Consider the following 57,671-nt stretch of genomic DNA (forward strand, 5'->3'; position numbering starts at 1 on the left):
TGGCTCAGCGTCTGCTGCAGGCTGGTCGACACGTTGTCGATGTCGTTGGTGACCCGGCTGAGCAGCTCACCGCGCGGCGCGCCGTCGAAGTAGCTGAGCGGCAGCCGGTTGAGCTTGTCCTCGACCTCGGAGCGCAGCTCGAAGACGGTCCGCTGAACCACGCCGTTCAGGATGTAGCCCTGCATCCAGGACAGCAGGAACGCGCCGACGTACAGGCCGAGCACGACCAGCAGCACGGTGCGCAGGGCATCGAAGTCGATGCCGACGCCCGGGACCAGGTCGATCCCGCCGAGCAGGTCGGCCATCCGGTTGTCGCCCTTGGCCCGCAGCCCCTCGATCACCTGTTCCTTCGTCAGGTCCTTGGGCAGCGGCTTGCCGATCGCGCCGGCGAAGATGATGTCGGTGGCCCGGCCGAGCATCTTCGGCCCGAGCACGGACAGCCCGACACTGGCGATCGCCAGCAGGATCACGCCGAACACGTGGACCCGGTGCGGCCGCAGGCGGCGCAGCAGGCGCTTGGCCGACGGTCCGAAGTTCATCGACTTGTCCCCCGGGATGCCTCCCGGAGGCCCGAACCCACGCCCGGTCGTCGGCCGCTCGGTCGCCTTCACCGTCACGGGCGCGCCCTCGGTGGTCTCGTCAGAAGCAGTCGAAGTCTGCTCGCTCATGCCTCCACCTCGCTTGCGCTCGGTTCCGGCATGAGCGAGAGGTCGGCTGTGTTTTCTGTTCGCTCGCTTCGCTCACTCATGCTGCCTCCTCCGCCGACCGCTGGGACTCGACGATCTCGACGTACGTCGGACAGGTGTCGAGCAGTTCCTCGTGCCGGCCCTTGCCGACGATCGCGCCGTCCTCGAGCACGATGATCTGGTCGGCGCCGATGATCGTGGACACCCGCTGGGCGACGATCACCACGCACGCGTCGGCGGTGACCGGCGCCAGCGCCGCCCGCAATCGGGCGTCGGTGGCCAGGTCGAGCGCCGAGAACGAGTCGTCGAACAGGTAGATCTCCGGTTTGCGCACCAAGGCCCTGGCGATCGCCAGGCGTTGCCGCTGACCGCCGGAGACGTTGGTGCCGCCCTGGGCGATCGGCGCGTTCAGCTGCTCCGGCATCGCCTCGACGAAGTCCTTGCCCTGGGCAATCTCCAGCGCGTGCCAGAGCTCCTCGTCGGTCGCCTCGGGATTGCCGTACCGCAGGTTGCTCGCGACCGTGCCGGAGAACAGGTACGGCCGCTGCGGGACGAGCCCGATCCGTCTCCACAGCTGCTCCGGGTCGATCTCCCGGACGTCGACGCCGTCGACCAGCACCCGGCCGTCGGTGGCGTCGAACAGCCGCGGCACCAGCGACAGCAGCGTCGTCTTGCCGGCGCCGGTACTGCCGATGATCGCCGTCGTCTGCCCGGGGGCCGCCGAGAAGCTCACGTCCCGCAGGACCGGCTCCGCCGCGCCCGGGTACTGGAACCCGGCGTTCTCGAAGACCAGCTCGCCCTGTCCGGTGAACGCGCCGATCGGGGTGACCGGAGGAACGACCGAGGAGTCGGTGTTCAGCACCTCGGTGATCCGGTCGGCGCAGACCGAGGCCCGCGGCACCATGATCATCACGAAGGTCGCCATCATCACCGAGAACAGGATCTGGATCAGGTAGCTGATGAAGGCGGTCAGCTGACCGACCTGCATCGCGCCGCTCTCCACCCGGGAGGCGCCGAACCACAGCACCGCCACGGTGGACGCGTTCAGGATCAGCATCACGACCGGGAAGACCAGCGCCATCAGCCGGCCGGCCCGGATCGCGGTGTCGGTCACGTTGGCGTTGGCCTCGCCGAACCGCGCGGTCTCGTGCGGCTCGCGGACGAAGGCCCGGACCACGCGGATGCCGGTGATCTGCTCGCGCAGGACCCGGTTCACGCCGTCGATGTTGACCTGCATCTTGCGGAACTGCGGCACCATCCGGCTGGCGATCAGGCCGATCGAGGCGGCCAGCAGCGGTACGGCGACCGCGACCAGCCAGGACAGCCCGACGTCCTCGCGGACCGCGGCAACGATTCCACCGACCATGGTGATCGGCGCGGCGACCAGCATCGTGGTCGACATCACCACGAGCATCTGGACCTGGGTGACGTCGTTGGTGCTGCGCGAGATCAGCGTCGGCGCGCCGAACTGGTTCACCTCGCGCGCGGAGAAGCTGCCGACCTGGTGGAACACCGCGGCCCGGACGTCGCGTCCGAACAGCGCCGCGGTCTTGGCCCCGAAGTACACGGCGAAGATCGTGCAGACGATCTGCACCAGGCTGACCCCGAGCATCCAGCCACCGGTCCGCACGATGTAGCCGGTGTCTCCGGTGGCCACGCCGTTGTCGATGATGTCGGCGTTCAGGCTGGGCAGGTAGAGGGAGGCGATCGTCCCGACGAACTGCAGGACGACCACCAGGGACAGGTTGCCGGCGTACGGACGCAGGTGCGTGCGCAACAGGCGAAGTAGCATCAGACATCCCCAAGGTGGTGAAGGCGGACACCGTCGAGCGCGAAGTCGACGATCTCCTCGGCGGTCATCGGCCGACCGTCCGAAATCATTGGGTGGGTGGCGGAGAAGGTGACCATCCGGATCCGGTGCGCCACGTCCTCGGGTGAGAACCGCAGCGCCTCGGCGTCGGGCCTGATCAGGTCGACGAAGACGGCACTGGCCGCCTCCGCCTCCGCCTTGCGGCGCTTCTCTTCGGCGGGGTCGCTCTTCCAGTCCGGCGGCCGGTGCATCCGCATCGTCAGCAGCAGCCGGAACACGCTGCGCAGCCGCGACTGACTCACTTCGACCGCGGCGATCAGCCGCTCCCGCAACGGCAGCGCCGGGTCGATCTGGTGGAGCGCCTCGATCAGCGGCCCGGACTCGAAGGCCGACCCGATCGCGGCGTCGATCAACGCGTCCTTGCTCCCGAAGGCGCGGAAGATGGTGCCTTCGGCCACGCCGGCCGCCTCGGCGATCTGCCGGGTGCTGACGTCGGTGCCGTACTCCTCCAGCAGGGGCAGCACGGCGGCGACGATCGCGGCACGGCGCTCGTCGGGCGGCATCGGGGTCGCTCGTGGACTCACCCGGCCGAGACTAACTGAGTGAGTACTCACTCACAACTGTTTTGCCGACAGCAGAGCGGCGATGCCGTCCAGCACCCGGTCCAGCCCGAACGAGAACAGGAAATCGGAGTCGTACGGCGCGTCGAACTCCTCGCCGACCGTCGTACCGACCCGGCTGGCCAGCGGGAACTTCTGCGCGTCGCCGATCTTCTCCAGCAGCGGCGCGTGCGCCAGCCACCACTCCTTGTCGGTGATGCCGGACGACTGGATCACCTGCTTGGCGTCGACCGCACTACGTACGGCGCCGTGCACGTACCCGTTCACCAGCGCGATCGCGGCGTCCATCTCGACGTCGGTCAGTCCGATCCCCTCGACCGCTTCCAGCTCGTACTCGTACTTCGCCATCAGACCGGGGCCCAACGGCGGCCGGCTGCTCGCGACGTACAGGAGCCACGGGTGCCGCAGGTAGAGCTCGCGGTTCTCCAGCGCGACCTCCTGGAGCTTGGCCCGCCAGTCGCCGTCGACCGGCCGGCGTGGGAACTCGCCGTACACGCTGTCCAGCATCACGTCGAGCAGCTCGGCCTTGCCGGGGACGTACCGGTACAGCGTCATGGCGCCGACGCCGAGCTCGTCGGCGACCCGGCGCATCGACAGCGCGCTCAGGTTTTCGGAGTCCGCGATCCGTACGGCGGCCGCGCACACCTGGTCGACAGTGAGCGCCGGCTTCGGCCCGCGGGTGGGCTTGGACTGCAGCCCCCACAGCAGCTCGAGGCTCTTCGCGGGATCGCCGGCACCGCTGTACTCGGAATTCATGTGCGCGATTCTCTCCGACTGGCTAGACTCCAGCGACTACCCCGTACAGCGTACCCAGTAAGCCGGCTCTTGACCTCTAGTTAAGTCGAGGTCTTAGCGTCGTCGGAAAGTGTCGGTGGCCTGCGGGACCATCGGCACACCCTGGCCAACCGAGCGACTCCGGAGCACCGCCGTGAGCATGGAAATGACCGCGTGGAACTCGCTGTACCACGCGATGAACGCGCAGGAAGAGAAACGTCCCTTCTCCAAGGCGACGCTGAAGCGGATCCTCGCCTTCGCGCGTCCGCACCGCCGGCTGCTGATCGCGTTCCTCGTGCTCAGTACGGCGGCCGCCGTACTGGCCGTCGCGACACCGGTTCTGGCCGGCCGGGTCGTCGACGCGATCGTCAACGGCAAGGCCGTTGGCACGGTCGTGTGGCTGGCCGTGCTGATCGCGGTGATCGCAATCGCCGAGGCCGGCATCAGCCTGTTCACCCGCTGGCTGTCGGCGCGGATCGGTGAAGGACTGATCCTCGACCTGCGGACCGCGGTCTTCGACCACATCCAGAAGATGCCGATCGCGTTCTTCACGCGGACCCGGACCGGCGCGCTGGTCTCCCGGCTGAACAACGACGTGATCGGCGCCCAGCGGGCCTTCAGCGACACCCTGTCCGGCGTCGTGAGCAACCTGGTGATGCTGGTCCTCACCCTCGTGGTGATGCTCAACGTGTCGTGGCAGATCACGCTGCTGGCGCTGATCCTGCTGCCGGTCTTCGTGGTCCCGGCCCGGCGGATGGGCGCCAAGCTGGCCTCGCTGGAGCGGGAAGCGGCCAACTACAACGCGACCATGAGCACCCAGATGACCGAGCGGTTCTCGGCGCCGGGCGCGACCCTGGTGAAGCTGTTCGGCCGGCCGGTGCGCGAGTCGAAGGAGTTCGCCGACCGGGCCCGTCAGGTCCGCGACATCGGTGTCCGGACCGCGATGGTGCAGTGGGTCTTCGTCACCGCGCTGACCCTGGTCTCCGCGCTCGCGCTGGCCGTCGTCTACGGGCTCGGCGGGTTCTACGCGCTGCGCGACCAGCTCGACGCGGGTGCCGTGGTCTCGATGGCCCTGCTGCTGACCCGGCTGTACGCACCGCTGACCGCGCTCGCGAGCGCGCGGCTCGAGGTGATGACGGCGCTGGTCAGCTTCGAGCGGGTCTTCGAGGTGCTCGACCTGAAGCCGCTGATCCAGGACAAGCCCGACGCCGGGCGGGTGCCCGAGGGTCCGGTCGCGGTCGAGTTCGACGACGTACGGTTCGCCTACCCGTCGGCCGACAGGGTGTCGCTGGCCTCGCTCGAAGAGGTCGCCAAGCTGGACACCCGCGGCGGTGAGGAGGTGCTGCACGGCATCACCTTCCGGGCCGAGCCCGGCCAGATGGTTGCCCTGGTCGGTACGTCGGGAGCCGGCAAGTCGACGATCGCGCAACTGATCCCCCGGCTGTACGACGTGGACTCCGGCGCGGTCCGGCTCGCGGGCGCCGACGTACGGGACGTGACGGCGGAGTCGTTACGGGAGACGCTCGGGATGGTGACCCAGGACGGGCACCTGTTCCACGACTCGATCCGGGAGAACCTGCTGCTCGCGCGGCCCGAGGCCTCCGAGGAGGATCTGTGGGACGCGTTGACGAGGGCCCGGCTCAAGGACCTGATCCAGTCGATGCCGGACCAGCTGGACACCGTGGTCGGCGAGCGCGGATACCGGCTGTCGGGCGGTGAGCGGCAGCGGTTGACGATCGCTCGCCTGCTGCTCGCGCAGCCGCGGGTCGTGATCCTCGACGAGGCGACGGCCGCGCTGGACTCGACGTCGGAGGCCGCCGTTCAGGCGGCGCTGGCCGAGGCACTGGCCGGGCGGACCGCAGTGGTGATCGCGCACCGGTTGTCGACGATCCGCGCGGCCGACCTGATCCTCGTGATCGAGGCCGGGGTCGTGGTCGAGCGCGGGACGCACACGGAACTCCTGGCCCAGGGTGGGCGCTACGAGGAGCTGTACCGGACGCAATTCGACCAGCCGCCGGCCGAGGACGAGGTGGTGGTGGTCGGGGCGTCGTAGGGCAGGTGGGGATCGGCCGGGGTGTAGCTCGAGGAAGGTACGGGGTTGGTAGCAGCGGTTGGCGTTTCGGCGGAGATTGCTCGTCTGGTGGCGGTGTTCCGGCCGGCCGATCCACCACGTCTGGGGACCGTCGCGTTCTGGTCCCCGGACGCGGACCCGTTGCCGCTCGGCATCGGCGAGCACGTCGACCTGCAGGTCGTCACACCGCTCGAGGGCGAGCTGCACCAGGAGGGACGCCGCGCGGTCGAGGCGCGGACGGTTCGCGCGGTCGAGCTGCCGGTGAGCGAGGCCGTCGCCGTGCTCGGGCGCGGGCGGAAGACCGCGGGCGCGCACCCGTCGGTGAGCTTCTGGGGTGCGGTCTCGCTCGTGGCGCTGCAGCTGGTCGCGCGGGGACGTCTGCTCCCCGGGGTCTCCCCTGCGGGGCACGACGCTTGGCGTGTCGGTCCGTACGACCAGCCGGATGTCGAGCGAGTGCTGCAGCTCGCCGAGGCGATGCCGCCGGAAGCCAGGTCTGTCCCGCTCACCCGAGATCGCCCCGGTTCGGATGGCACCGCCGAGGTGGCTGGGCGGGACGGCGACTTGCGCTTGCCGGTCGCCGAGGATCTCGTGCGGGCCTTTCTCGATGCCGTGGCCGATGGGATGCCTCGGTCGGCTGCGGCGGCGAAGGCGCACGGGACCGACCTGTTCACGGCGAAGGCGCCGCAGCGGGCGGAGCGGTTGCGGTCGTGGGCGGACGAGGTGTCCGCGGGGCTCGACACCGGCGTCCGGATCTCGTTGCGGATCGACCTGGTCGAGGGCGACCAGCTGGGCGGCGGCCGTGCGAGTGAAAGCGACCAGCTCGGGTTTCGCGCCAACGTGCAGCTGCACAGCCTGCAGGACCCGACGCTGGTCCGGGATGCCGCCGACGTGTGGGCGGGCGACGTACCGGGGTTCGGCCCGCGGGCCCGGATCGACGCGACGCTGGCGATCCGGCGTGCCGCCCGGGTCTGGAATCCCCTGCAGCAGTTGCTCGACGCCGCCGTACCGGACCAGATGGAGCTGTCCGACGAGGAGATCGCCGGCCTGCTGGCGACCGGCGCTCAGCGACTCGCGGCAGCCGGGATCGATCTGCACTGGCCGCGCAGCCTCGGCCGCGCGCTCACCGCCCGCGCCGCGATCACGACCACCCCGGACACTCCCCCGTCCGACCTCCCGAGCTTCTTCGGCGGGGACAGCACGCTCGACTTCAGCTGGCAGGTTGCTCTCGGCAATGACCCGCTGAGTACTGAGGAGATGGACCGGCTGGCCGAGGCGACCCGCCCGGTGGTCCGGTTGCGCGACCAGTGGATGCTGGTCGACCCCGAGGTGGCCCGGAAGGCGCGCGAGCGGATCCTCAAGCCGGTCACGCCGATCGACGCGCTCAGCGCCGCGCTCACCGGCACCGCCGAGATCGACGGCAAGCACGTCCCCGTCACGCCGACCAAATGGCTCGACGACCTGCGCGCCCGGATCGCCGACCCCGACCGTTCCGACGAACCACTCGAAGCCCCCGCCGCACTCCAGGCGACCCTGCGCGACTACCAGCTGCGCGGCCTGCAATGGCTGGCCCGGATGACCTCGCTCGGCCTTGGCGGCTGCCTCGCCGACGACATGGGTCTGGGCAAGACGATCACGCTCATCTCCCTGCACCTGCACCGCCAGACCTCCGACGAGACCGCCGGTCCGACGCTGGTCGTCTGCCCGGCGTCCCTGCTCGGGAACTGGGAGCGCGAGGTCAACAAGTTCGCCCCCGGTACGCCGGTCCGCCGCTTCCACGGGACCAGCCGGTCGCTCGACGAGGCCGACACCGGGTTCGTGCTCACGACGTACGGGACGCTGCGGCGCGACGCGAAGAAGCTCGCCGGGCATCGCTGGGGACTGCTGGTCGCGGACGAAGCGCAGCACGTGAAGAACCCCTCGTCCGGTACGGCGAAGGCGCTGCGCACGGTCCCGGCGATGGCGCGCGTCGCCCTCACCGGCACGCCGGTCGAGAACAACCTGTCCGAGCTCTGGGCGATCCTCGACTGGACGACGCCGGGCCTGCTCGGGCGGCTGGCGACGTTCCGCAGCCGCTGGGCGACGCCGATCGAGGCCGACAAGGACCAGGAGATCGCGGACCGGCTGGCGACGCTGGTCCGGCCGTTCCTGCTCCGGCGCAAGAAGTCCGACCCGGGAATCGCGCCCGAGCTGCCGCCGAAGACCGAGACCGACCAGACCGTCTCGCTGACCCGCGAGCAGGCGGTGTTGTACGAGGCAACGGTTCGCGAGCTGATGGAGGAGGTCCGCTCCAGCAGTGCAATGGTCCGGCGCGGCCTGATCGTGAAGCTGCTGACCGGGTTGAAGCAGATCTGCAACCACCCGGTGCAGTACCTGAAGGAACCCGCCGGCGCGAAGCTCGCCGGGCGATCGGGCAAGCTCGAACTGCTCGATGAACTGCTCGGCACGATCCTCGCCGAGGACGGCGCGGTGCTGATCTTCACCCAGTACGTCGCGATGGCGCGCCTGCTGGAGCAGCACCTCGCGGATCGCGGCGTCGGGACCCAGCTGCTGCACGGCGGTACGCCGGTGCGGAAGCGCGAGGAGATGGTCGAGCGGTTCCAGGCGGGTGAGGTGCCGGTGTTCCTGCTGTCGCTGAAGGCCGCGGGGACCGGGCTCAACCTGACGCGCGCGGATCATGTCGTGCACTTCGACCGGTGGTGGAACCCGGCGGTCGAGGACCAGGCCACCGACCGGGCGTACCGGATCGGTCAGACGAGGCCGGTGCAGGTGCACCGATTGATTGCCGAAGGCACCATCGAGGACCGGATCGCGGCGATGCTGTCAAGCAAGCGGGCACTGGCGGACGCCGTACTGACCGCGGGCGAGGCGGCGTTGACCGAACTGTCCGACGCCGAACTGGCCGACCTGGTCGAGCTGCGAGGTGGGGCCCGATGAGCGCCGAACTGGTGGTCAGCCTTGTGAGCGCGGCTGACGACGCTGGGGTGCAAGTACTGCCGGCGGTCGGCGTCGAGCGCGTGCGGGGTGGGGTGCGATGAGCGCGGCGAAGGGGTTTGCACCGTTCCCGGCGCAGCGCGGGCGGAGTACGCGCGGGCGCTCGTGGTGGGCGCGGGCGTGGGTGCAGGCGATGGAGGACACGTCGCTGGACAACGGCCAACTGAAGAAGGGCCGTCGCTTCGCGAACTCGGGGCAGGTGGGGACGATCACCGTCAGCCCAGGGAGGATCGCGGCCGTCGTCGAGGCGCCCGAGGACCGGTACGAATCGGTGGTTCTGGTCGAGCAGCTGTCCGAGGACGACTGGAGCCGGTTCTTGGACGAGGTCGGTTCACGGGCCGGTCACATCGCGGCGTTGCTTGACGGTGAGATGCCGCACGACCTGGTGAGCGCGGCGGAGGACGCCGGAGTCCAACTGCTGCCGGGCATCGGGGATCTCGACCCATCTTGCACCTGCGACGCCTGGGAACTGCCCTGCCAGCACGCTGCCGGGCTGTCCTATCAGGTGGCCTGGCTGCTGGACGACGATCCCTTCGTCCTGCTGCTCCTGCGCGGGAGATCGCGTGAGGACCTGCTCGACGAACTGCAACGACGAGCAACCACCGGAGGCCGCGACGCCGAAGGCGAGCCTGCGGCCGCCGCTCCCGCCCTGAACCTCGGCGTCGAGGCGGCCGCTGCGTTCGCGGCGCATGTCGGCGCACTGCCGACGGACCCGGCATTGCCCGGCAAGGTGGCGATCGAGGACTTGCCGATCACCGGCACCTCCCCGCTGCCCGAGACGGCTGCGCCGTCTCGGGCAGCGGAAGTGGGGGGTAGGGCGGAGCGCTCCGGCGCAGCCGCGACAGCGGGCCGGGGTGGGCGTGCGGACTCTGCTCCCGTTCTCCTGCCCTTGCTCGTGCTGGATGCGGCTCGGCGGGCTCGGGGGCTTCTGAACGCCTTGCTGGCTGGGGCTTCCGAGCCCTGGGTCCTGGACGAGTGGCAGGACTCGGTGCGGCTGGCAGCCGAGTACCCGGAGCTGCGCGAGCGGCTCGGCGGGACCGAGCGGCTCGCGGTCGGCGTCCGGGCTTGGGAGTACGGCGGCGCGCCGGGCCTCGATGTGCTCACCAACGTCTGGGCTCCGGAGGGCGGTGAGCTTGTGCGGGCGCGGACCGAGGTGCAGGCGGCGGCGGACGAGCCGGTTGAGCTGGAGATCTCCGGCAACTGGCTGACGGCTTCGGCCGTGCAACTGCGCCTCGACCGCGTCGGGCGCTGGCATCCGTACCAACTGATCGGCGACGACTGGCTGCCGGCCGGACCGGCCGACCGGGACCCGGCGGCGGCGTACGCGGTAAATCAGACGACGGAAGGGGCGCACCAGCAGTAGCGTGACGAGCCACGACCACGGAGAGAGGAGTTGATGGTGATGACCGCGCCGCGCTTGTCCCTGTCCAACTCCTTCTGGTCGAAAGGCTTCTCCGTTGTCCATCACCTGGACCACCCGCGCCGAAACCGGCGCTGACCCCGCGGCGATCGACGCCGTCAACTTCCACGCGTTCGGCCGTCGCTACGAGCCCGACCTCGTCATCCGCCTCCGGGCCGACGCGACCGCCTGGCTACCGGCACTCTCGTACGTCGCGACGCAGGACACGCCCGGGGCCTTCTCCGGCGTCGGGCTCGCGGCCGGCGGGCCGGACGACGAGGTCGTCGCCCACGCGCTGCTGAGTCGTTGCCACATCGACGACACCCCGGCGCTCGTGCTCGGACCGGTCGCCGTGCTGCCGGCGTACCAGCGGGCCGGCGCGGGCAGCGCGACGATCCGCGCCGCCCTGGGCGCTGCCCGGAGCGCCGGTGAGCACGCGGTCGTCCTCCTGGGACATCCCGAGTACTACCCGCGGTTCGGCTTCCGCGAGTCGACCGCGTTCGGCATCCACGGCGAGCACGACGGCCCAGCTCAGATGGCCCTCGCGCTGAACCCCGACCGCCCGCTCCCCCGCGGAACGATCCACTACCCGTCTGCCTGGGACGCCTGAGCGGTCGTCGCGCCTGTTCCCCTCCGGGAGCAGGCGCGACGGCGCGGGTAATCCTTCACTCCGCACCGGCGCCGTTCGGAAAAAGGTGGCAGCAAACTCGCCAAACCCCTTGCGCGCCTGCCTTGTATACATGAAACAGTCGAGGGAGCCCCTGACCCCCTGGAGGACGAAATGTTCCGTCGATCTCCGTCACCACTGAACCGCTCCAGCTGGCGGAGAGCCGCTCCCCCGGCCGCCCTGCTCGCGCTGGTCCTGGCGGCCACCGCCTGCTCACCGGTCCAGTCCAACGACGAGCCGGGCGGCGGTGACCAGACCAGCTCGAGCCAGGACGTCTTCGGCGACGCCGCGGACGCCGCCCAGGTCAAGGCCGGCGGAACGCTCACGGTCGCGCTGTCCGCCGACCCCGACAAGCTCGACCCGACGCTGTCGCGCAGCCTGTACTCGCGCTACGTCTTCCACACCATGTGCGAGAAGCTGTACGACCTCGGCCCGGACGCCAAGATCGTGCCGCAGCTGGCCACCGCGCTGCCGACCGTCGCGGCCGACGGGCTGAGCCTGACCATCCCGCTGCGCGAAGGCGTGAAGTTCGCCGACGGCGGGACGCTGGACTCGGCGGCCGTGAAGGGCTCGATCGAGCGCGGCCTGACGCTGGCCGGGTCCGGCCGCAAGAGCGAGCTCGGCCCGATCAGCGGCATCGAGACGCCGGACCCGAAGACCGTCGTGATCAAGCTGTCGAAACCGTTCGCGCCGCTGACCGCCGCCCTGGCCGACCGCGCCGGGATGGTGCTGAGCCCGGCCGCGGTCTCCAAGCTGGGCGCGAACTTCTCCACCGCGCCGGTCTGCGTCGGCCCGTTCAAGTTCGCCAGCCGGGTCGCGCAGAACTCGATCAAGGTGGTCAAGGACCCGCTGTACTACGACGCCGCCAAGGTGCACCTGGACGCGATCGAGTACCGGATCATCACCGACTCCAGCATCCGCTCGGCCAACCTGCGCTCGGGTGACGCGCAGATCGCCGACTCGCTGTCGACCCAGGACGCGCCCGAGCTGCAGAAGGACAGCAGCGTGACGGTCCTGCAGTCGCAGTCGCTGGGTTACCAGGGCCTGACCGTCAACATCGGCAACGCCGAGGGCATCGGCAAGCCGGTCAAGCAGCTGGACACGCCGATCGCCAAGGACCCGCGGGTCCGGCAGGCGCTGGAGGCCTCGATCGACCGCGAGGCGCTGGTGAAGACGATCTTCAACGGGCTGAACACCGTCGCCTGCTCGCCGATCTCGCCGAAGAGCGAGTTCTCCAGCGAAGCGGCCCAGACCTGCCCGGCGCACGAGCCGGCCAAGGCCAAGGAACTGCTCAGCCAGGCCGGCGTCACCACGCCGTACAAGGTCGAGATGATCACGTCGAACAACCCGGACTCGCTGCGCCTGGCGCAGGCCCTGCAGGCGATGGTCAAGGACGGTGGGTTCGACCTGGTGATCAAGCCGGTCGAGTACGCGTCGCTGCTGGACCAGCAGGACCGCGGTGACTTCGAGCTGCTGCAGCTCGGCTGGTCGGGCCGCGTCGACCCGGACGCGAACATCTTCAACTTCGTCGGCACCGGCGGCAGCCAGAACGTTGCCGGCTACAACAACCCGGAGGTGGACAAGCTGCTCACCGACGCCCGGCAGGCCAAGGACCAGGCCACCCGGATCAAGCTGTACGGCGACGTGGTGGCCAAGCTGCAGCAGGACGACCCGCTGATCTACCTGTACCGCCAGCGCAACCTGACCGGCGTCAGCAAGAAGGTGCTCGGCGTCCAGACCTACCCGGACGGGGTGATCCGGACCGCCTTCGCCGGCTTCGCGAAGTAGGCGGCGACGATGCGTCGCTACCTGCTCGGCCGGCTCTGGCAGTCGGCGGTGACCTTGCTCCTGGCAACGATCGTGGTCTTCCTCGGGGTCCGGGCGCTGCCCGGCGACCCGGCGCTGGCGCTGGCCGGGGAGGACCGCGACCCGGAGTCCCTGCGGGCGATCCGCGAGCAGTACGGCCTGGACGACTCGCTGCTGGTGCAGTTCTGGCAGTTCGTCAGCCACGCCGCGCGCGGTGATCTCGGGACGTCGATCAGGACCGGGGAGAGCGTGACCGGCATGCTCCGCAGCGCTCTCCCGGTCACCCTCGAGCTGTCGTTCCTGGCGATCGTGATCGCCGGCGTGATCGGCATCGGCGCCGGCGTGGTCGCTGCCGTCCAGCGCGGCCGCCCGGCCGAGTGGGCCGCGAACGCGCTCGCGCTGCTCGGCCTGTCGGTACCGAACTTCTGGCTCGGCCTGATGGCGATCCTCTACCTGTCGGTGGCGATGGGGCTGTTCCCGGCGTCGGGCTTCGTGCCCTTCTTCAGCAACCCGGTTGCCAACCTCCACCACCTGGTGCTGCCGGCGTTCATCCTCGGGACCGGCCTGGCGGCGGTGATCATGCGCCAGACCCGGTCGTCGATGCTGGACGCGCTCTCCGCGGACTACATCCGGACCGCGGAGGCCAAGGGGCTGCGGCCCAGCGCGGTGATCGGCCGGCACGCGCTGCGCAACAGCCTGATCGTCGTCGTGACGATCGTCGGGCTGCAGCTCGGCGCGCTGATCTCCGGCGCGGTCGTGACCGAGCGGATCTTCGCGCTGCCCGGTTTCGGCAAGCTGACCGTCGACTCGGTCTTCCAGCGCGACTACCCGGTGATCCAGGCCGTCGTGCTGGTCACCGCCACGGCGTACATCGTGATCAACCTGCTGGTCGACCTGCTCTACTCGGTGATCGATCCGCGGATCCGTGTGAGGGGTGAAGCCTGATGGCCGTTGCCGATGTCACCGTCACCGCCGGTCCGCCGCTGTCGTCGCGCCGCCGCAAGGTGGTCAAGCGGATCCTGCGCAACCCGCTCGCGATCGCCGGCCTGGTCGTGCTGCTGATCGCGGTCGTGGTCGCGGTGTTCGCGCCGTGGCTCGCGCCGCACGACCCGACCGACACCAACCTGAGCGACGCCTTCGGCCCACCCGGTACGCCGGGCTACCTGCTCGGCACCGACGACCTGGGCCGGGACGTGCTGGCCCGCATCATGTTCGGGCTGCGCGCGTCGCTGCACGTCGGGCTGCTCGCGGTCGCGACGTCGCTGGTGATCGGCGTACCGCTCGGGTTGATGGCCGGGTACTTCCGGGCCGTCGACGCCCTGATCTCGCGGTTCACCGATCTGGTGCTGGCGTTCCCGTTCCTGATCCTCGCGGTGGGCCTGGCCGCGATCCGCGGGGCGAGCCTGGGCAATGCGGCGATCGCGATCGGGATCGCGCAGATTCCGGGCGTGATCCGGATCGTCCGGTCGGAGACGTTGCGGCTGAAGTCGCTCGACTTCGTCGCGGCCGCGATCGTCGAAGGCGCCGGTGATCTGTGGGTGCTCGGCCGGCACATCCTGCCGAACGCCGCGTCGGTCGTGATCGTGCAGGCCACGGTCGCGATCCCCGCCGCGATCCTCGGCGAAGCGGTGCTGTCGTTCCTCGGGCTCGGCATCCAGCCGCCCGCGCCGAGCCTCGGCACGATGCTGTCCGACGCGCAGCAGTTCGCGACCCGGGCGCCGTGGGCCGCGGTGATGCCGGGGCTGGCGATCATGCTGCTGGTGCTCGCGTTCAACATCGTCGGCGACAGCCTGCGCGACGCCCTCGACCCGAAAGCGAGCCGCCGATGAGCACGCCGATGCCTGAGGCAACGACCCGGACGACCGGCGCCGGTCCGGTACTGCGGGTGCGGGACCTCTCGGTCAGCTTCCGCACCGAGGACGGGCGCATCTCCGCCGTCGACAAGGTGGACTTCGAGGTCGCCGACGGCGAGGTGCTGGCCGTCGTCGGCGAGTCCGGGTGCGGCAAGAGCGTGACCGCGATGAGCCTGGCCGGTCTGCTTCCGCGCTCGGCGTCCGTCGACGGCTCGGTCCAGCTCGACGGCGTCGAGCTGATCGGCGCCGACCAGCGGACCCTCCGCTCGATCCGCGGCCGCGAGATCGCGTACATCTTCCAGGAACCGATGACCTCGCTGAACCCGGTCTTCACCGTCGGCCGGCAGATCGGCGAGGTCCTCGGCGTCCACAACGGGCTGTCCCGCTCGGCCGCCCGCAAACGCGCCGTCGAGCTGCTCAAGCTGGTCGGCATCCCGTCGGCCGACCGTCGCGTCGACGACTACCCGCACCAACTGTCCGGCGGGATGCGGCAACGCGTGATGATCGCGATGGCCGTCGCGTGCGACCCGAAGGTGCTGATCGCCGACGAGCCGACCACCGCGCTCGACGTCACGATCCAGGCCGGAATCCTCGACGTACTGCGTGGTCTGCGGGAGCGCCTCGGCACGAGCATCGTCCTGATCACGCACGACCTCGGCGTAGTCGCCGACCTCGCCGACCGCGTCGCTGTCATGTACGCCGGTCGCGTGGTCGAGACCGCCGAGGTGCACGACCTGTTCGCCCACCCCACTCACCCCTACACCGCCGGGCTGCTCGGAGCATCGCCGTCGGCCGGACGTCACGCGGGCAGCGACCGCCTCAACGAGATCCCCGGCCTGGTGCCGGTCCTCGCGGAGCAGCCCGACGCCTGCACGTTCGCCGACCGCTGCCCCCGCGCACTGGACACCTGTACGACGGAGCAGCCGCTCCTGACCGCGGGTGCTCACCAGGTGGCGTGCTGGAACCCGGTCCGTGAGCCGGTGGAGGCCCGATGAACGCCTTGGAGATCGAAGACCTGGTCATGCACTTCGGCCCGGTCAGAGCCGTCGACGGGGTCTCACTGCAGATCCGCAAGGGCACGGTCGTCGCCCTGGTCGGCGAGAGTGGCTCCGGCAAGTCCACCGTCGGCCGCTGCATCGTCCGGCTGCTCGAACCGACCGGCGGCACGGTCCGCCTGGCCGATGCCGACATCACTCACCTCAACCGCCGCCAGCTGCGCAAGCACCGCCGCGACGTGTCCATCGTGTTCCAGGACCCCGCCGGCTCGCTGGACCCGCGGTTGTCGGTCGGCGACATCGTCAGCGAACCACTCCGGCTCATGCGACAGCGTGACACCGCCGGACAGGTCGCTGACTCGCTGCGCCGGGTCGGGCTGCGGCCGGAGGTCGCACACCGCTCACCGCACGAACTGTCCGGCGGTCAGCGGCAGCGGGTCAGCATCGCCCGCGCACTCATCTCCAAGCCGAGTCTGCTGGTCGCCGACGAGCCCACCAGCGCCCTGGACGTCTCCGTCCAGGCGTCGGTGCTCAACCTGCTGGCGGACCTGCAGCGGGACCTCGGGTTCGCCTGCCTGTTCATCACCCACGACCTGTCCGCCGTCGAGTACCTGGCTGACGAGGTTGCGGTGATGTACCTGGGTCAGCTGGTCGAGCAGGGCCCGCGGGAGCGCATCTTCGGCGTACCGGCTCATCCGTACACGCAGGCGCTGCTGTCTGCTGCACCGGTGCCCGACCCGACGACCCAGCGGGCCCGGGTGCCGGTGCTGCTCGGCGACGACCTGCCCTCACCGATCGACCCACCGGACGGTTGCCGGTTCCACACCCGCTGCCCGGTGGCGGTGGACAAATGCCGGACAGTCGTCCCGGAGTCCCGGGTGATCGGCGAGGGTGGACACCGGGTCGCGTGCCACCTGGTCAACGACGACGGCACCGGCCCGGACGTACGGCGTACGCAAGACACCACTGACACAGGAGCTGCCCGATGACCTTCACCACCCGGCCCACGTTGCGCGGCACGTTCGGGATGGTCTCGTCCACGCACTGGCTGGCGTCGCAGTCGGCGATGCGGATGCTGGAGCTCGGCGGGAACGCGTTCGACGCGGCCGCGTGCGCCGGGTTCGTGCTGCACGTGGTCGAGCCGCACCTCAACGGCCCGGGTGGTGAGGTCCCGGCGATCGTTGCGACCGCTCAGGACCCGACGCCCAGGGTGCTCGCCGGTCAGGGCGTTGCGCCGGCCGGCGCGACCATCGAGCACTACCGCTCGCTCGGGCTCGACCTGGTCCCCGGGTCGGGTCCGCTGGCGGCGACAGTCCCGGGTGCGGCCGACGCGTGGCTGCTGCTGCTGAGGGACCACGGCACGCTGCCGCTGCGGACTGTGCTCGAGCCGGCGATCGACTACGCCCGCAACGGGCACCCGGTCGTCGCACGAGTCGGTGACACGGTCGAGACCGTGCGGCAGCTGTTCACCGAGCACTGGCCCACCTCGGCCGCGGTCTGGCTGCAGAACGGCCGTCCGCCGGCGCCGAACGAGCTGATCAAGAACCCGGCGTACGCCAACACGCTGGAGCGACTGGTCGTTGCGGGCGAGCAGGCCGGGTCCGACCTGGCCGCGCAGATCGAGGGCGCTCGGCTGGCCTGGCGTGAGGGCTTCGTCGCCGAGGCCGTCGACGCGTTCTCGAAGCTGCCGCACCGCGACTCCAGCGGCGAGGACCACGCAGGCCTGATCACCGGCGCGGACATGGCGGCCTTCACCGCGACCTGGGAGGACGCGGCGACGCTGGACTGGCACGGGCACACCGTCGCCAAGACGGGCCCATGGGGCCAGGGGCCTGCGCTGCTGCAGTCGCTCGCCGTACTGGCTGAGCTCGGTGACCCCAGCGACCTCGACCTGACCAGCGCGGAGGCCGTCCACACGACGGTCGAGGTGATGAAGCTGGCGTACGCCGACCGCGAGGCCTGGTACGGCGACGGCGCCGACGTACCGCTGAAGACGATGCTCTCCCCCGCGTACGCCGCAGCACGGGCGGCGCTGGTCGGCCCGGAGGCCTCGCTGGAGCTGCGGCCCGGTCAGCCCGACGGACGGAAGCCGCGGCTGCCTTCGGTGACGACGACCGGCGCTGCTGTCGACGCCACGGTCGGCGAGCCGACCGTGGCCCGCGACGGCGTGACGCGGGGCGACACCTGCCACGTCGACGTCACCGACCGGTGGGGCAACGTCATCTCCGCCACGCCCAGTGGTGGCTGGCTGCAGTCGTCGCCGGTGATCCCGTCGCTCGGTTTCCCGCTGGGGAGCCGCGCGCAGATGTTCTGGCTGGAGGAAGGGCTGCCGTCGTCGCTGGCCCCCGGCAAGCGGCCGCGCACGACGCTGACGCCGACGCTTGTACTGCGGGACGGCGTACCGGTGATGGCTTGTGGGTCGCCCGGTGGAGACCAGCAGGACCAGTGGCAGCTGCTGTTCCTGCTGCGGACCCTGGCTGGTGGCCAGGACCTGCAGGAGGCGATTGACGCACCGGCGTGGCACACGACCGGCTTCCCGTCGTCGTTCTACCCGCGGGCGACCGAGCCGGGTGGTTTGGTGCTGGAGACTCGCTTGGGCACGGCGGTCCGCGACGAGCTGGTACGCCGGGGCCATGTCGTCACGGAGTCGGACGCTTGGAGCCTTGGCCGGCTGTGTGCGGTCGGGCGTGAGCCCGGTGGCGTCCTGTCGGCCGCCGCGAACCCCCGCGGGATGCAGGGGTACGCAGTCGGTCGTTAGCTCAGAGCTGCGGCGGCTGCTGCGTCGATGTGCGCACTGGCAGCGGCCACCGCGGCTTCGGCGTCGCCTGCCGCGATGGCATCGACCAGGCGGATGTGTTCCTCCCACGAGTGCGGTGCGCGCTGTGCCGCGCCGACCCGGAACACCCAGTGCACGTGGTGGTACATGGCCGACGACAGCGACGCCAGCCAGCGGTTGCCGCTGATGTCGATCACCGCGACGTGCAGCGCGCTGTTCAGCTCGGCGACCCGGGCGAAGTCCTCCGCATCGGTCGCCGCATTGGCCTCGGCCAGCAGCGCCCGCAGCCTGGCGACGTCGTCCTCGGTGGCCCGCTCGGCAGCGAGCCCGGCGGCCAGCGTCTCCAGCTGCTTCCGTACGGCGAACAGATCGCGGATCGCCGTGTCGTCCAGCGTCGCGACGACCGCACCGCGGCGCGGGAGGATCTCCACGAACCCCTCGCTCTCCACCACCCGCAGCGCCTCGCGGACCGGGTTGCGCGAGACCCCGAAGTCGTCGGCCAGGCGGTTCTCGGTCAGCCGCTCGCCCTGGGCGTAGTCGCCGTCGACGATCCGGCGCCGCAGCTCGCTCAGCACCTGCTCCCTGAGCGCGATGTGGTCCGCACCGATCGTGCGCACCGGCCCGCCCCCGTACTGCTGGTCCACCCCGGACTCCCCTCTCGGTAGGCCGCGCCGACACGTGGCACGATCCGCCAGCACCGTACCGGACCGCGGGGCACAGAACCTGGTTGCCGCCTGGTGGTGCGGCTGGATACGTTGACGGCTTGTCCATCACGATCACGCCGTTGACCGACCCCGACTACCGGCCGTTCAGCCGCCGGCTGGCGTGGCTGGCGTCCGGCGACCACCCTGTCGGTTCGGCGTACCTGCGGCTGCACAGCAAGCCGAGCCAGGAGCACTTGGCCGAGCTGGAGCTCAGCGTGCACCCGGCTGACCGCCGTCAGGGCATCGGCTCGCTCCTGCTCGACGCGGCGCTGGAGGCCGCTGCCGAGAACGGTGCGACCACAGTCCTGGCCGATGCGACCGTCGGCTCGGCCGGCGACGCGTTCCTCGCCGCCCGGGACTTCACCGTCGGCATGCGACTCGTCTACACGCGCCTGGCACTCGCAGACGCCAAGCCGACGGCCGAGCCGGTCGCCGGCTACCGGCTGACCTCCTGGGTCGGCGTACCGCCCGACGAGCTGATCGAGTCGTTCACTGTCGCGCGCGCCGCGATGAGCGACGCCCCGCTCGGCGACATCGCGTACGGCGAGGAGGTGTGGGACGTGGCCCGCAGCCGCCAGGTCGCCGAGGTCGTCGCCCAGCGCGGCGACCTCCTGGAGACGGTGGCCGCCCTGGAGGAGTCAACCGGCGAGGTCGTCGCCTACACCGAGCTCGTCGTCCCAGGCAACGGCCAGGGCGACGCCCAGCACTACGGCACCGTCGTAGTCCCCACTCATCGCGGCCGTGGCCTCTCCCGCTGGCTCAAAACCGAGCAGATCCGTCGAACCACCCAACGCCACCCTGACCTGGCGGGCCTCCTCACCGACACCGCCGCCACCAACCAGCCCATGCGCCGCACCAACCAGTCCCTCGGCTACCAGGAAACCCACCAGGTCCACCGCTACCACCTGCTGCTCAACTAGCTCACTAGAGCTAGGCCAGATCGGCGTCGTGGGCCAGGAGGGCTATCTGGACCCGGTTGTTGAGGTCGAGTTTGGTGAGGATGCGGGTGAGGTGGGTCTTGACCGTGGCGATGCCGAGGTCGAGGGCGGTGGCGATCTCGGCGTTGCTCTTGCCTTCGGCAACTGCCGCGGCGACGTCGCGCTCGCGGTCGGTGAGCTTGGCCAGGGCGGCGACGGCCTGTTCGCGGCGGGGGCCGCCGTCGTCGCCGGCGACGTAGTTCATCAGGTGCCGGGTGACGCCGCCGGACAGGATCGGATCGCCCTCGGCGACCCGGACGACCGCGTCGACGATCTCGCGGGGCGCCGAGTCCTTCAGCAGGAAACCGGCCGCGCCGGCGCGCAGCGCCTGCAGCAGGTGCTGCTCGGAACCGAACGTCGTCAGGATCACCACCTCGGGTGCCTCCGGCAACCGTCGTACGGCCTCGGTCGCGGTCAGGCCGTCCATCACCGGCATCGTGATGTCCATCAGTACGACGTCCGGCCGCAGCTCGTCGACCGCGGCGATCGCCGCCCGCCCGTCGGCCGCGTCGCCGATGATCTCCAGCTCGGCCGCACCGCCGAGCATGCTCTTCAGCCCGGCCCGCACCAACGGATCGTCGTCGACCAGCACCACCCGAACAGCCATGCCGCACAGCCTAGGCGGTCGGCCAGGGCAGCCAGGCAGTCAGCTGGAACTCACCAGCCCGTACGCCGTACTCCAACCGCCCGCCGGCCAGCGTGGCCCGCTCAGCCAACCCCACCAGGCCGACCTGCGACCCCGGCGCCGACACCCCAGGCGCCAGCCGGTTCCGGACCTCGATCGTCAGCCCCTCCCCCGGCCCACCGCTCAGCTCCACGTGCACCAACGACCCCGGCGCATGCTTGCGCGCGTTGGTCAGCCCCTCCTGCACGATCCGGTACCCGTGCCGCCCAGTAGACGCCGGCAGCCCGACTACCTCGCCGGCAAGCGGCTCGAACCTCACCTGCATCCCCGCGGCCACCGACTCCTCCACCAGCTCGGCGATCTCCCCGATCCCCGGCTGCGGCCGCTGCCCGCCCGGATCGCTCAGGCCGGGCCCACGCAGTACGCCGACGATCTCCCGCAGGTCGTCCATGGACTCCCGCGCCGTCGCCCGGATCACGCCGGCCGTCACCGCCAGCTCGTCAGCCGGCATGTCCGGCCTGAACTCCAGCGCCCCGGCGTGCACGCTCAGCAGCGACAACCGGTGCCCGAGCGCGTCGTGCATCTCCCGGGCGATCCGCTCCCGCTCGCGCTGCCGCCCCTGCTCGACCCGCATCTCCTGCTCCGACTCGGCCCGCCGTGCCCGTTCCTCCAACGACAGCATCAGCTGTCGCCTGGTCCGGACGACGATGCCCCAGGCGACCGTCGCCAGGCAGGTCAGCGCGACGAACCCCACGGTGAACTGGTAGCCGTACGGAATGTCGATCTTGATCGGGTACAGCCAGAACTGCAGCGCAGCCGACAGGATGGCCAGGACCAGCACCGACAGGCTCACCGCCGGCCGCCGGTGCACGGCGACGCTGAAGAGCGCCAGCGCACTCGACGTGCCGACCGCCGGAAAGAACACCGACAGCAGCGTCAGCACGACCACCAGCTCGACCGGCCACCGGCGTCGCAGCAGCAGCGTGGCGGCGGCCACCAGCCCGAGTGCGAAATCCACCCCGTCCGGAGGCAGCGGCAGCTTCGGGCCGGGACCCGGCGCGGTCGGCAGCAGACTCCCACCGGCGGCCAGCAGCACGAACAGCGTGTCGACCACCCAGTCCCGCGGCGTCCGGCGGCCTTGCCCCGGCGCGGCGCGCGAACCAGGCCTGATCAGCGCCGCCACGACTCCTGGGCGATCGAGCTCCGTCGACATACCCCCAGACGTTAGCTGGCCGCGCCCAGGATCTTCTGGACCGCGGCGGTGGTGATCGGGTGGTAGCCGGGCTGAGCGGTGGCGAACACCCGTGCCGCGAACTCCCGGCCGGCCTCCGACCCGCTCAGCGCCCGGTAGACCGGCAGCACCAGCTTCATCCGGCCCACCCGGGTCAGGAACGTCGCCAGCTCGTCGTACGCCGGGGTGTAGGCGCTGGCGGCAACGATCGAGTACCAGCGGCGGGCGATCTCGCCGTTCGCCGTACCGGTCAGGCCGAACTCGCGGTCGAGCTCCTGCAGCTTCTCGGCGCTCACCACGTCCGGCGCGGCGTCCAGGAAGCGCAGCCACTCCTGCGTCGTCCAGGTCTTGCCACCGGTCGGCAGCTCACCGGTGCTCAACCAGTTGTCCCGCAGCCGGTCCACGACCTCGAACCGGTCCGACCGCGCCCGTGCGGCGAACTGCGGGATGCCCGGCTCGTCCAGCCACGCCGCCACCTCGTCCGCCGTCACCACACCGGGCCGCGGCGTCAACAGGTGCTCCTGCAGGTGCGCCACGAAGTCCTGGGAGTTGATGCTGCGGAAGGCGAACCGGTCGAAGTAGCCGCGCAGGAACGGGTCGAACACCTCGCGCCCGAACCGCTCCTCCAGCCAGGACAGGAACCAGCAGCCCTTCAGCGGGCCGAGCGACGTCGTGCCGTGGTACTCCGTGCCGTGGTTCAGCCCCGGCAGCTCCACCGCCAGCTCGGCCGGGCTCAGCGGATCCAGCTTCAGCACCGTCGAGTGCTGCTTGATCGCGGTCTCCATGACCGCCAGCTCCGTGCCGTAGACCGCCTCGACGATCCGGTTCTCGACGTACGACGTGAAGCCCTCGTTGAGCCAGATGTCGTCCCAGCTGTCCTGGGTGACCAGGTTGCCCGACCAGCTGTGCGCCAGCTCGTGGGCGATCACGCTGACCAGGGACTTGTCGCCGATCACCACGGTCGGCGTCGCGAACGTCATCCGCGGGTTCTCCATCCCGCCGTACGGGAACGACGGCGGGAGCACCAGGACATCGTACCGGCCCCAGCGGTACGGGCCGAACAGCGCCTCGGTGACCCGCATCATCTCCTCGGTGTCGCCGAACTCGGTGGCGGCCCGCTTGGCCATCTCCGGCTCCGCCCAGACACCGGACCGCTCGCCGATCGGTTCGAACACCAGGTCACCGGCCGCGATCGCCAGCAGGTACGACGGAATCGGCTCCGGCATCACCACGTCGTACGAGCCGGTACGGCGGGACCTGGTGCCGTTGTCGGCACTCATCAGCACCATCAGCTCGGGCGGGGCCGTCACGTGCGCGGCGTAGCTGAAGCGGACGCCCGGGGTGTCCTGCACCGGGACCCAGCTGCGCGCGTGGATCGCCTGCGACTGGCTGAACATGAACGGCAGTACGCCGCCCGCGGTCATCTCCGGCTCCAGCCACTGGAGGCCGGTCGCCGTCGGCGCGGTCCGGTAGCTCACGCGCACCTGCGCGTGCCCGGCGGTGCGGATGGTGAGTGCGGAACCCAGCTCGTCGTCCGGGAAGGCCAGGTTGTGCTCCAGCGGCTCCCAGCCGTCACCGGTCGAGCCCTCGACCTCCAGGACGGTCAGGTCGCGGGTGTCCAGGATCAGCCGGTCGCCGGGCCCACTCCAGGCCAGCGTGTGCGTAGCGGTCCCGACCAGCACCTTGTGGGTGAAGTCGAGGTCCAGCTCCAGGTCCAGGTGGGTGGTACGCACCAGAGCCGGCTCGGCGTAGGAGTGGCGGTCGTGGGTCACAGGGGGCTCCCGGGCATTCAGGGGGTCATGCGCCGCGGTCGTTCGCAGGCGTCGTTCGCAGGACACTACCCAGCCGACACGCCGATGACGCGGCCGATTAGAGCCAGGGGCAGCACCGTGCCAAGTTGCCCAACTCCCGGGGTGGTGTGCCTGTACGGCACCGAGAGCTTGCAGACTGTAGGCATGATGGCGGAGAGCAGCAGCCCGGAAGTGGTGCTGCAGCGCAGGCCGTTCGGCTCGTGGCTGCTGGGGCCGGTCGACCAGAGCCCCCGGGTTCTGCGGCTCCGCGTGCAGGTGCTGCTGACCTTCTTCTCCATCGGCACCAACGTGATCGGCGCCCTGGTCGTCTTCACGCTCGCCGTCTGGGTCCTGCCCGGCCCGCCGGTCGGCGACCAGCTGAGCCTGGTCCGGTGGATCGCGTTCCCGGCGTACTTCGTGATGGCGCTGCTGGTCGGCGCGGTCTGGAGCACCCGGTTCGCGCTGCGCGTCACGAACTGGGTCCTGGAGGACCGTCCGGCGACCCGCAAGGAGCAGATCGCGACGCTGCAGCTTCCGTTGCGGCTGACCATGATCGAGGTCTTCCTCTGGCTGCTCGCGACCGTGTTCTTCACGCTGCTGACGCTCGCGCTCGAGCCGGAGAGCATGCTTCGCGTGCTGGTGACGACGTTCGACGGCGGGATCGTCACCTGCGCGGCGTCGTACCTGCTGACCGAGTTCGCCCTGCGTCCGATCGCCGCCCGCGCGCTGGCCGACGGCGCGCCGCCGCGGCGCCTGCTGGCGGCGGGGCTCAAGGCGCGCACGGTGTTCTTCTGGGCGGCCGGCTCCGCCGTACCGGTGCTCGGGCTGATGCTCACCGCCGTGATCGCGCTGATCGAGAAGGACGTGTCGGCGACGCGGTTGTCGGTGATCATCCTGGTGCTCGGCTCGATCGTCCTGGTCTGCGGCTGGTTGCTGACGTTGCTCTCGGCAAGGTCCGTGGTCGCCCCGGTGCGATCGGTGCGGAACGCGCTCTCGGTGATCGGCGACGGCGAGCTGAACGTCCGGATCCCGGTCTTCGACGGCACCGAGCTCGGCTCGCTGCAGTCCGGCTTCAACCAGATGGCCGCGGGGCTGCGGGAGCGTGAGCGGATCCGCGACCTGTTCGGCCGGTACGTCGGGCCGGACGTCGTCCGGGAGGCCCTGACGAGTGACTCGCTCGGCGGCGAGGAACGGTTCGCCGCCGTCCTGTTCGTGGATCTGGTCGGCTCGACCGAGCTCGCCGCGGGACGTCCGCCGGCCGAGGTGGTGCAGCTGCTCAACCGGTTCTTCGCGATCGTCGTCGACGAGGTGGATCGTCACGACGGGTTCGTGAACAAGTTCGCGGGCGATGCGGTGCTGGCGGTGTTCGGTGCGCCGACGGAGCTGCCGGACGCGGCAGGGAGCGCTCTCCAGGCCGGTCGGGCGCTGGCCCGCCGGCTCGGCGAAGAGTTGCCTGAGGCAACGGCTGGGATCGGGATCACGGCCGGGACCGTGGTCGCCGGGACGGTTGGTGACGTACGGCGGTACGAGTACACGGTGATCGGCGATCCGGTGAACGAGGCAGCGCGACTGAGCGATCTGGCCAAGCAGACCGACCACCACGTGCTGGCGTCGATGGCCGCGGTCGAGGAAGCGGCGCCTTCCGAGTCCGCTGTGTGGCATCCCGGCGATGAGGTCACCGTCCGGGGGCGGCCGACCTCGACGCGTTTGGCGCACCCCGAGCGGTTGGACTAACGCCCGCCGGCCACGTCGACCATCGAGCCGGTCATGTACGACGCACGGTCGGAGGCGAGGAACACGATCAGCTCCGCGACCTCCTCGGCCGTGCCCGGCCGCCCGAGCGGCGGCGTCGACCCGATCCGCTCCAGCCGCCCCTCGGCGTGGATCTCGGTCTCGATCAGCCCGGGGCGGATCCCGAGCACCCGGATGCCTTCCTTGGCGACCTCGTTCGCGAGCCCGATCGTCATCGCGTCCACGGCGGCCTTGCTGGCCGCGTAGTCGACGTACTCGCCGGCCGACCCCAGTACGGCGCCGCGCGACGACACGTTGACGATCACCCCGCCGGCACCACCCCGCGCGGTCGACATCCGCCGTACGGCGGCGCCGGCGACCAGGAACGCCCCGATCGCGTTGATCCGGAACACCTGCTCCAGCCGCTGCACGTCGTACTCGTCGACCCGCCCGGCGGGCGACACGATCCCCGCGTTGTTGACCACGGCCCCGATCGCCCCGAGCTCGCGCGTCACCTCGTCGAAGAGTCGCTCGATCTCCGCGGACTCGGCCACATCGGCCTGCACCGCGACGGCCCGCCGACCGAGCGCCTCGCACGCGGCGACCACGCGCGCCGCCTCGTCCGCGCGCGTCCGGTAGCTGATCCCGACGTCCCAGCCGTCGCCCGCGAGCGCGATCGCCGCCGCCGCACCGATCCCGCGACTCCCACCTGTCACCAGCGCGACCCCGCGCAGACTCGTCATGCGGCCCAGCTTTTCACGCCGTACTCACTCGGCGGCCTTCGGTGGCTTGGTGAGCTGCACCTGCGTCTCGGTCCCGTCGAACCCGAGCGCCCGGTAGATGCGGATCGCCAGGTACTCCGGGTCGGCGACCATCACCAGCGTCTCCGCCTTCAGCTCGTCGAACCCGTACGTCGAGGCCGTGTGCACCAGCGTCGACGCGATCCCCTGCCCGCGATCGTCCGGATGCGTCTGCACGTCCTGGAACCGAGCGACTCCCGACCCGTCCGTCAGCAATCCCAGCGAAGCCTGCAAGCGGTCCCCGTCGAACGCCCCGAACCACTGCCCGTGCCCTGCCTCGACCACCGCCCGGTGCGCGGCCTCGCGCCGCCGTACGAAGTCCTCGTAGCCCTCCATGTCCATCGGGTTGGAGGCCAAGGTGAGCCCGACCAACTGTTCCCAGTCGTCGTCGCTGCTCAGGAACCGGTACGCCGACGTCGTGTTCGGCCGCGCCGGCGGCACCACGCTCCGCGCCGACATCACCGTGCTCCGCTCGACCTCGAGCCCCGCCGCCGCCAACTCGCCCGCGTCGCCCGCTGCCCCGTCCACCGAATCGATGCCGAAGGCAACGTGCTTGGCGTCCGGGAAGGTCTGCCGGAAGATCTCCAGCCACCCGTCGACCTCGCCCGCGCCGACGGCCGACGGCAGCAGCAGGAAGTTCCCCCACCAGAACGTCGGGTTCGCCGGCGTCCGCACCACCACGTGCGATCCGGCGTCGCTCACCTCACTTCCCCCGAGAGCGAGCAGCAACAGATCGGTCCGGTAGCCGAGGCTCGTGATCTCCACGCCTCTATCGTCGTGCGGCCGTCAAGGCCTTTGTTGTTCGGCGGCGTGGGCGATGTTGCGTTGCATGCCGCCGAAGACGATGCCGTGGAAGGGTTTGATCGCCCACCAGTAGAGCTGGCCCGGCAGGCCGCGAGGATGGAAGAGCGCCCGCTGGCGGAAGACGGTTCGGCCCTCGGCGTCCTCGTCGACGATCAGCTCGAGCCAGGCCAGGCCGGGCAGACGCATCTCGGCGCGCAGGCGGAGCAGCTTCGGTTCGTCGAGGTCCTCGACGCGCCACCAGTCGAGCGGGTCGCCGACAGTCAGGTCCTTCGGGTTGCGGCGACCGCGGCGCAGGCCCGGACCGCCGAAGACACGGTCGAGCAGGCCGCGGGCCCACCAGCCGAGGCGCCAGGAGTACCAGCCGTTGCCGCCGCCGATGCCTTCGATCACCGCCCAGAGCTGCTCAGGCGACGCGGAGATCACGCTCTCCCGCTCGTCGACGTACAGCGAACCGCCGGCCCAGTCCGGATCGCTCGGCAGCGGATCGCTCGGCACCCCGGGCGTCGCCGCCGAGGCCCAGCTCGTCGTGACGTCGAGATCCTGGATCCGCTGCAGCGCAAGCTCGACAGCGCGGTCGAACCCGACCAACCCCGGCGCCGGATCCGGCACGTACTGCGCGATGTCGTGCTCCTTGCGGACCACCTCGTGGATCAAGCTGTCGACCAACGGCCGCGCGATGCTGTTCGGTACGGGCGTCACGAGCCCGACCCAATGGCTCGAGAGCGACGGGGTGAGCAGCGGCAGCGTGACGATCCGGCGGCGCTTGAGGTGCGCGACGTCGGCGTACCGCTGCATCATGTCGCGGTACGTCAGCACGTCCGGTCCACCGATGTCGAACCCGCGGTTCACCTCAGCGGGCATCGACGCGCTGCCGACCAGGTAGTGCAGCACGTCCCGTACGGCGATCGGCTGGATCCGCGTCCCGAGCCAGCGCGGCGTCACCATTACCGGCAGCCGGTCGGTCAGGTACCTCAGCATCTCGAACGACGCCGACCCCGACCCGAGAATCACCGCCGCGCGCAGCACCGTCGTCGGTACGCCGGACGCCAGCAGGATCTCGCCGACCTCGCGACGCGACCCGAGGTGCGGCGAAAGCTCCTCCCCCTCCGGGTAGAGCCCGCCGAGGTACACGATCCGGCCGACGCCGGCCTTCCGAGCCGCCGCCCCGAAGGTCCGCGCCGAGTGCCGGTCCCGCGCCTCGAACTTCTTCCCGGTCCCGAGCGCGTGGATCAGGTAGTACGCGACGTCGACGCCCTCGAGCGCCGCCTCGACCTCGTGCTGCTCGCCCGCATCGGCCTCGACGACCTCGACGTCGTCGTACCAGTCCCGTCCCTCCAGCCGCCGCGGATTCCGGGCCATCGCGCGGACGCGGTGGCCGGCCTTGAGCAGCTCGGGGACCAGCCGCCCACCGATGTAGCCGGTCACGCCGGTGACGAGGACGAGCTTCTGACCGTCGGGCTTCGCTGTGCTCACATCCTGTCGAGTGCCCTGTTCGCGAAGAGGTTATGCCGAAGTTGTGCGCCATTGACAGGCAGTCGTGCGGCTGCCTATTGTCGAAAGGCAGCCACGCGGCTGCATGTTAGGAGTGAACAGCGTGATGGACGACGTGTTCCGTGCCCTCGCGGACCCGAGCCGGCGGCGTCTGCTCGACGAGCTGAACACGCGCAACGGCCAGACCCTGCGCGAGCTCTGCACCGTCCTGGACATGGCGCGGCAGTCGGTCAGCAAGCACCTCGCCGTACTGGAGGCCGCCAACCTCGTCACCACCGTGCGGCGCGGGCGGGAGAAGTTGCACTACCTGAACGCCGAACCGATCAACGCGATCGCGGACCGCTGGATCACCCGGTACGACCGCCGGCGGGTGCACCTGTTCGCCGACCTCAAGACCGCATTGGAGCAGCAGACCATGAGCGACAACGACTTCGTCTACACCACCTACATCCGGACCACGCCCGAGCGGCTGTGGCGCGCGCTGACCGAGCCGGAGTTCACCCGCGAGTACTGGGGCCTGCACCACGAGACCGACTGGCGGCCCGGCTCGCCGATGGAGTGGAAGATGGGCGACGTGACGATGGCCGGCGCCGGCCAGAAGGTCGTCGAGCACGAGCCGTACCGGCGACTGGCCTACACCTGGCACGTCATCACCCCGGAATTCGCCGCGGCCGCCGGGCTGTCCGCCGACGACGAGGCCGCGATCAAGGACGAGCCGCTGTCCACCGTCACCTTCACCCTCGAGCCCGAGGACGACCAGGTGAAGCTCACCGTCGTCCACACCGGCTTCGAGCCCGGCAGCCGGATCCGCGAACTGGTCGGCGAAGGCTGGATCCGAGTGATCGCCGACCTCAAGTCCGTCACCGAATCCAGCAAGGCACTCCAGGGCTGACGGCGTTCAGCAGCCGGAGGCTGGGGGGCGTGCTCGCCTCAGCCGCCGGCTTTGCGCTGCTTGGTGATCGACTGCTGGTAGGCGTCGGCGTACGTCGGGGAGTCCTTGATCAGGCCGTCGCAGAACGCCGCGACGTCGGGGCCGATGAGTTCGAGCACTCCCTTGCCGGAGGCAACACCTTCCTCGAAGAAGTCGACGATCCCGGACAGCAGGTCGCCGTCGGTCAGGCCGACCGGACCGACCTTGAAGAAGTACTTCTGCATCTCCCGGTAGACGATCTGGTAGTCCGGCGGGAGCCCCTTCACCCGCGCGACGTGCGCGCGCCACTGCTTCTTGCCCTCGATGATGTCGTGGATGCCCATGTCAGCCTCCCAGCCGTTCCAGCTTCTTCGCGACGTTCCGGTTCAACTGCTCGCGCCAGCGGTCCCGGTAGGTACGGCGCCCCTCTCCCCCGGCCAGCGCCGAGCAGAATCCCGCGAGGTCGTCCCCCAGCACTTCGTCGACGCTCTGCCCCTGCGCCGCGGTCTCCTCGAGCAGCCCGAGGGCACCGTCGAGGATCGGCAGCAGGTTGCGCCCGGTGAAGTCGCCGTACGGCGCCAGGTGCGCCTTGATCTGCTCCCATGCCGCCCGATGGTCGGCCGGCAACGCCTGCGCCCGGACCTCGAACGCCTTGTACTCCGTGGTGAGATCGCTGCCGGTGATGGTCTCCCAGATGTTCATCGCCCGCCCTCCTTGAGCTTCTCGATCCGCTCGGTCACGTACTCCCATTTCGCCCAGAACCGCGCCAACTCCTGCCGCCCCGCAGCGTTCAGCGCGTAGAACTTCCGCGGCGGCCCTTGCTCCGACGGCCGCTTCGTCACCCGCACCAGCTTGTTCCGCTCCAGCCGCAGCAGGATCGTGTAGACAGTCCCTTCGACGACGTCCGCGAACCCGAGCTCGTTCAACCGCCGCGTGATGGCGTACCCGTAGGTCTCGTCGGTGTTGACGATCTCGAGCACGCACCCCTCGAGCGTCCCCTTCAACATCTCCGTCAGATCGTCCATGCTGCGCCCTTCCAGTACTCAGTCACACCAAGTACCAGCTATACAGTAGCACTGAGTACCGGAGCCGGGTACAGGCGAGTTGGCGGCCTGACGTTGGTCGGAGTTGGGGGCTCGACCGGGGGTGAGGGGTTGGGCCGGAGACGCAGCGTGGTGGGTCAGGGGCGGCGGTGGATCAGGAGAGGGAGCACCGCGGCGGCACCGGATTCTCGGAGTTTGGCGGTGGCTACGGTGATGGGCCACTGGGACGACGAGGCGTCGACGACCAGCAGGACCGAGCGGGCGGTGATGGCTTGGGCGGTGGTGCTGTCGACCTCGATGGCGTCTCGCCAGACTCGGGCTTCCTCGGCTGACGAGAGGCCATCGTCCAGGGCGTACGGGTTGAGGGTGAGCTCGGCGCGGTCCAGGCGGCCGATTTCGGCGAGATGGTCGGCTACTGCGGTGGTCAGGCCTCGGTAGCCCGCGGCCGGCAGGGGGATGACAACCTCGGGGCGGCGGGACCACGCGTCGCGCCAGCGGGACAGGGCGGCGACGCAGCCGGCCTTCAGGGCTTCCACGTGCGCAGGGTCGGGGGTGTCGCTGAAGACCGATCGCAGGACCTCGCGCCACTCGGGCGCGTCGGCGTACACGATCGTCCGCCCGGGGTCCGCGAGCAGCGCCGGCGGAATCTTGCCCTTGGCACCGAACGCTCCCCCGGGCCACATCTTGCGCGGCTCGAGGACGTGGGTCTCGCCGCGGAGCTGGCGCGTGATCGCCTCGACGGTCTCCGGGTGAGGTGCCGCGGTCAGCGGGTCCGGGAGCAGGCCGAGACAGACCGAGCACCGGCCGCACGGTTCGGCCGTCGGGTCGTCGAGCGACTCCTGAAGCAGTTGCATCAGGCAACGTTCTCCCCGGGTGTACGCACGCATGATGTCGGCCTCGCGCCGTCGTACGGCGACGATGCCGTCGTAGTGCGCGGCGTCGAACGTCCACTCGGCGTCCGTCCGCAGCCAGCCCTTCTCGACCCGCTCGACCGCGCCGTCGACGGCCAGCTGCTTCAGCATCAGCTCGACGCGGCCACGGCGGAGCCCGGTCTCGGCCTCCAACGACGGGACGGTCGCCGGCTGATCAGGCCCGTACGCCGAAAGGCCCGCCAGCAGGCGGTTCACGTTCTCGGGCACGGGGATGGTCGCGGTCGCGAAGTAGTCCCACACGCCCGCGTCGGCATCCGACGGCAGGAGCGCGACGACGGCGTGGTCGATGCCGCGCCCAGCACGACCGACCTGCTGGTAGTACGACACCGGCGACGGCGGGGACCCGACGTGCACGACGAACCCGAGGTCGGGCTTGTCGTACCCCATCCCGAGCGCGGACGTCGCGACGAGCGCCTTGAGCCGGTTCTCGCGGAGCGCGTCCTCGAGGTACTCCCGCTCCCCCGCTTCCAGCCCGCCGGTGTACGCCGCGACCGGCACGGCCGCGCCGTGGACCTCCTGGATCGCGGACGCCAGGCGCTGCGCGTCGGCGACGGTCAGCGTGTAGACGATGCCGGAGCCGGGGAGCTTCGGCAGATGGTCGACCACCCACGCGAACCGGTCGAGCGGTGAGAGCGCGTTGACCACGGCCAGCTGCAGGCTCGACCGCGCCAACGGGCCCCGCAGTACGAGCGTCGAGGCGCCGAGCTGGTGCGCGACGTCCTCGGTGACACGCGTGTTGGCGGTCGCCGTCGTCGCGAGCACGGGGGTCTGCGGGTTGAGCTTCTGCAGTACGTCGGACACGCGGCGGTAGTCGGGCCGGAAGTCGTGTCCCCAGTCGGACACGGCGTGCGCCTCGTCGATCACCAGCAGCCCGATCTGCCCGGCGAGCCCGTCGAGCACGCGTCGGCCGAAGCCCGGGTTGGCCAGCCGCTCGGGCGAGACGAGCAACACGTCGATCGCGCCGGACCGCAGGTCGCTCTCGATCTCGGACCAGGCGTCGAAGTTGGACGAGTTGAGCGTCGCCGCGCGCAGCCCGGCACGCGCGGCGGCCGCGACCTGGTCGCGCATCAGCGACAGCAACGGCGACACCACCAGCGTCGGCCCGGCCCCTTCGGACCGCCGGATCGCCGTCGCCGCCCAGTACACCGCCGACTTGCCCCAGCCCGTCGCCTGCACGACCAGCACCCGCGCATTGGGCTCACACAGCGCCGCGACCGCGGTCTCCTGGTCCTCCCGCAACCGCGCGGCGTCCCCCGCGATCGCGGAGATCACCCCCGCAGCCGTAGCCCCACGAGCCTCGGACAACTTCAACGCATCACCCATGCCGAAGACCCTAGACGCCTCCACCCCCATCGCGTGGGCCCCTGGACCTGATCTGTGGAAAACCCAGCGCGAAGGGAAGCCGATTGCGCCGAACGCCATGCCGAAGATCGCGCCGAGCACGGCCACGCGACGAGCGCCATCACCGTGCAGCCGTGCCTGCGGGGCCTCCATGGCGCTGCGGCGCGGACGTGCACCACTCACCAACTAGCCCGAGGTGTTGTTCACGCACGCTCGCCACGGTGACCGCCGAACGGCGGCCGCCGGTTGGTGAGTGGTGCACGTCCGGCCAGCAAACGCCGAGCGGAGGAAGGCGTCGCCTACTGGCCGGGACTGCGGACCGGCGCTCGTGTTCAGTCTCTTCGCTCGCCTGCACGAGTCAGAGGTCGTCCTTGGGCGCCCCGGCTCTGCCCACGCCCGACGCGCACCACTGATCAACCGCTCGGCGGGGACACTTTGACGCCCTCGCCACGGTGGGCGCCCGCTGATGACCTCCGCTTGATCAGTGGTGGGCGTCGGTCGTGGACGCGCTCCGGCCGGGTGGACCGTGAGCTAGGCAGGCGGTCGGCGGCGTAGGCGAGTCGAGTGCTGCGCGGCGTACGGGACGGATCCGCGGGTTAGGCGGGCGCGATCCGCGGGTTAGGCGGGCCGGGGCCGGGGTTGGCCGTCGGGCGTGCATCAGCTACGCACAGGCCGCTTGGCGAGCTTGGCGAGAGCCGACTCGTCCAGGCCGGTCAGCTTCTCGAGTTCGGGCAGCGTGGTGGCGGCGCAGTCGGCGGCTCGGAGCAGGTAGGCGGCCAGGGCTGTGGCGGTGGCGGGCTCGTCTAGGTAGCCGGAGTCGCCGTTGCCGGTGTAGGCGCGGAGGCGGGTGGCGGCTGAGTCGAGGCCTTCTCGGTAGAAGGTGTAGGTGGCGGCGTACCGGGTGGGGAGTTGGGCGGGGTGCATGTCCCAGCCTTGGTAGATGCCTCGTTCCAGCGAGCGGCGGACCAGGCGGGCGTGCAGGCGCCAGGCGGCGTGGACTGCTGCGCGGTCGCCTACGGGGAGGACGTTGGTGGAGCCGTCGGAGATGTGGACTCCGGTGCCGGCGGCGGACAGTTGCATGACGTTCTTGGCGTGGTCGGCGACCGGGTGCTCCATGCTTTGGTACGCCGCGGCGACGCCCAGCGAGGCCGAGTAGTCGTACGTGCCGTAGTGGAGGCCGGTGACGCGACCGGCGCCGGCGGTGATCATGCGTGGGATGAGGGCGGTGCCGTCGGGGCCGAGGATCGACTGCGGGGTTTCGATCTGGATCTCGAAGCCGAGCTTCGGGAGGGATCGGGCGCGCTCGACGGCGTCCAGGACGACGACCATGGCGTCGATCTGTTCGACCGAGGTGACCTTGGCCAGGGTGATGACGAAGCCGGGAGTCAGGGCGTCGGCGGCGGCGAGCTCGCCGACGAAGTGGTCGAGGGTGCGGACTCCGCGGCGACGGGTCGGTGCTTCGAGGGACTTGATGCGCAGACCGTGGTACGGCGGTGCAACGCCGGCCTTCACGGTCTCAGCGAGTGCACGTGCCGCGGCGACAGCTGCGGCGTCTTCTTCCTCGTCGGACCGCGTGCCGTACCCGTCCTCGAAGTCGATCCGCAGATCCTCGATCGGTTCGTCGTCGAGCTTGGCGCGGACCCGCTCGTAGACCAGCTCACGCTGGGGCTCGGAGGCGCCAGCAGGCGCGGACTGCCCCAGCGCCGAGGCGAGCTGCGCAGCCGTTCCGCCATGAGCTTCCAACGCAGCCTTGGCCTGAGAACCCCACTCGTCAACGGTCCGAACAGAAAACCGATCCCCGGGCACATAAACCGTGTGCACAGGCTGCCGCACTCCCCGGTCCCCCGGGTAGCGCGTGGTCAGTACGGCGTCGGCCTCGGCCAGCCGTCGGTCCAGGTCGCCGACGAGAGCGTCGAGGTCTGTCATACCCACCACCTTAATCTCCGCGAATTCCGTATGACGGAGACTAATATCCGTAAAACGGAAGCCGCAAGAGCTTGAGCTTCCAAAATCTGACGCTAGACTTCCGCCATCCGGAAACCGAAGGAGATCTCGTGGCGGAAACCACCGCGCGCTCGGGCAGTGTCCAGTCGATCGAGCGTGCGTTCGGCCTGCTCGAGCTGATGGCCGACGCCGGGGGCATGCTCGGCCTGTCCCAGCTGGCCACCGCCTCCGGACTGCCCCTGCCGACGATCCACCGCCTGGTCCGCACGCTCGTCGACCTCGGCTACGTCCGCCAGGAGCCGTCCCGCCAGTACGTGCTGGGCCCGAAGCTGATCCGGCTCGGCGAGACCTCGTCCCACATGCTCAGCGTCTGGGCCCGCCCGCACCTGGCCCGTCTCGTCGACGAGCTCGGCGAGTCCGCCAACATGGCGATGCTGGACGGCGACCAGGTCGTCTACCTCGCGCAGGTCCAGTCCCGGCACTCGATGCGGATGTTCACCGAGGTCGGCCGCCGGGTCCTCCCCCACTGCACCGCGGTCGGCAAGGCGATCATGTCCCAGTTGCGCGACACCGAGGTCCGCGAGCTGCTGCAGCGCACCGGTATGCCCAAGCACACCGAGACCACGATCACCGACGTCGAGGAGTTCGCCGCGCAGCTCCGCAAGGCGCAGCAGGACGGGTACGCGACCGACGAGGGCGAGCAGGAGCTCGGCGTCCGCTGCATCGCCGTACCGGTGCCCGACGTCCCGTCCCGGCTCGCGATGTCGATCTCGGGCCCCGCCGGCCGGATGACCGAGACCCTCGTGGACCGGGCGATCCCCCTGCTGACCCAGGCCGCCCAGTCGCTGTCCGACGATCTGCGCTAGGCCACCCGGAGGATCACGCGCGACGCCCCGGAGCCCTGCTCGACGTCCTCGTGCGCCGCGGCGATGTCTTCCAGGGAGTACTCAGCGCGTACGTCGTACCGCAGATCCCCGGCAACCAGCGCCGCCGTCAGATCACGCGCCGCGAGCTGGTTCGCCTCCTCGGGGAAGTCGTCGTTGCTGATGAACCGTACGGCGACGTTCTTGAACGCCAGCTGCCAGTACGGCACCGCCGGCCGGGTCTCACCGGTCGCGTACGTGGCGACCGAGCCGTTGTACCGCAGCACCTCGGCCGCCAGGTCGATCGTGCGGTCGAACGCCAGGTCGGCCACCACATCGATCGCGTCCGGTCCGACCGCGTCGACGATCTGATCCTTCAACGAGGGGCCGGACATGAAAGCGTGATGCGCCCCCAGCTTCAGCGCGACCTCACGCTCCGACTCACGCCGTACGGTCGCCAGCACCGTTGCCCCGGCGCGCCGGGCGACAGCCACCGCCGCCCGCCCGACGGCGCCGGTCGCGCCGGTGACCAAAACGTTGCTCCCGGCCACATCCCCGCCCGCCGTCACCGCACGATGCCCGGTGATCCCCGGAATGCCGAGGCCGGCCGCCTGCGCGCTGTCGACGACGCCAGGCAGTACGACGGCATGTCCCGACGGCACCACCGTGTACTCGGCCGCCGTCCCACCCGGCCGGTAGGACTGGGCCAGGAACACCCAGACCCGCTCCCCGATCCGCTCGGTGGCAACACCGTTGCCCACAGCATCGATCACCCCGACGCCGTCCCCGTGCGGCACGACGCGCGGGAACGCCATCGTCGATCCCCAGTAGCCCTGCCGCTTGCCGATGTCCCCGACGTGGATCCCGGAGGCCTCGACCCGGACCCGCACCTCACCGGGCGCGGGCTCGGGGACCGGCAGCTCGCCGACGCGCAGGACGTCGCGCGCGGCCCCCTGCGCGTCGTACCAGGCAGCCTTCATCAGGCCCGCGGTCATCGCGCCAGCTCGGTGTGATGCTCGGTGAACCACTCGCGGAAGCTCTGCAGCTGCGGGTTCAGCTCACGGACCAGGTCGAGATCGCGGTCGCGCGTGAACTGCTCGTGGTTCTCCGCGTAGTACTGGAACATGTTGCCGAACTCGGCGGCACCCTCGAACCCGAAGGACCGGAAGGCGTCCCAGTCGTGCGGCGCGTAGGTGACGGGCTCGCCGAGCACGTCGCTCATCGTCGCCGCCAGCTCGGCGCCGGTCAGCGCCTGGCCCGCGATCGCGACCGTCCGGCCGATGAACTCCTCGCCCCGGCCGAAGATGCCGAGCGCGGTCCGGCCGATGTCCTCGACGGCGATCGCGTTGATCGGGCTGTCGCCCATCGGCAGGGTGAGCACGAGGTGGCCGTCGGCGTCGCGGGCCGGGCCGAGCGAGTCGACGAGGTTCTCGTAGTAGAAGGTGGTCCGCAGGAAAGTAGTCGGTACGCCGGCCTGGCGGAACAGGTCGTCGGCCTCGCTCTTGGCGTCGAAGTGCGGCACCTTGTACCGGCCGTCGTCGAGGGTCGGGACGCGATCGGTGTCGCCGAAGTGCGGCCGGGTGTCCTCGAGCGTCGACCAGATGACGTGCCGTACGTCGGCATCGCGCGCCGCGCGGGCGGCGTTGCCGGCCTGCTCGAGCTCCATGTCGGCCGCGGACCGGGCCGCGACCTCCGCCTCGGTGCGCTCGGCGAAGTAGTTGGTGACGACGTACGCGCCGTACACGCCGTCGAACGCCTTGCGCAGGCTGTCCTCGTCGTCCAGATCGGCGGCGACCACCTCGGCACCGGCGTCGGCGAGCTTCTGCGCCGCCGCACCGTTCGGGTTCCGGGTGATCGCCCGGACGGCGAACCGCCGGGCCGGGTCCGCCAGGATCGCCCGCACCAGGCCGCCGCCCTGGATGCCGGTCGCGCCGACGACAGCGATGGTCTCCGTCATGTCAAACTCCTTGATCGTCATGAATCTTGACTACTTCAGAAGCGTAGACCGCGGCCATTCGATAGTCAAATATGGTGACGATCAAGTAATATGACTACCGCGATCGATGCCTGGCCGGTGGCTAAGGTGTTCACCTACACGGCAGCGGAAGGAGCGTCGGTTGGTCACCCGAGCGGAGCGCAGGGCAACGGATCCCGACCTGGGCGTGCTGTCCGGCCGGCTCCTGTTCGCGGTCCAGCGGGAGCTCTTCGCGACCCTGGCGACCCAGGGATTCGACGACCTGAAGTACCGCCACGGCGCCGTACTGGCCTATCTCACCGCTGACGGCGTCCGGGCGACCGAGCTGTCGCGGCTGTCCGGCCAGCACAAGCAGATCATCGGCACCCTCGTCGACGAGCTCGAGGCCCTCGGCTACCTGGAACGCCGTCCCGACCCGAGCGACCGGCGCGCGAAGCTGGTCTGCCCGACCGAGCGCGGGCTGGCCCAGATGCGCGCGGCCGACGCGATCGTCGACGGCATCGAGGCCCGCCACGCCGAACGGCTGGGCGCGAAGAACTACCGGCTGTTCAAGCAGATGTTCCGCGAGCTCACCGAGCCCCCGCCCGGCAGCGAGCCGCCGGACTAGACGTCGATGCGGGAACCCATGATGACCACCCGGTCGCGGGGCAGACCGAAGTACTCGGCGGCGTCCGCGCTGATGTGCGACGTGGCCACGAACAGCCGGCTCCGCCAGCGCGGCATGTCCGGGTGCTCACCGAGCCGCAGCTCGATCGTGGACAGGAAGTACGACGTGTCGCTCAGGTCCAGCGACGCCACCTCGGAACTCTGCTCCGCGGCCAGCCGCAGTACGGCGGCGACGTCCGGCGTCTGGACGTACCCGAACCGGGCCGTCACGTGCACGATCCGGTCGTCGTCGAAGCCGAGGTCGTCGATCGTGATCCGGTCGGCGTCGTCCACCGACGGCACCGGCTCGGTCTCGATCGACAGGATCACGACGTTCTCGTGCAGGATGTGGTTGTGCTCGACGTTCGCCCGCATCGCCAGCGGCACGGTGTCCTTGCCGCGGTTGAGGAAGACCGCCGTCCCGGGCACCCGGTGTAGCGGCGGCCGGGCGTCGTGCAGCTCGTTGATGAACGTCGTCAGCGAGCCTTCCTGACGCTCGCGGCGCGCGGTGACCAGGGCGCGGCCACGCTGCCAGGTGGTGAGCACGGTGAAGACGGTGATGCCGATCAGCAGCGGCAGCCAGGCACCGTGAACCAGCTTGGTCAGGTTCGCCGCGAGGAACAGCAACTCGATCGACAGGAACACCGCGCCGCCGCCGAGCACCACCCAGAGCGGCTTCCCCCACTGCTTGCGGACGATGTAGAAGAACAGCACGGAGTTGATCGTGACCGTGGCGGTGACCGCCATCCCGAACGCGAACGCGAGGGCGGCCGAGGTCTGGAACGCGAAGACCAGGGTCAGCACCGAGATCATCAGCGCCCAGTTGATCCACGGGACGTAGATCTGACCGATCGTCTTGCTCGACGTGTGCAGGATCCGCAGCCGCGGCAGGTAGCCGAGCTGGACCGCCTGGCGGGCGACCGAGAACGCGCCGGTGATGACCGCCTGGGACGCGATCACCGTCGCCGCGGTGGCGAGCAGCACCAGCGGGATCCGTCCCCACTCGGGTACGAGCAGGAAGAACGGGCTGCTCACCGAGGACTGATCCTTCAGCACCAGCGCGCCCTGGCCGAGGTAGCTCAGGATGCACGCCGGGAACACGAGGATGAGCCAGGCCCGGGTGATCGGCGCGCGGCCGAAGTGCCCGAGATCGGCGTACAGGGCCTCGGCGCCGGTGATCGCGAGCACGACCGCGGCCAGCGCGAAGAACGCGTGCCCGAAGTGGTTGGTCAGGAAGCCGAGCGCGTACGTCGGCGAGAGCGCCTTCAGGATCTCCGGGTGCCGCGTGATGCCGCCGATCCCGGCGGCACCGATGGTGGCGAACCACAGCACCATCACCAGTCCGAACGACCGCCCGATCCGGCCGGTGCCGAGCCGCTGCAGCGTGAACAGCACCACGATGATCGTCGCGGTGATCGGTACGACGTACGCGTCCAGCCCGGGCTCGACGACCTTCAGGCCCTCGACCGCGGACAGCACCGAGATGGCCGGCGTGATCATGCTGTCGCCGAAGAACAGCGACGCGCCGAAGATGCCGAGCCCGGCCAGGATCAGCTTGGTCCGCCGGCTGCCGTTGGTCCCGTGGCTGCGGATCAGCGTGATCAGGGCGAGGATGCCGCCCTCGCCCTGGTTGTCCGCGCGCAGGACCAGCAGCACGTACTTGATCGTCACGATGATCGTGACCGCCCAGAAGATCAGCGATACGATCCCGAACACGCTGTCGGCCGAGACCGGCACCGGGTGCGGGTCACCGGGGTTGAACACGGTCTGGATCGTGTAGATCGGACTCGTCCCGATGTCGCCGAACACAACGCCGAGCGCACCGATCGTCAGCAGGGTCCGGGACTGCACGCGGCCCTCCGCGTGACCGGCGCTCATCGCATCAGCCTGTTCACGCGCGCAGTGAACCACCTCCCGGCGCCGGATCGGAGCCGAGCACACGGGTTGCGCTGTGAGAATCCTGTGAGAAAGCTGCGGGCAGTCCGCTGATGTCGTAGCGAGCGCTACACAGCTATAGTCTTCCGTACTGTTCGTTACCTACGAGAGGACGCCCCGTGATCGATCCGGTGACGCTGGAAGAGCAGTACGGCGCGCACAACTACCACCCGCTCCCGGTCACCATCGCGCACGCCGAGGGCGCCTGGGTCACCGATACCAGCGGCCGGCGCTACCTCGACTGCCTGGCGGGGTACTCCGCGCTCAACTTCGGCCACCGGCACCCGGCGCTGATCGCCGCCGCGACCGAGCAGCTCGGGCGGGTGACGCTGACCAGCCGCGCCTTCCACCACGACCAGCTCGGGCCGTTCTGCGCGGAGCTGGCCGCATTGGCCGGCAAGGACGCGGTCCTGCCGATGAACTCCGGCGCCGAGGCCGTCGAGACCGCACTCAAGCTCGCCCGCCGCTGGGGCTACCTGGTCAAGGGCGTGCCGGACGGGCAAGCCACCATCATCGTTGCTGACGGCAACTTCCACGGCCGGACGATCAGCATCATCAGCTTCTCCGGCGACGCCGTGGCGCACGACAACTACGGGCCGTACACGCCGGGCTTCCGGTCCGTCCCCTACGGCGACGCCGCCGCGCTGGAGGCGGCCATCGACGAGACGACGGTCGCGGTGCTGCTCGAGCCGGTGCAGGGCGAGGCCGGCGTGATCGTCCCACCGGAGGGTTACCTGGCCGCCGTACGGGAAGCCTGTACGACGAACAACGTGCTGATGATCGCGGACGAGATCCAGTCCGGGCTCGGCCGGGCGGGCGCGACGTTCGCCTCGGAGCGAGCGGGCGTCGTACCGGACGTGTACATCCTCGGAAAGGCGCTCGGCGGCGGCATCGTCGCCCTGTCGGCCGTCGTCACCGACCGGGCGATCATGGACGTCATCACACCGGGCACCCACGGCAGCACCTTCGGCGGCAACCCGCTCGCCGCCGCGGTCGGGCGCGCGGTCGTGAAGCTGCTCGAACCCGGTGATCTCCAGCTGCACGCGCGGAACCTCGAGACCGGGCTCCGCGAACGACTCGAACCGCTCGGCGCGCACGGTCTGGCCGGGCTGCGCGTCCACGGTCTCTGGGCCGGACTCGACCTCGATCCCGCGCTCGGCACCGGCCGCGACCTGTGCGAGAGGCTCGCAGAGTACGGCGTCCTGGCCAAGGACACGCACGGCTCGACCATCCGGCTCTCGCCGCCGCTGACCATCACCAGCAGCACGCTCGACTGGCTCACCGAGCGCTTCACGCTGGCGCTCAAGTCCCTGGCCGGCTAGGCCGCACCCCACACGAGGCAGAACTCATTGCTTTCGGGATCGCGGAAGGTGGCCCACTCGTCACCGTCGTAGATGTCCAGCGCCCGGGTCGCCCCGAGACCCAGGACGCGCTCGATCGCGGCGTCCCGGCGCTCCGCCGGGACCCGCAGATCGAGGTGCACCGGGTTCTTGCGGTCCACCGGCGGCTCCGGCACCTGGCAGAAGTCGATCCGCACCGTTGCCCCGTGCAACTCGACGAAGTCGTCGCCGCCGTCGCGCAGCTCACCGCCGAGGAACTCCTGCCAGAACCGTCCGAGCGCCCAAGGGTCGCTGCAGTCGATGGCCACCGCGGCCAGCTGCGGTACGTCGTCCATGCCCGCCAACGATAGCCGCGGGCACGGACGGTCTCAGGAGCGGGCGAGGTGCACGCCCGACCTCGGCCGGGCGAGCTGCTCGTCGAGGTCGCGCAGGACGTGCAGGAATGCTTCCGAGAACGTCGGGAACGGCTGGATCACGTCGAGCAGCACCGCGACCGGTACCCGCGCGCGGATCGCCAACGTTGCCTGCTGCAACCATTCCCCGGCCTCCGGGCCGACCGCGTGCGCTCCGATCAGCACCTCGCCGTCCGACACGATGGTCAGGAAGCCGGGCTGGCTGTCGTACGCCCGCGTGTAGGTCGCCGTCCGGGGCACCCCGGACAACTGCACCGTGCTCGTGAAGGGCCCGTCCGCGGCGCCGACCGACGCGGCCTGCGGGTAGCAGAACACCACCCGCGGGACGGCGTCGTAGTCGGCCGTCCGCGGCCGGCCGAGGATGTTGCTCGCCACAACGCGGCCTTGGTACTCCCCCACGTGCGTGAGCTGCCACAGCCCGGTGATGTCGCCGATCGCCCAGAGCCCGGGCCCGACGGCGAGCCGGTCGTCGACCGGGATGCCCCGCGGGTTCGGTGTGATGCCGACCGTCTCCAGCCCGATGCCCTCGACCCGCGGCCGGCGGCCCGTCGCCGCCAGGAGCTTGTCGCCCCGGAGCTCGGACCCGTCAGCCAGTACGACGACGTACTCGCCGTCCTCCCACGAGGCCCGCGAGATGTCCAGACCGAGCCGGACGTCGACCCCGTCCGCCGCGAGCGCCGTCGCCACCGCGACCCCGACCGCCCGCGGCTCGCGCCCCAGCAAGTGCTCACCCCGCTCGATCAGTACGACGGCCGACCCCATCCGCGCGAGCGCCTGACTCATCTCGACCCCGGTCGCGCCGCCGCCCAGCACGAGCATCCGCGCCGGAACCTCGGTCATCCCCGTCACCTCACGGTTCGTCCACACCCCGGGCACGTCGCGCAGCACCGGCGGAAGCACCGGATCCGCCCCGGCCGCGATCACGATGTCGCCGGCCGTGTAGCGCCGGTCGCCGACCATCACCGCGCCCGGCCCGTCCAGGCGTCCACTCCCCCGCAGGACGTCGACGCCGGCACCGGCGGCCCACGCCACCTGCCCGGCGTCGTCGTACGACGAGACCATGAAGTCGCGCCACGCCAGCGCGGCCGGTACGTCGATCGCGCCGGTCACCGCCTCGCGCGCGCCCGGTACCTCGCGGACCTCGGCGAGCGCCTCGCCGGGCCGCAGCAAGGTCTTCGACGGGATGCACGCCCAGTACGAGCACTCGCCGCCCAGCAGTTCACGCTCGACGACGGCGACCCGTACGCCGCCCTTGGCCAGGGCCGCGGCGCAGTGCTCGCCCGGCGCGCCGCCGCCGAGCACGATGACGTCGTAGTCGTGCCCGAGCTTCGTGTCCATGGCCTGTACTCCTCGCGCTCACCGGATGCCGACAATCCGAGCGTCGCTCAGGCCACGCCGGGTCGAGCCAGGGAGTCTCCCTGGGCACCGCGGACCAGGGACATCCCCTGGTGCGAGTCGGCCCCGCCGGAGCGGATCGTCGGAACCCCAGCCGAAGGAGCGACATGACCAACGACGGCGGCGTGGTCCCAGCCGGTACCCGGCCGGACGAGCCGCTCGCGGCGTTGCGCAGCAGCACCGGGACGGCGCTGCTCGCCGCAACCGTGCTCGCGTCGATGGTCGGCTTCCTCGACGCGTACATGGTCAACGTCGCCATCCCGTCCATCGGTACGGCGCTGAACGCCGGAGTCACCCAGCTGCAGTGGGTCGTCACCGGTTACCTGCTGGCGGTCGCGTCCCTGCTGCTGCTCGCCGGCGCGCTGGCCGACCACTTCGGCCGCCGCCGGATCCTCGTCGTCGGCCTCGGCATCATGTTCTTCGCGTCGCTGGCCTGCGCCGCCGCGCCGAACGTCGAGCTGCTGATCGCGGCCCGGGCGATCCAAGGGATCGGTGGCGCTCTCGTCGTACCGAGCAGTCTGGCGCTCCTCAATGGCACGCTTCGACCCTCCGACCGGACCAAGGGCATCGGAGTCTGGGCCGGGATCTCCACACTCGGTACGACGCTCGGCCCGTACGGCGGCGGCTGGCTGATCGACCACGGCTCCTGGCGCTACGTCTTCCTCCTCAACATCCCGCTGATCGCGGCGGCGTACTGGGTGCTGCGCCACGTCCCCGAGGTGCAGGGCTTCCGGCGTCCGCTGTCGCTCGACCTTCTCGGCGGACTGCTCACCGTGCTCGGCCTCGGCGGCGTCATCTACGCCCTCACCGCCGGCCCGTCCTCCGGCTGGGGCAGTGCACCGGTCCTGGTGTCCGGCCTGGTCGGCGTCGGCTGCCTCGTCGCGCTGGTTCCCCTCGAACAGCGTCGAGCCGCACCGATGGTCCGTACGGCGCTGTTCCGGATCCGGCAGTTCGTCGCGATCAACGCCACGACCATCCTCTTCTACGGCGCACTGAGCGCCGCGTCCTACCTCGTCGTCCTGCAGTGCCAGCTGCAACTGGGCTACAGCGCCACCGCGGCCGGAGCCGCTCTGGTCCCGGAGTCCGTCGTGTTCCTGCTCGTGTCGCCGTTCGTCGGCAGCCTGGTGGCGCGGGTCGGCACCCGCTGGCCGATGAGTGTCGGCATCCTGATCGTGGCCGCCGGGTTCGCCTGGCTGTCGATGGCCGAGCCGGGCGACGGCTACCTGACCGCCGTACTGCCGGGCGCCATCTTGTGGGGTCTCGGGATCGGACTGGCGGTCGCGCCGCTGACAGCCGCCGTACTGGCTGCTGTCGACGACTCGGACCTCGGTGAAGCGTCAGCCGTCAACGACGCCGCGTCCCGCGTCGGCGGCGTGGTCCTGGTCGCCCTCGTGCCGGCGCTGATCGGCGCCGGCGGTGCGACCAATCTCGCCGAGCCGCTCGCCGACGGCTACCGGACGGCGATGCTCGTGCTGGCCGGTGTGGCCGTTGCCGGTGCCCTGATCACCGTGCTGTTCGTCGCGTCCGGCCGGCCGAAGGTCGCGCAGATGCCCCATGCCCAACCCCGTGTCCACGGCTGCGCCGTACCGACCTCGTGACAGGAGCCACCATGACCGAGACCCTCACCACCGTGCAGTCCGAAGGGACGCTGGCCGGCCAGACCGTGGTCGTGATCGGCGGCAGCTCCGGCATCGGGCTGGAGACCGCCCGCCAGGCCCGCGCGGCCGGGGCACGGTTGTTCATCACCGGCCGGAACCGCGAACGGCTGGCCCAGGCCGCGACCGAGATCGGCGCGGAAAGCTCGGCGACACTTGACGTCAACGACTCGGTCCGGCTCGAACGGGTCTTCTCCGGACTGCCGCAGCAGATCGACCACGTGCTGGTCAGCGGCGGCGGCCCGACGTACGCGCCGATCGCGGAGATGGACTTCGACGAGGCGCTGCGCGGGTTCGAGGAACGGCTGATCGGCGCGCTGCGGATCGCGCAGCTGTGCATCGGGCGGATCCCGGCCGGCGGCTCGATCACGCTGATCGGCGGTACGCACGCGCGACGTCCCGGCCTCGGGCTGGTCCTGGCGGCGATCGGTACGGCGGCCCTGCCGGCGATCGCCGCCAACGCCGCGATCGAGCTGGCGCCGATCCGGGTGAACACGATCGCGGCCGGCTTCGTCGACACTCCGCTGTCGGCGCGGCTGCTCGGCGGGCACCTCGACGAGCGGCGGGACGAGCTGCGCGCGACGCTGCCGATCCATCGCGTCGTCGGTCCGGAGGACGTCGCCGCGCTCGCCGTCCACCTGATGACGAACACCGCACTGACCGGTGCGACGTACGACGTGGACGGTGGTCAGCAGCTGATTCCCTAGCCGGAGAGCTTCTCCAGGTCGGTGCGGGGCAGGGCTTCGCGGAGCTGCCGGCGGGAGGTGATGCCGAGCTTGTCGAAGATCTTCCGCAGGTGCCACTCGACCGTGCGCGGGCTGAGGAACAACCGCGCGCCGACCTCCGGGTTGGACAGCCCGTCGCGGACCAGCAGCGCGATCTGCTGCTCCTGCGGGGTCAGCTCGGCGCCGGCCAACGGCGTCCCGATCCGCTTGCGGACGGTCTCACCCGTCGCCAGCAGCTCCCGGCGCGCACGCTCGGCGAACGACTCCATGCCGATCGAGCCGAAGGACTCGTGCGCCAGCCGGAGCTGCGCGCGGGCGTCGACCCGGCGGCTCTGGCGACGCAGCCACTCGCCGTACAGGAGACGCGACCGCGCGAGATCCGGTCTCAGCCGGGTGCCTTCGAGCTGCTCGATCGCCTCGACGTACGCGTCCTCGGCGCCACTCACCAGCCCACGGGCGCGCGCCGCCAGACCCAGTCCCCACGGCCGGCCGGTACTTTGCGCCCGTTCCTCCAGCCGTTCCAGAGCATCGGCCGCGGATTTCAGGTCGCCACTGCGGACGGCGGCCTCGACCCACTCGCCGAGCGACCAGGCGGAGACGAACAGCTCGGGCGTGTCGTTGCCCGCCATCCGGGCCGCCAGCAGCGCCTCGTCGTGCCGGCCGACGGAGTTCAGCAGCACGGAGCGGGCGTAGTGCGCGTACTGCACCGCGGTCCCCTGCCCCTCGGCCGACGCGGTCCGGATCGTTGCCTCGATCAACGAGTAGGCCTCGTTCTCGCGGCCGCGCAGCGACGCCAGCACCAGCCCGCCGTACGGCGCGATCTTGGTACCGGTGGCCTCCCGGACCGCGGCCGCCTCGGCCTGCAGCGAAGCGGCCTCGCTGAAGTCGCCCTCGAGGGCGACGACCTGGCCGAGCACGTTGAGCCCGACCGCCAGGACGGCGAGAGCGCCGGTACTGCGCGCCACCTCCACCTGCCGGGTCGCCGCGCCGATGCACGCCTCGAAGTCCCACGCCGCCGCCGCGGCTGCCGTCGCGACCCAGCCCCAGCGCAGCACTTCCTCGGCGGTCACGTCGCCACGCGCGAACGCCTGGGCCGCCTCCCGCAGCATCGGCAGCGCCTCGGCGCGTTCGTCGGTCAGCAGCAGCGCGAACCCGTCGAGCAGCAGATCGGACCCGCGCCCGTCGGCCTTGGGCGCCGTCCGCGCCGCACTCGACACCTTCCGCAGGTCCGCGGAGGTCGCCAGCCGGCCGGCGAACAGCGCCGCACTCCACGCGTCGAGATAGGTGTCCCGGGCAAGCCGTGCGTCGAGCGGCTGGAGCGTCTGCGCCGCGCGCAGCAGCAAGCCCGGCGCCTCACCACCCCGCTGCACCGCGAACGCGGCCTCGGCGCGAAGCATGTCGACCCGGGCCCGCCCGAGCTCGTCCAGCTCCCCGGCCTCGGCGGTGGCCAGCATGCCCTGTGCCGTGTCGAAGGCTCCGGCCTGCAGCCCGGCCTGCGCCGCGGCCAGCGCACGATCGCCGCGCCGCCCCGGATCGGCGGTCAGCGCGACGGCCCGCTGCAGGAACGCCGCCGCGGCCGCGAATCCGCCACGCGACTGGGCTCGGAGCGCCGACTGCTCCAGTTCCAGCGCGACCGCTTCGTCCGGTCCGGACGCCGCGGCGGCGAGATGCCAGGCCCGCCGGTCGGGATCGAGCTCCGGGTCGGTGACGTGGGCCAGGGCCAGGTGGACGTCGCGGAGCTCCTGCGCCGTCGCCGATCCGTACAAGGCCGACCGGACCAACGGGTGGCGGAACGTGACGCGTTCCCCGAGCGTCAGCAGGCCGTCGATCTCGGCGAACGCCGAGGCGACGCCGAGCTTGTCCGCGGCCCTCCACACCAGGATGGGGTCGCCGACCGGTTCGGCGGCCGCGACGAGCAGGAGCCGCCGCGTCGACGACGGCAGCAGATCCGCCTGGCGCAGAAAGCTCTCCTCGATCCGCCCGGGCAGCATCTGGGCGCCCAGCAGCCCGAAACCGCCGGCGAGCTGGGTCTGGGTGAGTCCACGCGGCAGCTCGATCAGGGCGAGCGGATTGCCGCCGGTCTCCGCGACGATCCGGTCGCGGACCGGCTCGTCGAGGACGAAGCCGACGACCGATCCCAGCAGCGCCCGCGCGTCGTCGTCCGGCAGGCCGCCCACGGTCAGCTCGTCGAGCGGCCGCAGCTCGTCGCGAACCTCGCGCGCGCCGAAGAGCAGCCCGAGCGCCTCCGCGTGCAGGCGCCGGGCCACGAACCCGAGCGTCTGCGCCGTCGCGGTGTCCAGCCACTGCGCGTCGTCGACGATGCACAGCAACGGCTGCTTCTCGGCCGCCTCCGCCAGCAGGCTGAGCACGGCCAGCCCCACCATGAAGCGGTCCGGCGGAGGACCTTGCTGCAGCCCGAACACGGTCGCGAGCGCAGCCTGCTGCGGCGCGGGCAGCTGCGGCACGCGGTCGAGCAGCGGCCCACAGAGCTGGTGCAGCGCGGCGAAGGCCAGCTCCTGCTCGGACTCGACGCCCACCGCACGGAGCACCCGAAGCTCGGGCGCCGCCTCCACGGCGTACTCGAGCAGGGCGGTCTTGCCGACTCCTGGCCCACCACCGACCACCAGCACCCGGCTGCGGCCCGCGCGCACCTCGGCTACCAGGTCGTCGAGCACCCCGCACTCCGACCGACGCCCGAAAAGCTTCATGCCCCGCCCCTCCGCCGCGAGCGGCCGGCGCGCCACGCCCTTGCCGACCCGCGCCAACCCTAACTCTCCTCGGCCGTCGGCGGACCGATCATCTCGAACTCAGATCTTGTTCATGTCGCCCCGGTTCACTGAGGGCTCCGCCCTCGTCACCGTCAGGAGTCAGTCGTGGATCGTCGAAGCTTCCTCCGCGCCGCCGTCATCGGTTCGTCCGCCTCGGTCGCCTTCGGGTTCAGCGTGACGCCGCAGGCGCTCGCCTTTCCGGCCCAGACCGGCCCCAGCCCGTACGGCGGACTGCAGGCCGCGGACGCGAACGGCATCATGCTTCCGCAAGGCTTCACCAGCCGCGTGCTCGCCCGCTCGACCCGCGCTGTCAGCGGGTACACCTGGCACAACGCGCCGGACGGCGGCGCCTGCTTCGCCGACGGCACCGGCTGGATCTACGTCTCGAACTCCGAGGTCGGCAGCGGCAACGGCGGGACCAGCGCACTCCGCTTCAACAGCAGCGGGACGATCACGAGCGCGTACCGCATCCTGTCCGGTACGACGCAGAACTGCTCCGGCGGCGCGACCCCGTGGGGCACCTGGCTGTCGTGCGAGGAGACCGACCTCGGCTACGTCTGGGAGACCGACCCGTACGGCGCCAAGGCCGCCGTACGCCGTCCGGCCCTGGGCCGCTTCGCCCACGAGGCCGCCGCGGCCGACCCCGATCGCCGCGTCGTCTACCTGACCGAGGACACCCCCGACGGCGGCTTCTACCGCTTCGTCCCGACCACCTGGGGCAACCTGTCGGCCGGCACGCTGCAGGTACTGCGGGAGTCCGGCGGCGCCCTGTCGTGGGTCACCGTTCCCGACCCGGACGGCAGTCCGACCCGGACCCGCAAGCAGGTCTCGGGCATGAAGCAGTTCAACGGCGGCGAAGGCTGCTACTACCGCAACGGCACCTGCTTCTTCACCACCAAGGGCGACAACCGCGTCTGGGCCTACAACGCGGTCAGCAACACCATCGCCATCGCGTACGACGACGGCCTGACCCCGAACCCGCCGCTGACCGGCGTCGACAACATCACCGGCACCTCGTCAGGCGACCTGTTCGTCGCCGAGGACGGCGGCAACCTGGAGATCTGCGTCATCACCCCGAACGACGTCGTCGCGCCGTTCCTCCGGGTCACCGGCCAGTCCGGCTCGGAACTGTGCGGCGTCGCCTTCAACCCGGCGGGCAACCGGCTGTACTTCTCGTCTCAGCGCGGGACAACCGGGTCGAGCAGCGGCGGGATCACCTACGAAGTCACCGGCTCGTTTCGCTAGCGGCAGGTCGGCATGATCGTTCGGGCGGTGTCGCGGTCGGCGGCGGTGATCGGCAGGGCGTACTTGCGGGCGACCTGGAGGTAGCGCAGCACGTAGACGCAGCGGTAGGCCCGGTTGAGCGGCATCCACTCCCCCGGGCCCGAGTCGTTCTTCGACGCGTTGGCCGGGCCGTCGACCGCCAGCAGGTTGGCGGCCTGGTCGTTCGCGAAGTCGACGCGGCGCTGGGCCGGCCAGCGCGCGGCTCCCATGTCCCACGCCCTGGACAGCGGGTAGATGTGGTCGATCTGCACCTTGGACGCCGTGGCCTTGCGGAACTCGACGCGACGACCGGTGTACGGCTCGGTGGTCAGGGTGCCCTCGACGACGACGCAGCTCTTCGCCGTGCGGTTGTGGACGGCGGTCAGCTGTGCGGCCAGGACGTCGTTGCGGGTGTCGCAGCCGTTGTGCCCACCCGGGCCGTTGTGGTCGTCGGTCCAGCTCTGCCCGAACTTGTCGCGGGTGTACCCGGCCACCTCGGGCCGCTTCGCGATGACCCGGGCGCCGCGGAGCTCCGCGTCGATCGCCTTGGCGGTCGCGCCTTGGGGTTTGGCGATCGACGGAGGCGGCGAGCTGGGTCGCGGGGTGGGCCTGGGCCCGGCGCCGGCGACCGTACAGCCGGAAAGGAACAGGACAGCAACAAGCAGGAGGCGGATCACCGACGGAAAGTTACCGGCGGAAGCCCGTCATTCCCCGCCGCACGCGCCGACGCGCGTCGACTATCCGAGTCGCTCGACCGCCCCCGTCCCGACCACCCACGCATCCGGGAAGCGCAGGTCCTCCCAGAAGGCCGCAGGCTGCTCCAGGCCGATAGTTGCCGTCAGCCACAAAGTCGCGGCCATCCCGTGCGACGCGACGATCACCGGCCGTCCGTCCGCCGCCGCTACGTGCTCGGCGACGCCGGCTGCGAACCGCCGTACGACGTCCTCCCGCGGCTCCCAGTCGTCGTGGTCGACGCCGTCGACGTACGCCCGGCGCCGGGTCCGGAAGTCCCCGTCGTACGCCTCGACCCGCTCGATCTCGTCGAAGCGCCGATCGGTGATCACCGGGCCGAGCGGCTCGATCGTCGCGATCGCCTTCGGCTCGGTACTCGCGACCAGGCGAGCGCCGGCCGGAAGCCGCGCGCACAGCTCGCGTGCGGCCTCCCGCCCTTCCGGACCGAGCACCCAGTCGCGCGCGGGCGTCTCCGGCCCGTGGACGGGCATGGCGTGGCGGACGAGGACGAGCATCCGGACAAGCTACTACCCGGCCCAGCGGCCGGTGAAGAAGGTGAGCGCGACGACGGTCGACAGCGGGGCCACGACGCACAGATAGGTCGTCCGGACCCACGGATTGCGCAGGCTCCAGACGCACAGGCCGACCCACAGCGGCCACCACAGAAGCGTTGCCCGGGGCATCGACATCAACCAGTACGACGTACCGAGAGCGAACAGGCTCAGCCCGATGTACGTCGCCTCCGCCCAGCGCCGACGCCGGACGAGCAGCGCGAGCAGAACCACACCGACGACCGTGGCCACCAACTCGGCCTGGAACATCGCGGCGTACCCCGTGGTCTGGACGTGGTCGAAAGCAGCGGTCCACGTGGTCGACCAGGTGTGCCACGGCGCCGTGAGGTCGCGGTACCAGCCGCGCTCCTGGGCGTGCTTCCACGCCATCAGGTCACCGGTGTTCGCGTAGAGGTAGAGAAAGTAGGCGGCCACCGGCAGTCCGGGGACGGCCAGCCACGGGATAGCAGACCACTTCCGGTGCCCGCGGGCAGTGACGACGAAGTGCACGGCTATCGCCGCCGCCAGGAACAACCCGGTGATCCGCACCGAGGTCGCGAGCGCCGTGAGCAACGCCGCCAGCGCCCATTGATGACGCCGAGCAGCCAGCCAGGCCGGCAGCGCGAACGCCAGGAAGAGGGCCTCGGAGTAGCCCGCGGCCAGGAACACCGCGCAGGGCGACAGCAGGAAGAACAGCACGGCGTCCCGGTCCGCGCTGGTCCCGGGCCGCTCCAGCCGGACGATCCGGGCCAGCGCGAGCACGACGACCGCTCCGCTGACGAAGGAGATCAGCACGCCGGCGAGCGTCCAGTGCGGGAGCACGGTGTGGACCGCCCGAAGGACGATCGGGAAGCCGGGGAAGAACGCCTCCCGGTTGTCCCAGCCCTCCGTCCACGGCCCGGTAGTGCCCGGGAAGTACCCGTCACGGGCGATGTCGCGGAAGTGGTACCAGTCCCACTGCTGGAACGCCGCCGCGAGCTTGCCCGGGTCGTGGGTCTCGGCGTCCGCGGGGAACAGCCAGCGCGCGCAGTACGCGGTCGTCCAGACGGCGACACGGGTCAGCGCGTACAGGTACAGCACCCTGCGATCCACCGGCGTGAGCCAGTCTCGTCGCGAGTACGCCGGGGACAGGGCGGGTCGTTCCGCCGTACTGGTGTGCGTCATCACCCCGTACTTGCCCGCAGCCCCCATTCCCCTTCTCGGGGATCAGGCTTCGGGATCGAGCAGGTGGTTGTAGGTCATGAACGCGGTCCGCAGCTCCTTGTAGCCGACCCGGTCGAACAGGACCGTCATCGTCGTCCCGTCGTACCGCTCGACCAGGCCCGGCCCGAACGTGCGGTGCCTGACCCGGCTGCCGACCGGGAAGGGCTGCTCGGCCGCGGGCGCCGCCGTCCGGCCGGACAGGTCGTTGTCGCAGTTGCCGCACGGGCCGTCGTACCGCTCGCCGAAGTAGCTGAGCAGGAACTCGCGCCGGCAGCCGCTGTGCTCGGCGTACGCCGCGACCATCTCCACGCGGGAGCGCGCGACCTCGCGCCGGTCGTGCTCGACCGCCGACGCCTTGGCGACGGCCTGGTCGACGTCGGTGCGCGCGGCGAGCTTGAACCGGTGCGTGACCGTGACCGCCCGGGCGTCCGTCAGCCGGCCGAAAGCGCGTTCGACCCGGGCCGGGCTGAGCCGGCTCGTCGCGGCGAGCTCGGCGATGTCGGCCGGATGGTGCTCGTCGATCGCGGCGGCGACGGCGTACAGGTCCTCGTCGCGGACACCGCCCGAGGCGAAGAACCGGTTGATCCCGAGATTGGCGTGGCGGTAGAACAGCTCGATGTCGGCGGGCTCGCCGTCGCGGCCGGCGCGGCCGATCTCCTGGTAGTAGGCGTCGACCGACCCCGGCGCCTCGGCGTGGCTGACCCAGCGGATCCCGGGCTTGTCGATTCCCATGCCGAAGGCAACGGTCGCGACGACGACCCGGTACCGGTCGGCGAGGAAGCCGTCCTGGACGTCGCGGCGTTCCTTCGCCGCCAGGCCCGCGTGGTAAGCCTGCGCGGACACCCCGGCGAGGCCGAGCTCCGCGGCCAGCTCCTCGGCGTGACGATGCGTCGCGACGTACACGACGCCCGGTCCGCGGGACGACCGGACGTGACTCAGCAAGCGGCGGTTCTTGGTCTCCTCGTCGGCGAACGTGTGCACCGCGAGGTTGAGGTTCGGCCGGTCGAAACCGCCGACGACCACGGCCGGCGAGCGCATCTCGAGCCGGTGGACGATCTCGTCGCGCACCGGCGGTGCGGCGGTCGCGGTCAGCGCGAGAGTCGGCGGCCGGCCCATCGTGCGGATGGCCGCGGCCACGCGGAGGTAGTCGGGCCGGAAGTCCTGCCCCCACTCGCTGACCAGGTGCGCCTCGTCGACGGCCACGAGGTGTGGCCGGGACGCCGCCAGCAGGTCGAGCACGTCTACGTGGGTGAGCTGCTCCGGTGACATCAGGACGAAGCCCGTACGGCGTTCCGCCAGCATCGCGCGTGCCTGGTGCTGCCCGGCGTGGTCGCCGGAGTTCAGCTCCGCGACCTCCGCACCGGCCGCCGACAACGCGCGCAGCTGATCCCGCTGCAGCGCGACCAACGGGCTGACCACGATCGTCAGTCCACCCAACGCCAGTCCGGCGAGCTGGTAGATCGCCGTCTTGCCCGTCCCGGTGGCGAGCACCGCGAGCGTGTCCTGCCCGTCGAGCACCGCCCCGACCGCCTCGGCCTGCCCAGGCCGCAGCACGTCGTACCCCAACCGCTCCCGCGCCAGCGCGGCGACGTCCTGCATCGGGTCAGCTTCCCCCTCCGCGCCCGTTCGCCGCAACCAGCAACGGGACGAGCTGCTCGGCATCGGTCAGCGACCCGTGATGACCGACGAACCGGCTCAGGCGGGACTCGGCCTTCGAGCGCACGACCACCGTCGATCCCCGCGCGGCCACCACGACGTCGCCGATCCGAGCCCGTACGCCGTCCGCGATCCGCGGGCCGAACCAGCCCTGGTCGATCGCCTCCTGCCGCCGGAGCACCTGGGCCCTGGACTCGAGGACGCCGCGCCAGTTGTCGACCACGTCGTCGACGGCGGCGGCATCGGCGTACAGGTAGCGCACGCGGCCCTCGCCGCCGAGCACCCGTACGCCGTACTGGAGGTCCGGCTCGGTGTCGAAGTCGATCCGGTCGTCTTCGGCCGCCGCCACCATCCCGTGGTCGGCGGTGACCACGAGCATCGCGTCCGGCGGCAGCCCGTTCGCGATCGTCTCGGCGAGATGGTCGACCACGCCCAGCTGGTGGCACCAGGCGTCACTCCCGGGCCCGTAGCCGTGGCCGATCCCGTCGAGATCCGCGTGGTAGGCGTAGCAGAGCATCCGATCGCTCTCCCGCAGCGCCTGCAGGACCTGGCTGATCAGGTCACCCAGCGCGTACACGCCCCGGACCTCACCACCCCGCAGTACGGCGCGCGTCAGCCCACTCTTCGCAATCTCCCGCGGCGCCACCAGCCGCACCGGCACCCCACCCGCGACCGCCTGCTCGAACACGGTCCGCCCCGGCTGCACCTCCTCCGGCACCAACCGCTCCCGCAGATCCAGCCCCTCCCCCTGCCGGTGCCACCCGAGCACGTTGAGCAGCTCGCCCTCGACCGCGAACGTGTACCCGACCACGCCGTGCTCCCCCGCCAACCGCCCGGTCCCCAACGACGCCAGACTCGTCGCCGTGGTCGACGGAAACCCCGAGGCAATCGGCTCGCCGGCCAACGACGCCAGAAACGGCGCGTCCCGCGCGTGCGCCCGCAACAACTCCCATCCCAGCCCGTCCACCACCAGCAGACAAACCTTCCGCGCAGCAGGCAGCCCCAGCACGTCGAAAGCGCCGTCGACCCCCAACCCCGCCAGCACCGAAGGCCCCACCCCAGCCAACGTCCGCACCTTCTCCACACCCCTAGTCTGAACCAGACTGGCGGAAAGCAACCGACCTGGACGGTGTCCCTTGACCAGCATCACCACAGCCGAAGCCCACCTGCGCGGCGCCGACCCCGTCCTCGGCGCGATCATCGACCAGGTCGTGCAAGCCACCGGCGGTCCCCTGACCACGGCTCCGGACGTCGAGGACCCCGACCTGCCGAACGACCACTACGGGGTACTGGTCCGGGCCATCGTCAGCCAGAACATCTCCACCATCGCGTCCCGGGCGATCTACCAGCGCCTGCACGAACGTTTCGGCGGGCGCCCGCCGAGTCCCGAGGAGATCCTCGCCACCGACCCCGACGAACTCCGCCTGTCGGCCGGCCTCTCACACGCGAAGACCGTCTCGCTGCGCTCCCTCGCGGAGCACGTCCTGGCCGGCGAGCTCGAGCTCGACCGTCTCCATCTCCTCCCCGACGAGGAGGTGACCGCACAGCTCTCCGCGGTGAAGGGCATCGGCACCTGGACCGCCCACATCTACCTGATCTTCCACCTCAACCGCCCCGACGTCCTCGCCTCCGGCGACCTCGAGATCCGCCGTGCCGTCGAGCGCGAGTACGCCCTCCCCTCCATCCCCCGCCCGGCCGACGTCGAACGCATCGCCGAGCCGTGGCGCCCCTACCGAACCCTCGCCTGCCTCTACCTCTGGCGCTGGTGGGAGAACCTCGCCGTCAGGTAGTGCGTAGCTCCAGCAGGACGGCACTGATGTCGCGGAGGGTGGTCAGTACGCCGTACAGCTGGGTCTGGTCGGCCAGGGTGGCGGTGATGGTGGTGGTGCCGTCGGGGTTGCGGGTGAGGGCGCCTAGTCGGCCTGACCAGTGGTCGTCGAGGTGGCCTTCGACGCGAAGCTCGTACGTGGCGCTCATCGGCCTGCTGCGACCGGCAGCTCGGAGGCCGGTGCCTCGTTGGCCTGGCGGCGCTGGTCGCGGTAGAGCGAGACGCCGAGGCCGATCAGCGCGATCCCCGTGGGCACGGCGAACGGGCGGCTGAACGACTCGGGCAGGACGGCTAGCGCGAGCGCGGAGAAGGTGCCGTAGGCAAGCAACACCGACGCCCAACGAGCCAGCACCCCGGCGCGGAACAGCGCGATGCCGAACAGCAGGCCGCCCACCGCGTACCCGAGGCCGGCCGTGAGGAACAGCTCCGACGCGCGGCCGATCTCGCCGGCCGGGGCGCGCCCGACGGCTCCGTCGATGAAGTCCTGGACGTAGCCCGGGCTGGTCAATGCCACCGTCGGGAGCACGAAGCCGACGATGCACTGCACGGCGAAGATCGCCAAGTATCCGATGCTCAGCAGCACGTATCCCGCCAGACCGAGCAGCCCGAACTGCCGGCGGTTGCGCACGAACATGCCGGTGATCCCGGCCAGGGCCAGCACGGCCATCACGGCCTTCGCGCCTTCGCGGATCGCGACGTCGGTGGTGACGACGTGCGCGACGTCGGACGGTGGGTGGTTGATCTGGACGCCGACGAAGGTGGCGCCCGCGGCGACGGCGCACAGACCGGCAGCGGCGGTGAGACGGTTCGCGGTGAGGTTCATGCTGGACTCCTGGCGCTCGGTGCCGGACGGGAGGTCCGGCGATGTCCCTGACGCTAGGAACCGAGGTGGTGAGACCACATCACCCGATCTGATGACCAGCGTGGTGACCGGCTCAGAGCAGGCCGAGGTCGGCAGCACGCCGTACGGCGGCCCGGCGAGTGTTCACGTCGAGCTTGGCGAAGATGTGCTTGGTGTGGGTGCGCAGCGTGTTCACCGAGACGAAGAGCCGGCGCGCGATCTCCGGGCCACTCAGCTCGGTCGCCAGCAGCCGCAGTACCTCGATCTCACGCTCGCTGAGGCCCTCCCCGGACGCGGCCGGAGGCCTCCCCAGCAGCAGCTGGTCGGCGTACGACCCACCGATCTGTTCGAGCAACCCCACCACCGGCTCGTCGAGGAACAGCCGGCGATACCCCGCGGGCACCCCCGCTGCGAGAGCAGCCGTGAGATCAGTCAGCGCGGCCTGCGTCTCGCCGTTCGCGCGCTGAGCCATGGCCCGGACCAGCCGCCCTTCGATCGGGTTGACCGACTTCTCCAGCACCCGGTCGAGCAGACCAAGCGACTCAGCCGCGCGGCCCTCGGCGATCAGCAGGCGGGCGAGCGTCAACTGGTCGTACTCCGCCAGATAGACCGGCGGATCCGAAGGCGTGACGCCACGCTCCCGCGCCCAGGCCCGCGCATCGTCGAGCCGCCCCTGCGCGATCCATACCCGCGCCCTGATCGCGGCGATCGGCCGCACGTCCGGGAAGTAGCCCGGCCGATATAGCGGCTCCGCCTGATCGAGCATGCCGACGGCGCCGTCGAGATCACCTCGGGCCCGCAGCAACGCGGCCGACGCCGTGTACCAACGGTGCCGGTTCTCCAGCAACGACGCTCGGTCACCGAGCGCCCGAGCGATCTCGAGCTGTTCCGCGGCCGCGTCGAGCTCGCCCTGCTCACGCAGTACGTCGGCCAGCCCCACGTGCAGGTCGCCCGTGACCGACAACCCCGGACGTGCCTCTGCCGCGACCACCGCCCGCTCGTACAGCCGGCGCGCCTCGACGGGCTGACCGCGTGCCAGCCACAGGTCTCCGAGCACGACCGTCGCGCCCAGCGCGTCCGTTCCCATCCCGGCCGCTCGCAGGCTGACAACC

At 70.8% G+C, this 57,671-nt stretch carries 50 protein-coding genes (2 of these 50 running past the window's edge); 20 read left to right on the forward strand and 30 right to left on the reverse strand.

What is annotated here, in order from left to right; all coding sequences use genetic code 11:
- From ABD235_RS09600 to ABD235_RS09615, 4 genes are all read right to left on the reverse strand, one after another.
- On the reverse strand, positions 1–668 hold the 5' end (the start) of the coding sequence (locus tag ABD235_RS09600) for an ABC transporter ATP-binding protein (RefSeq protein WP_344172161.1). Its footprint begins 1,426 nt before the window's first position; the window shows 668 of its 2,094 coding nt (coding positions 1–668); its start codon is at positions 666–668; its stop codon lies beyond the left edge, outside the window.
- Between the two features lie 76 nt (positions 669–744).
- On the reverse strand, positions 745–2,478 hold the full coding sequence (locus ABD235_RS09605) for an ABC transporter ATP-binding protein (protein ID WP_344172163.1): 1,734 nt from the start codon (positions 2,476–2,478) through the stop codon (positions 745–747).
- Positions 2,478–3,080 carry a TetR/AcrR family transcriptional regulator gene (locus tag ABD235_RS09610; protein WP_344172165.1) on the reverse strand — a complete coding sequence of 201 codons (603 nt, stop codon included), beginning with the start codon at positions 3,078–3,080 and terminating at the stop codon, positions 2,478–2,480. Before ABD235_RS09610 ends, ABD235_RS09605 begins: the two co-directional genes overlap by 1 nt.
- Positions 3,081–3,110: 30 nt before the next feature.
- Positions 3,111–3,872: a TetR/AcrR family transcriptional regulator C-terminal domain-containing protein gene (locus ABD235_RS09615; RefSeq protein WP_344172167.1), complete on the reverse strand. Its 762-nt coding sequence runs from the start codon at positions 3,870–3,872 to the stop codon at positions 3,111–3,113.
- Positions 3,873–4,056: 184 nt separating this feature from the next.
- Here ABD235_RS09615 and ABD235_RS09620 point away from each other — a divergent pair, with 184 nt between their 5' ends.
- The 10 genes from ABD235_RS09620 (at position 4,057) to ABD235_RS09665 (ending at position 18,430) form a co-directional block, all read left to right on the forward strand.
- The gene (locus ABD235_RS09620) at positions 4,057–5,943 is read left to right on the forward strand and encodes an ABC transporter ATP-binding protein (RefSeq protein ID WP_344173699.1); all 1,887 of its coding nucleotides are present in this window, start codon (positions 4,057–4,059) and stop codon (positions 5,941–5,943) included.
- 87 nt (positions 5,944–6,030) lie between these two features.
- On the forward strand, positions 6,031–8,895 hold the full coding sequence (locus ABD235_RS09625; protein ID WP_344172169.1) for a DEAD/DEAH box helicase: 2,865 nt from the start codon (positions 6,031–6,033) through the stop codon (positions 8,893–8,895).
- Positions 8,896–8,992: 97 nt separating this feature from the next.
- Positions 8,993–10,315, forward strand: coding sequence for an SWIM zinc finger family protein (locus tag ABD235_RS09630; RefSeq protein WP_344172171.1), 1,323 nt, complete (start codon positions 8,993–8,995; stop codon positions 10,313–10,315).
- A gap of 94 nt (positions 10,316–10,409) precedes the next feature.
- The gene (locus ABD235_RS09635) at positions 10,410–10,961 is read left to right on the forward strand and encodes a GNAT family N-acetyltransferase (protein ID WP_344172173.1); all 552 of its coding nucleotides are present in this window, start codon (positions 10,410–10,412) and stop codon (positions 10,959–10,961) included.
- 171 nt (positions 10,962–11,132) lie between these two features.
- Complete coding sequence (locus ABD235_RS09640; protein ID WP_344172175.1) at positions 11,133–12,806, forward strand: ABC transporter substrate-binding protein; 1,674 nt, start codon at positions 11,133–11,135, stop codon at positions 12,804–12,806.
- A gap of 9 nt (positions 12,807–12,815) precedes the next feature.
- Positions 12,816–13,769, forward strand: a complete 954-nt coding sequence (locus ABD235_RS09645; protein WP_344172177.1) for an ABC transporter permease — start codon at positions 12,816–12,818, stop codon at positions 13,767–13,769.
- Entirely contained in the window at positions 13,769–14,653 is an 885-nt protein-coding gene (locus tag ABD235_RS09650) for an ABC transporter permease (RefSeq protein WP_344172179.1), read from the forward strand. Before ABD235_RS09645 ends, ABD235_RS09650 begins: the two co-directional genes overlap by 1 nt.
- Positions 14,650–15,672: an ABC transporter ATP-binding protein gene (locus ABD235_RS09655; RefSeq protein ID WP_344172181.1), complete on the forward strand. Its 1,023-nt coding sequence runs from the start codon at positions 14,650–14,652 to the stop codon at positions 15,670–15,672. Before ABD235_RS09650 ends, ABD235_RS09655 begins: the two co-directional genes overlap by 4 nt.
- Positions 15,669–16,661 (forward strand): ABC transporter ATP-binding protein, encoded by a 993-nt coding sequence (locus ABD235_RS09660; protein ID WP_344172183.1) that lies wholly within the window; start codon positions 15,669–15,671, stop codon positions 16,659–16,661. Before ABD235_RS09655 ends, ABD235_RS09660 begins: the two co-directional genes overlap by 4 nt.
- Positions 16,658–18,430, forward strand: coding sequence for a gamma-glutamyltransferase family protein (locus ABD235_RS09665; RefSeq protein WP_344172186.1), 1,773 nt, complete (start codon positions 16,658–16,660; stop codon positions 18,428–18,430). Before ABD235_RS09660 ends, ABD235_RS09665 begins: the two co-directional genes overlap by 4 nt.
- Here ABD235_RS09665 and ABD235_RS09670 read toward each other — a convergent pair.
- Entirely contained in the window at positions 18,427–19,092 is a 666-nt protein-coding gene (locus tag ABD235_RS09670; RefSeq protein ID WP_344172188.1) for a GntR family transcriptional regulator, read from the reverse strand. The genes ABD235_RS09665 and ABD235_RS09670 overlap by 4 nt on opposite strands.
- A 119-nt stretch (positions 19,093–19,211) precedes the next feature.
- On the opposite strand from ABD235_RS09670, the gene ABD235_RS09675 reads away from it, so the two are divergent.
- Positions 19,212–20,072 (forward strand): GNAT family N-acetyltransferase, encoded by an 861-nt coding sequence (locus ABD235_RS09675; RefSeq protein ID WP_344172190.1) that lies wholly within the window; start codon positions 19,212–19,214, stop codon positions 20,070–20,072.
- A 10-nt stretch (positions 20,073–20,082) separates the two neighbouring features.
- Here the strand turns inward: ABD235_RS09675 and ABD235_RS09680 are convergent, their stop codons facing one another.
- From ABD235_RS09680 to ABD235_RS09690, 3 genes are read right to left on the reverse strand one after another with little or no spacing between them, the layout of a single operon-like run.
- Positions 20,083–20,736 (reverse strand): response regulator, encoded by a 654-nt coding sequence (locus ABD235_RS09680; RefSeq protein ID WP_344172192.1) that lies wholly within the window; start codon positions 20,734–20,736, stop codon positions 20,083–20,085.
- 10 nt (positions 20,737–20,746) lie between these two features.
- The gene (locus ABD235_RS09685; RefSeq protein WP_344172194.1) at positions 20,747–21,967 is read right to left on the reverse strand and encodes a sensor histidine kinase; all 1,221 of its coding nucleotides are present in this window, start codon (positions 21,965–21,967) and stop codon (positions 20,747–20,749) included.
- 11 nt (positions 21,968–21,978) lie between these two features.
- Positions 21,979–23,757 (reverse strand): M1 family metallopeptidase, encoded by a 1,779-nt coding sequence (locus ABD235_RS09690; RefSeq protein ID WP_344172196.1) that lies wholly within the window; start codon positions 23,755–23,757, stop codon positions 21,979–21,981.
- Positions 23,758–23,940: 183 nt separating this feature from the next.
- On the opposite strand from ABD235_RS09690, the gene ABD235_RS09695 reads away from it, so the two are divergent.
- A complete protein-coding gene (locus ABD235_RS09695; protein ID WP_344172198.1) occupies positions 23,941–25,509 on the forward strand; it encodes an adenylate/guanylate cyclase domain-containing protein in 1,569 nt (522 codons plus the stop codon).
- Here ABD235_RS09695 and ABD235_RS09700 read toward each other — a convergent pair.
- Genes ABD235_RS09700 through ABD235_RS09710 form a run of 3 tightly spaced genes read right to left on the reverse strand, consistent with a single transcriptional unit; the run spans position 25,506 to position 28,583 of the window.
- Entirely contained in the window at positions 25,506–26,249 is a 744-nt protein-coding gene (locus tag ABD235_RS09700) for an SDR family oxidoreductase (protein ID WP_344172200.1), read from the reverse strand. The two genes, ABD235_RS09695 and ABD235_RS09700, sit on opposite strands and share 4 nt — an antisense overlap.
- A 24-nt stretch (positions 26,250–26,273) precedes the next feature.
- The gene (locus ABD235_RS09705; protein ID WP_344172202.1) at positions 26,274–27,071 is read right to left on the reverse strand and encodes a GNAT family N-acetyltransferase; all 798 of its coding nucleotides are present in this window, start codon (positions 27,069–27,071) and stop codon (positions 26,274–26,276) included.
- 21 nt (positions 27,072–27,092) lie between these two features.
- Positions 27,093–28,583, reverse strand: coding sequence for an SDR family oxidoreductase (locus ABD235_RS09710; protein WP_344172204.1), 1,491 nt, complete (start codon positions 28,581–28,583; stop codon positions 27,093–27,095).
- 124 nt (positions 28,584–28,707) lie between these two features.
- On the opposite strand from ABD235_RS09710, the gene ABD235_RS09715 reads away from it, so the two are divergent.
- Positions 28,708–29,493 (forward strand): ArsR/SmtB family transcription factor, encoded by a 786-nt coding sequence (locus ABD235_RS09715; protein ID WP_344172206.1) that lies wholly within the window; start codon positions 28,708–28,710, stop codon positions 29,491–29,493.
- 38 nt (positions 29,494–29,531) lie between these two features.
- Here ABD235_RS09715 and ABD235_RS09720 read toward each other — a convergent pair whose 3' ends face one another.
- The 5 genes from ABD235_RS09720 to ABD235_RS09740 form a co-directional block, all read right to left on the reverse strand.
- Positions 29,532–29,855: a DUF1048 domain-containing protein gene (locus ABD235_RS09720; protein WP_344172208.1), complete on the reverse strand. Its 324-nt coding sequence runs from the start codon at positions 29,853–29,855 to the stop codon at positions 29,532–29,534.
- 1 nt (position 29,856) lies between these two features.
- The gene (locus tag ABD235_RS09725) at positions 29,857–30,213 is read right to left on the reverse strand and encodes a DUF1048 domain-containing protein (protein ID WP_344172210.1); all 357 of its coding nucleotides are present in this window, start codon (positions 30,211–30,213) and stop codon (positions 29,857–29,859) included.
- Positions 30,210–30,536 (reverse strand): PadR family transcriptional regulator, encoded by a 327-nt coding sequence (locus ABD235_RS09730; protein ID WP_344172212.1) that lies wholly within the window; start codon positions 30,534–30,536, stop codon positions 30,210–30,212. Before ABD235_RS09730 ends, ABD235_RS09725 begins: the two co-directional genes overlap by 4 nt.
- A 155-nt stretch (positions 30,537–30,691) precedes the next feature.
- The gene (locus tag ABD235_RS09735; protein ID WP_344172214.1) at positions 30,692–32,809 is read right to left on the reverse strand and encodes a RecQ family ATP-dependent DNA helicase; all 2,118 of its coding nucleotides are present in this window, start codon (positions 32,807–32,809) and stop codon (positions 30,692–30,694) included.
- Positions 32,810–33,484: 675 nt separating this feature from the next.
- Positions 33,485–34,753, reverse strand: coding sequence for a DUF6986 family protein (locus tag ABD235_RS09740; RefSeq protein WP_344172216.1), 1,269 nt, complete (start codon positions 34,751–34,753; stop codon positions 33,485–33,487).
- A 128-nt stretch (positions 34,754–34,881) separates the two neighbouring features.
- Between ABD235_RS09740 and ABD235_RS09745 the strand changes: the two genes are divergently transcribed.
- A complete protein-coding gene (locus ABD235_RS09745; RefSeq protein WP_344172218.1) occupies positions 34,882–35,637 on the forward strand; it encodes an IclR family transcriptional regulator in 756 nt (251 codons plus the stop codon).
- Here ABD235_RS09745 and ABD235_RS09750 read toward each other — a convergent pair.
- A complete protein-coding gene (locus ABD235_RS09750) occupies positions 35,634–36,629 on the reverse strand; it encodes an NADPH:quinone reductase (protein WP_344172220.1) in 996 nt (331 codons plus the stop codon). The two genes, ABD235_RS09745 and ABD235_RS09750, sit on opposite strands and share 4 nt — an antisense overlap.
- Positions 36,626–37,591 carry an NmrA/HSCARG family protein gene (locus tag ABD235_RS09755; RefSeq protein WP_344172222.1) on the reverse strand — a complete coding sequence of 322 codons (966 nt, stop codon included), beginning with the start codon at positions 37,589–37,591 and terminating at the stop codon, positions 36,626–36,628. The genes ABD235_RS09750 and ABD235_RS09755 overlap by 4 nt, the downstream gene beginning before the upstream one ends.
- A 160-nt stretch (positions 37,592–37,751) precedes the next feature.
- On the opposite strand from ABD235_RS09755, the gene ABD235_RS09760 reads away from it, so the two are divergent.
- On the forward strand, positions 37,752–38,216 hold the full coding sequence (locus ABD235_RS09760; protein WP_344172224.1) for a MarR family winged helix-turn-helix transcriptional regulator: 465 nt from the start codon (positions 37,752–37,754) through the stop codon (positions 38,214–38,216).
- Here the strand turns inward: ABD235_RS09760 and ABD235_RS09765 are convergent.
- Entirely contained in the window at positions 38,213–40,132 is a 1,920-nt protein-coding gene (locus tag ABD235_RS09765; protein ID WP_344172226.1) for a potassium transporter Kup, read from the reverse strand. The two genes, ABD235_RS09760 and ABD235_RS09765, sit on opposite strands and share 4 nt — an antisense overlap.
- A 176-nt stretch (positions 40,133–40,308) precedes the next feature.
- On the opposite strand from ABD235_RS09765, the gene rocD reads away from it, so the two are divergent.
- Complete coding sequence (gene rocD, locus ABD235_RS09770) at positions 40,309–41,511, forward strand: ornithine--oxo-acid transaminase (RefSeq protein WP_344172228.1); 1,203 nt, start codon at positions 40,309–40,311, stop codon at positions 41,509–41,511.
- Here the strand turns inward: rocD and ABD235_RS09775 are convergent.
- Both ABD235_RS09775 and ABD235_RS09780 read right to left on the reverse strand, forming a co-directional pair.
- Positions 41,508–41,864: a VOC family protein gene (locus ABD235_RS09775; RefSeq protein WP_344172230.1), complete on the reverse strand. Its 357-nt coding sequence runs from the start codon at positions 41,862–41,864 to the stop codon at positions 41,508–41,510. The two genes, rocD and ABD235_RS09775, sit on opposite strands and share 4 nt — an antisense overlap.
- A 33-nt stretch (positions 41,865–41,897) precedes the next feature.
- A complete protein-coding gene (locus ABD235_RS09780; protein WP_344172232.1) occupies positions 41,898–43,280 on the reverse strand; it encodes a dihydrolipoyl dehydrogenase family protein in 1,383 nt (460 codons plus the stop codon).
- 164 nt (positions 43,281–43,444) lie between these two features.
- On the opposite strand from ABD235_RS09780, the gene ABD235_RS09785 reads away from it, so the two are divergent.
- Positions 43,445–44,935: an MFS transporter gene (locus tag ABD235_RS09785; protein ID WP_344172234.1), complete on the forward strand. Its 1,491-nt coding sequence runs from the start codon at positions 43,445–43,447 to the stop codon at positions 44,933–44,935.
- Positions 44,936–44,946: 11 nt separating this feature from the next.
- Positions 44,947–45,699 (forward strand): SDR family oxidoreductase, encoded by a 753-nt coding sequence (locus tag ABD235_RS09790; RefSeq protein ID WP_344172236.1) that lies wholly within the window; start codon positions 44,947–44,949, stop codon positions 45,697–45,699.
- On the opposite strand, the gene ABD235_RS09795 is transcribed toward ABD235_RS09790, so the two are convergent.
- Complete coding sequence (locus ABD235_RS09795) at positions 45,696–48,425, reverse strand: ATP-binding protein (protein ID WP_344172238.1); 2,730 nt, start codon at positions 48,423–48,425, stop codon at positions 45,696–45,698. The genes ABD235_RS09790 and ABD235_RS09795 overlap by 4 nt on opposite strands.
- Before the next feature lie 165 nt (positions 48,426–48,590).
- On the opposite strand from ABD235_RS09795, the gene ABD235_RS09800 reads away from it, so the two are divergent.
- A complete protein-coding gene (locus tag ABD235_RS09800) occupies positions 48,591–49,730 on the forward strand; it encodes an alkaline phosphatase PhoX (protein WP_344172240.1) in 1,140 nt (379 codons plus the stop codon).
- Here ABD235_RS09800 and ABD235_RS09805 read toward each other — a convergent pair.
- From ABD235_RS09805 to ABD235_RS09825, 5 genes are read right to left on the reverse strand one after another with little or no spacing between them, the layout of a single operon-like run.
- Entirely contained in the window at positions 49,727–50,425 is a 699-nt protein-coding gene (locus tag ABD235_RS09805; RefSeq protein WP_344172242.1) for an HNH endonuclease family protein, read from the reverse strand. The genes ABD235_RS09800 and ABD235_RS09805 overlap by 4 nt on opposite strands.
- A 60-nt stretch (positions 50,426–50,485) precedes the next feature.
- Entirely contained in the window at positions 50,486–50,995 is a 510-nt protein-coding gene (locus ABD235_RS09810; protein WP_344172244.1) for a histidine phosphatase family protein, read from the reverse strand.
- A gap of 12 nt (positions 50,996–51,007) precedes the next feature.
- Entirely contained in the window at positions 51,008–52,222 is a 1,215-nt protein-coding gene (locus tag ABD235_RS09815) for a mannosyltransferase family protein (RefSeq protein ID WP_344172246.1), read from the reverse strand.
- Positions 52,223–52,237: 15 nt separating this feature from the next.
- Entirely contained in the window at positions 52,238–53,833 is a 1,596-nt protein-coding gene (locus ABD235_RS09820; protein ID WP_344172248.1) for a RecQ family ATP-dependent DNA helicase, read from the reverse strand.
- Between the two features lie 4 nt (positions 53,834–53,837).
- Positions 53,838–54,974 carry an alkaline phosphatase family protein gene (locus tag ABD235_RS09825; protein WP_344172251.1) on the reverse strand — a complete coding sequence of 379 codons (1,137 nt, stop codon included), beginning with the start codon at positions 54,972–54,974 and terminating at the stop codon, positions 53,838–53,840.
- Between the two features lie 52 nt (positions 54,975–55,026).
- Between ABD235_RS09825 and ABD235_RS09830 the strand changes: the two genes are divergently transcribed.
- Positions 55,027–55,680 carry a DNA-3-methyladenine glycosylase family protein gene (locus ABD235_RS09830; protein WP_344172253.1) on the forward strand — a complete coding sequence of 218 codons (654 nt, stop codon included), beginning with the start codon at positions 55,027–55,029 and terminating at the stop codon, positions 55,678–55,680.
- Here ABD235_RS09830 and ABD235_RS09835 read toward each other — a convergent pair.
- From ABD235_RS09835 to ABD235_RS09845, 3 genes are all read right to left on the reverse strand, one after another.
- Positions 55,673–55,867: a hypothetical protein gene (locus ABD235_RS09835; RefSeq protein WP_344172255.1), complete on the reverse strand. Its 195-nt coding sequence runs from the start codon at positions 55,865–55,867 to the stop codon at positions 55,673–55,675. The genes ABD235_RS09830 and ABD235_RS09835 overlap by 8 nt on opposite strands.
- On the reverse strand, positions 55,864–56,541 hold the full coding sequence (locus tag ABD235_RS09840; RefSeq protein WP_344172257.1) for a hypothetical protein: 678 nt from the start codon (positions 56,539–56,541) through the stop codon (positions 55,864–55,866). Before ABD235_RS09840 ends, ABD235_RS09835 begins: the two co-directional genes overlap by 4 nt.
- 112 nt (positions 56,542–56,653) lie before the next feature.
- Positions 56,654–57,671 carry the end of a winged helix-turn-helix domain-containing protein gene (locus tag ABD235_RS09845; protein WP_344172259.1) on the reverse strand. Its footprint extends 1,517 nt past the window's final position, so 1,018 of the gene's 2,535 nt are visible here — the last part of the coding sequence; the start codon falls outside the window, past its right edge; it ends in the stop codon at positions 56,654–56,656.

It is taken from the genome of Kribbella lupini (genome assembly GCF_039529595.1).
Lineage (GTDB): Bacteria > Actinomycetota > Actinomycetes > Propionibacteriales > Kribbellaceae > Kribbella > Kribbella lupini.

Bases quoted from the DNA above. Each gene is read 5' to 3' on its own strand.
- ABD235_RS09615 (WP_344172167.1), bottom strand. From the start codon at position 3,872: ATGAATTCCGAGTACAGCGGTGCCGGCGATCCCGCGAAGAGCCTCGAG.
- ABD235_RS09790 (WP_344172236.1), top strand. From the start codon at position 44,947: ATGACCGAGACCCTCACCACCGTGCAGTCCGAAGGGACGCTGGCCGGC.
- ABD235_RS09750 (WP_344172220.1), bottom strand. From the start codon at position 36,629: ATGACCGCGGGCCTGATGAAGGCTGCCTGGTACGACGCGCAGGGGGCC.
- ABD235_RS09810 (WP_344172244.1), bottom strand. From the start codon at position 50,995: ATGCTCGTCCTCGTCCGCCACGCCATGCCCGTCCACGGGCCGGAGACG.
- ABD235_RS09720 (WP_344172208.1), bottom strand. From the start codon at position 29,855: ATGGGCATCCACGACATCATCGAGGGCAAGAAGCAGTGGCGCGCGCAC.
- ABD235_RS09630 (WP_344172171.1), top strand. From the start codon at position 8,993: ATGAGCGCGGCGAAGGGGTTTGCACCGTTCCCGGCGCAGCGCGGGCGG.
- ABD235_RS09660 (WP_344172183.1), top strand. From the start codon at position 15,669: ATGAACGCCTTGGAGATCGAAGACCTGGTCATGCACTTCGGCCCGGTC.
- ABD235_RS09700 (WP_344172200.1), bottom strand. From the start codon at position 26,249: ATGACGAGTCTGCGCGGGGTCGCGCTGGTGACAGGTGGGAGTCGCGGG.
- ABD235_RS09640 (WP_344172175.1), top strand. From the start codon at position 11,133: ATGTTCCGTCGATCTCCGTCACCACTGAACCGCTCCAGCTGGCGGAGA.
- ABD235_RS09650 (WP_344172179.1), top strand. From the start codon at position 13,769: ATGGCCGTTGCCGATGTCACCGTCACCGCCGGTCCGCCGCTGTCGTCG.
- ABD235_RS09840 (WP_344172257.1), bottom strand. From the start codon at position 56,541: ATGAACCTCACCGCGAACCGTCTCACCGCCGCTGCCGGTCTGTGCGCC.
- ABD235_RS09685 (WP_344172194.1), bottom strand. From the start codon at position 21,967: ATGTCGACGGAGCTCGATCGCCCAGGAGTCGTGGCGGCGCTGATCAGG.
- ABD235_RS09620 (WP_344173699.1), top strand. From the start codon at position 4,057: ATGACCGCGTGGAACTCGCTGTACCACGCGATGAACGCGCAGGAAGAG.
- ABD235_RS09725 (WP_344172210.1), bottom strand. From the start codon at position 30,213: ATGAACATCTGGGAGACCATCACCGGCAGCGATCTCACCACGGAGTAC.
- ABD235_RS09605 (WP_344172163.1), bottom strand. From the start codon at position 2,478: ATGCTACTTCGCCTGTTGCGCACGCACCTGCGTCCGTACGCCGGCAAC.
- ABD235_RS09645 (WP_344172177.1), top strand. From the start codon at position 12,816: ATGCGTCGCTACCTGCTCGGCCGGCTCTGGCAGTCGGCGGTGACCTTG.
- ABD235_RS09755 (WP_344172222.1), bottom strand. From the start codon at position 37,591: ATGACGGAGACCATCGCTGTCGTCGGCGCGACCGGCATCCAGGGCGGC.
- ABD235_RS09820 (WP_344172248.1), bottom strand. From the start codon at position 53,833: ATGCAGGACGTCGCCGCGCTGGCGCGGGAGCGGTTGGGGTACGACGTG.
- ABD235_RS09835 (WP_344172255.1), bottom strand. From the start codon at position 55,867: ATGAGCGCCACGTACGAGCTTCGCGTCGAAGGCCACCTCGACGACCAC.
- ABD235_RS09765 (WP_344172226.1), bottom strand. From the start codon at position 40,132: ATGAGCGCCGGTCACGCGGAGGGCCGCGTGCAGTCCCGGACCCTGCTG.
- ABD235_RS09665 (WP_344172186.1), top strand. From the start codon at position 16,658: ATGACCTTCACCACCCGGCCCACGTTGCGCGGCACGTTCGGGATGGTC.
- ABD235_RS09730 (WP_344172212.1), bottom strand. From the start codon at position 30,536: ATGGACGATCTGACGGAGATGTTGAAGGGGACGCTCGAGGGGTGCGTG.
- ABD235_RS09785 (WP_344172234.1), top strand. From the start codon at position 43,445: ATGACCAACGACGGCGGCGTGGTCCCAGCCGGTACCCGGCCGGACGAG.
- ABD235_RS09655 (WP_344172181.1), top strand. From the start codon at position 14,650: ATGAGCACGCCGATGCCTGAGGCAACGACCCGGACGACCGGCGCCGGT.
- ABD235_RS09780 (WP_344172232.1), bottom strand. From the start codon at position 43,280: ATGGACACGAAGCTCGGGCACGACTACGACGTCATCGTGCTCGGCGGC.
- ABD235_RS09815 (WP_344172246.1), bottom strand. From the start codon at position 52,222: ATGGGGGCTGCGGGCAAGTACGGGGTGATGACGCACACCAGTACGGCG.
- ABD235_RS09680 (WP_344172192.1), bottom strand. From the start codon at position 20,736: ATGGCTGTTCGGGTGGTGCTGGTCGACGACGATCCGTTGGTGCGGGCC.
- ABD235_RS09775 (WP_344172230.1), bottom strand. From the start codon at position 41,864: ATGGACGACGTACCGCAGCTGGCCGCGGTGGCCATCGACTGCAGCGAC.
- ABD235_RS09715 (WP_344172206.1), top strand. From the start codon at position 28,708: ATGGACGACGTGTTCCGTGCCCTCGCGGACCCGAGCCGGCGGCGTCTG.
- ABD235_RS09740 (WP_344172216.1), bottom strand. From the start codon at position 34,753: ATGACAGACCTCGACGCTCTCGTCGGCGACCTGGACCGACGGCTGGCC.
- ABD235_RS09795 (WP_344172238.1), bottom strand. From the start codon at position 48,425: ATGAAGCTTTTCGGGCGTCGGTCGGAGTGCGGGGTGCTCGACGACCTG.
- ABD235_RS09735 (WP_344172214.1), bottom strand. From the start codon at position 32,809: ATGGGTGATGCGTTGAAGTTGTCCGAGGCTCGTGGGGCTACGGCTGCG.
- ABD235_RS09695 (WP_344172198.1), top strand. From the start codon at position 23,941: ATGATGGCGGAGAGCAGCAGCCCGGAAGTGGTGCTGCAGCGCAGGCCG.